The organism is Anaerococcus provencensis (genome assembly GCF_000312365.2).
GTDB lineage: Bacteria > Bacillota > Clostridia > Tissierellales > Peptoniphilaceae > Anaerococcus > Anaerococcus provencensis.
The window spans coordinates 637339-695009 of the sequence record NZ_HG003686.1 but is presented as its reverse complement, the minus strand read 5'-3'; the positions used below and the strand labels follow the sequence as shown (position 1 = coordinate 695009).

The following is a 57671-nucleotide window of genomic DNA, read 5'->3' as shown; positions in this document are numbered from 1 at the left end:
CGCTAAAACCAGGTACTTGTTTTTCAATAACTGCAAGAGTAGCATCAACTGTAACATCTCTTTTTGCTAGTCCTGTACCTCCTGTAGTTAGGATAAGATTTATATTTTGATCCGAGTATTCTAGTAATTTTTCTTTAATCAAATCGAAATCATCTGCTATAACTTCATAAAATTTAACTTCAAAATCCATTTCTTCTAGAAGTTTTATAAGGACTTTGCCACTCTTATCTTCATAAATCCCAGCACTTGCCCTATCTGATGTAGTTAATACTCCTGCTGTAAACTTCATAAAAGTCCCCCCTCAGCCATTTCTATGAAGTCTTCTTTTTTAAGGTCTAGACCAGCAAAGACCCTTGGCAAGAAGTAATCAAAGCTTGTAACCTTGCTGTGGATGCTAGCTCCTGGTACACCCATAAGATAAGTATTATCATCTCTTGCAACCATTAACATATTGCCCGGTTGCATTGGTATGCCTTGGACTATAATTTCTGCTCCAGTTTTTCTAATTGCTCTTGGGGTTATATCGTCAGGATCGACACTCATACCACCAGTGAAAATGACAAGATCTGCACCAGAATTTTTAAATTTCTTGTAAGTTTCTACTAACTTATCTTCATCGTCAGGAAGAAATATAAAATCAATTACTTGGCTTTCAAAATGTCCAAGTTTTTCTGTTAGAACCGGCTTAAAAGCATCCTTGATTCTACCATAGTAGACTTCATCTCCCGTGATTATACATCCTACTTTTAAATTTTTAAATTCCTTTACTTCAAATATCGGCCCTTCATTTTCTAATATTGCTTTAGCTTGATCTAGCTGAATTTTTTCGGTCCAAAGTGGCACTATGCGCACACCTGCAAGCTTATCACCAGCATTAACTCTAATATATGATTTCTTACAGGCTATGGTATAGTCACCGATTGTATTGATTTTTCTAAGCAAGTCGCGATTAATTACAAAAAGTCCATCAATTTTGCTTGATAAGCTAATTTTACCCTCACTTACATCGGATACATTAATATTTTCATTAGTTAGAAGATTTTTAATTTCAAGGACTGCATCTTCTTCGTGGACCTGGTCTGCTTCAAGCTCACCAACATAAATATGGTCCTTGCCTATATTTTTTAATGCCTCTATGTCAGAATCTTCAATTATATGACCACGTTTAAATTTGACACCCTTAAAACCATCTTCCATTATGGCTGTTATATCGTGTAGTAGTGGTTGACCAATAGCATCTTCTACTTTAATTTTCTTAATCATTGTTTGCTACCTCAATTTCATCTCCAGGATGGATAAAGCCTTCTTTTTTGACAATGGCAAAAATCCCCTCTGTTGGCATTATGCACTCTCCTGTAATATTTCTAATCTCACAGCCCTTATGGCATTCTTTGCCAATTTGAGTTACTTCAAACTCACATTCTCCTATTTTTAAAATTGTTCCTATAGGAAGATGGTGGAGATTAATGCCCTCTGTCATAATATTTTCCGCAAAATCTCCTGGCTTTAGGCTAGGTATTTTAGCCTGCATTTTTTCTAAAGACTCTTCTGCCAAAAGAGAAACCTGCCTATGCCAGTTTCCAGCGTGAGCATCACCAACTATGCCATGGTTAATCTTTAGCTCTATTCTTTCTACTGGCGTCTTGATAGTACCCTTCTTCTCACTTATATTAACTGAAATAACTCTCATTTGTGTATGCTCCACTCTTCCCGCCTGTTTTCCTAAGTAATCTTATGTCTGTAATAGTAATATCTTTCTGGACAGCCTTGCACATATCATAAATTGTTAATGCTGCGACAGATACTGCATGGAGAGCTTCCATTTCAACTCCTGTTTTTGCATTTAATTTACAAGTAACAAGTATTTCTATGGCACACTTTTCATCGTCCATATCAAATTCTATATCTATTGATGTCAGGTTTATAGGATGGCACATTGGGATAGTATTTGCTGTATTTTTTGCCGCCATAATTCCTGCAACTTTTGCCACAGTCAAGACATCTCCCTTTTCAATCTCAGAGTTTTTTACCATGTCATAGGTCTTTTTATTCAACAATACTTTGCCATAGGCAGTAGCAAGCCTATCTGTAGATCTCTTTTCTGAGACATCCACCATCTTTGCTTTGCCCTTATCATCTAAATGTGAAAATTTATCCATTTATCCTCCAATAGAATTCATAGATCTCTTTGAATCTGAACCAGTTTCATTAAGCTTATGGCTCTTTGGTTTATTATATATTGAATCTATGATAGTCTTTCTTTTTTCCTCAATTGATAGGCCTTTGAGTTTAATTTCCTCTGCAGAGTGCAGGCAGGCCTTGAGTTTACCATCTGAAGTAAGTCTAATTTTATTGCAATCAGCACAAAATTCTCTGCTCAAAGCTGAGATAAGTCCAACTTTACCCTTATGGCCATCTATTTTATAAATCCTTGCGACACCAGAATATCCAAGATCTTCATATGAATATCCCTCTAAAATATCAAGATTATTTTTAAAGTTGACCCTATCAAACTTAATAGCCTTGCCTATCGGCATAAGTTCTATAAATCTCACTTCAATATCATTATTTTTAGTCAAATTTATAAAATCATCTATCTCATCATCATTAAATCCCTTTATCAAGACTGTATTAATTTTTATCTTAAATCCTAGATCTATAGCTTTTTTGATTGCTTTAATGGTTTGATCAAAGCCATCACGTCTGGTGATTTCTTTAAATTTATCAGAATTTAGAGTATCTAGACTTATATTTAGTCTATTTACCCCTATTTCTTTTAGCCTATCCAGTTTATCAAAAATAAGAGAAGCATTCGTTGTAATTCCAATATCTTCTATGGCATCAATTCTAGCTATTTTTTCTATCAAATCCATGACACCACGTCTTGCAAAAGGCTCTCCACCTGTGATTCTAACCTTTTTTATGCCAAGGTCCGTCATTATATCAACGATTTCTAGGATTTCTTCAAATGACAATATATCTTCATGAGATAAAAGATCTATACCATCTTCACCCATGCAATACTTGCAGCGAAAATTGCACCTATCTGTCACAGATATTCTCAGATATGAAATTTCTCTGTTAAATTGATCTTTCATAATATCACCTATCTTCTACAAATATTAAATCTTTTTGATCAATATTTGCATAGATTTTATTCTTATCTAATTTATAATAATCATCTTTTGCTAGTTTAATTCTTAAATCAGTAAACTTTTCTCTATCTTTATTAAAAACAATAGTCAAAGAATCGATATTTTCTAAAATACTATACTTATCCAAAATAAATGAATTACTATCTGTAGGGTAATTTGAAATAGTAAAAGCATTTTCTGAAATAGCTAGAATTTTCTTATCAAAATCTCCTCTTTTATTGAAGTCTATGCCCCAATTTGTAGCATGAAGATTGCCATTAGTCGTAAGCTCAATACTAGAGAAATTTCTTATACCAATTAGTTTAGCTTCGGTAAGAGTTTTTGGATTCTTAAAAAAGTCATTCTTTTCTTTTTTAATATAAGTTTTGCCATTAGCTATGCTAATAATACTATCGCACATCCTGTAAACTTCATCCTTGTCGTGGCTAACTAGGATTGTCCTTAATTTACTTTTGTCAATAATTCTCATTACCTCTTCTTCTACAGAATGTTTTATATAGGCATCCAGAGCTGAAAAAGGCTCATCTAATAACAAAATATCTGGTTTGTTGAGAAGAATCCTACAAAGGGCTGTCCTTTGTTTTTCTCCACCAGATATTTCGTTTGGATACTTATTTTTTATATGATAGATATGCATTTCTCTTAAATAATTTGATATATCTTTGTCTTTGTCCGTCCTCATAGCAAGTTTAATATTTTCTTCCACCGTAAAATTTGGAAATAAGGCATAATCCTGGAAAAGATACCCAATTTTCCTATCCTGAGACCTTATATTTATATTTTTACTTGAATCAAAAAGAATTTTGTCATCCAATATAATTTGTCCCGAATCCGGAGTTATAAGACCTGCAATACACTTTAGTGTCACTGATTTACCAGAACCAGAAGGACCCAAGAATCCAAGATGATTTTCATCCATTGAAAAATCCACATCTAAACTAAAATTTTTAAATTCTTTTTTTATCTTACAGATTAACATCATTTGACCCTATTCTTTTCAAACATATTAAGTGCAAATAGAACAATAAATGAAATTATGATATTAATAATAGCCCATCTATAAGCCAAGCTATCATTGCCTATTCTCCAAAATTGGTAAATCGTCGTAGAAATAGTTGCTGTTTTGTTGGGTATGTAGCCTGCTATCATGCTTGTTGCTCCATATTCGCCCAAGGATCTGGAAAAAGCTAAAATTAGTCCTGATAAAATTTCGTTTTTTGAATTTGGAATAATTAGCCTCCAAAAAATCCATGTATTTGACTTTCCGAGAGTTTTCCCAGCAAAGATAATATTTTCATCAAAGTTTTCAAAAGCTGCACGGCTAGTCCTATACATTAGCGGAAAAGATACAATAACACATGCAAATATAGCCGAATACCATCTCATGACTAAAGGGATGCTTGCAAATGTTTGGCCAATAAAGCTATTTGGTCCCAGAACTTTTAGTAGAAAAAATCCTATAACCGTTGGAGGCAAAACAAGGGACAAGGTAAGTATAACGTCCAAGACCCCTTTTGCTTCATTTGGTAGTTTCTTAATCTGATAAGCCAAGAAAACCCCTATAAAAAATGTTAAAATTGTCGAAATTATTGCAATTCTTATCGAATTGTATAAGGGAAATAAATCCACATCCTACCTACATTGCTTTCTTAAATCCATATTTCTCAAAAACTTCTTGAGCCTTATCACTTTTTAAAGATTCCAGGAATTTTTCTCCAGCTTCTTTATTCTTGCTATTTATTGTAAGGGCAGCTGGATATATAATCTTATTTTCAAATTTCGAAGAATCAGCTCTATCTACTATCTTTAGCCCTGCTGTGTTTGCATCAGTAGAATAAATTATTCCACAATCAACAGCGCCTTCGCTTACCCATGTAGTGACTTCTTTTACATTTGATCCAAAAGTTACCTTGTCTTGTATAGCTTCCCATATACCTAGGTTATTTAGCAATTCTTCAGAATATTGGCCAACAGGTACATCAGAGTTTCCAAGGGCAATGCTTGTTACTTTTTCGGTGTTCAAGTCTTCAAAAGATGAAATATCTTTATCTGAGTCTTCCTTAACTGCAAGGATCACTTCATTTTCTAAAAGATCAAACCTCGATCCGCTATCAATTAGTGATTCTTTTCCCTCATCAAGGCCTTCAAGTTCATCCATTTGTTTCTTGGCAGCTGAAATAAATACATCACAATCTGCACCTTCTTCTATCTGAGTCTTTAAAGTTCCTGATGAATCAAAATTAAAGGAAAGCTTAATATCTGGATTTTCTTCTTCAAATACATCCTTAAGTTCGTTTAGAGATTCTGTCATTGATGCCGCAGCAAAAACTATCAAATCACTTTCACTTTGCTCAACTTTAGTCTGTTCTTTAACTTCTTTTTCTTCACTTTCATTGGAATTTGCACAAGATGCAAATAATAAAACTCCACAAAAGCATATTGCTAATGCTAAAATATTTTTTTTCATAACATCCTCCTGTTAATATTTTTGCACAGTCATTAATTTTGTCAACTATTAGTGTGCAAAAGCATTATAGATATTAGAAATTTTCATTAATAATTAGTTATATTTCAGCCATACTATTTAATAGTTTTTCAAAGCCCTTTCAATTCTTCTTTTATCATCTTTTTTCTTTAAACTTTCACGCTTGTCATATAATTTTTTACCCTTGGCTAGGGCGATTTCTATTTTTACCAGGCCATTTTTCTCATAGATTGAAAGTGGAACTATGGTAAAACCAGCTTGACTTTTCTTTCCAATCAGGGTGCTTATTTCTTTTCTGTGAAGCAAAAGTTTTCTAGTCCTAGTTGGATCGATTTTTTTATCATAAGCTTCAGTGAACGGAGTTACATGCATGCCGTAGATATAAATCTCACCATTTTTATCGCCAATAAAGCTTTCCTTTATACTAACCTTGCCCTGCTTGATGCTTTTTACTTCATCACCCTTAAGTTCAATGCCTGCTTCATATTTTTTTCTATAAAATAATCGTGAAAGGCCTTTTTATTGTTCGCTAACTGTTTCATCTTCCTCCAATAAATCAAAGTCGATATTTTTTTGGTAAATATCAACATCTCTTACTTCTATCTTAACCCTATCCCCTATGGAATAGAATTTCTTGTTTGCTGTATTAAATGCTTTTAGGCTATCTTCAATATATTCAAAGTGGTCATCTGAGAACTTATACATAAACAAGCCCTCAACCGTATTATCAAGCTCTACAAAGATTCCAAAATCTGTGATAGAACTTATATTTCCCTCAAACTCATCGCCTATAAATCTTCTCATATACTTACATTTCATCAAATCTTCCACCTCTCTCTCGGCGTCTTCGCTTCTGCGTTCAGTCATAGATAGATGCTCACTAGAATTATCTAGGCTATTTTCTAAGCTTGCTTGGTTAAATTTGTTTAATTTATTTTTGATATAAGTTTTTAAAAGTCTATGGACAATCAAATCTGGATATCTACGGATTGGGCTTGTGAAGTGTGTATAAAACTCAGTAGAAAGACCAAAGTGTATATCTCTTTTCTTGCTGTATTTGGCCTTTTGCATGGTCCTTAGCATCAAAAGATTTATAATGCTCTCCTCATCTTCACCCTTAACATCTTCTAGTATTTTTTGAAAATCTTTAGGGTGAAGTTCGCTTCCCCTAATATTGTAGCCCATAGTGTTTAATGCACGTTTGAAATTGTCCAGTTTTTCCTGGGATGGCTTTTCGTGAACCCTATAGATAAATGGAAAATCCATATAGCCAAATAGAGTGGCAACTGTTTCATTGGCAACTAGCATGAATTCTTCTATCATTTTATTGCCAGTGCCACGCTCATGGACAGAGATATTTAAAACTTTACCATCATCTGTTGTATCAATTTGACTTTCCCTAAAGTTAAAGTCTATTGCTCCCCTATCTTCTCTTTTTTGCCTTAAAATTTTGTGAAGTTCATCAAATAGTGATAGTTTCTCCTTTAGGTAATCATCATTGTAAACTCCATCATCTCCATCATCCAAAAATGCATTGACGTCATCATAAACTAGCCTGTAATCAGAATTTATTACAGACTCGTAAAAGTCATTTGCAATTACATTTCCCTTACGATCTATAGTCATCTTAAGACTTATGCTAAGCCTATCTACATTTGGATTTAGTGAACATATACCATTTGATAGTTCAACTGGAAGCATTGGTATTACAACATTATATAGGTAAGTAGAGTTACCCCTATCATAGGCATCTTTATCTATAGCGCTTCCCCCTTTCACATAATGAGCTACATCAGCTATATGAACATATAGGTCGTAATTTTCTCCATTTTTGTCAATGGAAATCGCATCATCAAAGTCTTTAGAATCTCTACCATCTATGGTAACTGTAAAAAGGTCTCTAAAGTCTTCTCCAGCTCTAGTATCTTCTTCCTTAACTTCTGTATCTAAGTATAAAACTTCCTTCTTTGTATCTTTGGAAAATTGATATGGGATTCCATGTTGGGCAACTATGGAATAAATATCGACATTTTTGTCATTTTTGTGGCCTATAATATCGACAATTCTTCCCTCAGGATTACCTTTTTTGGGGAAATTTATAATTTCAGCTATAACCTTATCTTTGTTCTTGGCCTTTTTAGTATATTTCTTTTCTATATAGATATCTTTGCCTATAGCCTTATTATCAGCTACTACAAAGCCAAATCCCTTGGATTCCTGAAATGTACCCACAATCTTAGTTTTGCCTCGTTCTATAATTTCAAGAACTCGTCCTTCGGCATTTTTACCCTTCGATGCTTCTTTTGTTATCTCGATTTTGACTTTATCACCATCAAAGGCATCTCCTAAATTGTCTTTTGATATAAACACATCATTCATATCTTTATTTTCTGATATGAAAAATCCATAGCCTCCTTGGGCAAGGGAAATTGTTCCTATTAATGATAGTTCTTCATCACTTATAGGCATGATTCTCTTTTTGTGGCTGATATGAATTTTATTATCTTTTTCAAGTTTTTTAACTTCATCATAAATCACGCCTTTGGTGTACTTATCAGCTTTCAAATAGGAAGCCAATTCTTTTGTTGTAATTGGATTGTAATCTTCATCATAAACTATGTTTAAAATAAGGTCTCTTAAATTCATTATTAACTCGTTTCTTTTTATAACTATAAAAAAAGAGGCTAGATAGCTTTCCTATCCTTAGCCCCTACATTACTATTAGAAATATTATACTTGCTAGGAAAAGTAAAACTCCACCAGCAACAACTACTTTATCTAACATTTCGTTTTTTGTTTTGTGAGCACTTCTACCAAAAACGTTAGTTTCTTGGCCAGCTAGTGTTCCCAAACCATCAGTTTTTGGATCTTGCATTGTTACAGCTACTATAACTATTAGCGATGCAATCATCAAAACAACTGCTAAAAAGTTTTCCATTAAGACACCTCCGATTTCATCTTTTCATAGTATACCACTATTAGGCATCTTACGCAATTTATATAGACTAAGTTATTAATATAATACCCGAAATATTTTATTATAAAGAAAAAACGGGGTCACCCCCGCTTTTCTGATTTTTATTAGTCGTTGAATCTATCTTTTAGATTATAAAATGCTTTTAGGCCTTTAAATTCAGCATTTGTCCAAAGTTCATCTTCAATTCTTAATAATTGGTTGTATTTTGCAACACGGTCTGTTCTTGAAGGTGCACCTGTTTTGATTTGTCCAGCATTTACAGCTACTACAAGGTCAGCAATTGTAACGTCTTCAGTTTCACCAGATCTGTGAGAAACTACTGCTGTATATCCAGCTTGTTTTGCCATTTCGATAGCATTTAGTGTTTCTGTTAGGGAACCGATTTGGTTTACTTTGATTAGGATTGAGTTTGCAACATTTTCTTTGATACCTTTTTCAAGTTTTTCAGTATTTGTTACAAATAGGTCATCACCTACTAGTTGAACTTTGTTGCCAAGTCTTTCTGTAAGTTTTGCCCAACCTTCCCAGTCATTTTCATCTAGACCGTCTTCGATAGATACGATTGGATATTTTTCTACTAGACTTTCTAGCCAATCAATCATTTCATCTTCTGAGTAAACTGTTCCTTCACCTTCTAGGTGGTATTTACCATCTTCTTTGTTGTAGAATTCACTTGAAGCACAGTCCATAGCTATGAATACATCTTTACCTGGAACATAGCCTGCTGTTTCTATAGCTTCTACGATAATTTGTAGAGCTTCTTCGTTTGATTTAAGGTTTGGAGCGAATCCACCTTCATCACCAACTGCTGTGTTGTAACCCTTATCTTTTAGTACTTTTTTAAGGTTGTGGAATACTTCTGCACCCATTTGTAGGGCATGTGAGAATGTATCAGCACCTAGTGGGAAAATCATAAATTCTTGGATATCTACTGAGTTATCAGCGTGTTCCCCACCATTTAGAATGTTCATCATTGGTGTTGGAAGAAGTTTTGCATTTGGTCCACCAAGGTATGCATATAGTGGAAGTCCAGATTCATCTGCTGCTGCTTTTGCTACTGCAAGAGATACACCAAGGATAGCATTTGCTCCAAGATTTCCCTTGTTTTTTGTTCCATCTAGTTCAATCATAGCTTGGTCAATACCAACTTGATCAGTTACATCATAAACAAATACTAGTTCATCAGCAATTTTTTCATTTACATTTTCTACAGCTTGTTGAACAGATTTGCCTAGGTAGTAGCTATCATCTCCATCACGAAGTTCTACAGCTTCCCATTCACCTGTTGATGCACCACTTGGTACTGCAGCACGGCCAAAACCGCCAAGTTCTGTTTCTACTTCAACTTCTACTGTTGGATTTCCTCTTGAGTCTAAGATTTGTCTTGCATATACACTTGTAATTAAGCTCATTTATATATCTCCTTTTATTAATTATTTTCTATGATTTACTAGAGCAGCAAAGTCTTCTGCTTTAAGGCTTGCTCCACCTACTAGAGCACCGTCAATATTTTCTTTTGCCATTAGTTCCTTAACATTTGCTGGTTTTACAGATCCACCGTATTGGATACGTACTGCTTCTGCTGCTTCTTTAGAATATAAATCAGCAACTAAGTTTCTAATGTAAGCACACATTGCTTCTGCATCTTCAGCTGAAGCTGTTTTTCCAGTTCCTATTGCCCAAATTGGTTCATAAGCTATGATTAATTTCTTAACATCATCTTCGCTTACATCTTTAAGGTCAGCTTCGATTTGGGATTTTACCTTTTCTTCTTGCTTGTTAGCTTCTCTTTCTTCTAGAGATTCACCACAGCAAAGAATTGGTGTAAGGCCATGTTCAAATGCAGATAAAACTTTTTTATTGATTAGTTCATCGCATTCACCAAAGATGTCACGACGTTCAGAGTGACCCAATATTACATAGTCAGCCTTAATATCATTTAGCATTAGTGGAGAAATCTCTCCTGTAAATGCTCCTGACTCTTCAAAGTACATATTTTGGCCACCGAATTTAATGTCAGCTCCTTCTAATACTTTGGATGCTGCACATAAATCTATTGCTGGTACACAAACTCCTGCTTCTACTTCGCTATCAAGTTCTGTGCTTTTAATAGCCTCTAGTAGTTCTTTAGCTTCTGTAACAGTTTTGTTCATCTTCCAATTTCCAACGATTACTGGTTTACGCATTATATCTCCTTATTTATCTTCTATTGCAGAAATACCTGGTAGGTCTTTTCCTTCTAGGAATTCTAAGCTTGCTCCACCACCTGTAGAAACGTGGGTAATTTTATCCTTTAGGCCTGCCATTTCAATAGCAAGAGCAGAGTCTCCACCACCTACTATTGTTGTAGCATCAGCTTCAGCTAGTGCCTTTGCAACTTCATTGGTACCATTTGAGAATTCTTTGATTTCAAATACTCCCATTGGTCCATTCCAAACAACTGTTTTTGCTGCTTTGATTTTTTCAGCAAATAATTCTGCTGTCTTTGGTCCGATATCTAGAGCTTCTTTGTCAGCTGGAATGCTATCTATATCAACTATTTGAGTTTCTACTCCAGGAGCGATTTCATCTGCAATTACTACGTCAACTGGAAGTAGGATTTCTACTCCATTTTCCTTAGCTCTTTCTAGTAATTCAAGGGAAAGATCCATCTTGTCTTCTTCTAGAAGGGACTTGCCGATTTCCTTGCCTTGTGCTTTTAGAAAGGTGTAAGCCATGCCGCCACCGATAAGGATAGTGTCAACTTTTGTTAGTAAGTTTTCAATTACACCAATCTTATCAGATACCTTTGCACCACCAAGGATTGATACAAATGGTTTTTCTGGATCCTCCAAAGCCTTGCCCATAACATCAATTTCTTTTTCAATCAAGAATCCTACTGCTGAAGGTAGAATGCTTGCAACTCCTACATTTGATGAGTGTGCTCTATGGCTAGTACCAAAGGCATCATTTACATAAAGATCAGCAAGAGAAGCTAATTTCTTTGAGAACTCTTCATCATTCTTTGTTTCTCCACCTACATATCTGGTATTTTCTAGTAGAGCAAGTTCACCTTCTTTAAGATTTTCTACTTCTTCTATAACCTTATCATCTACTACTTCAGGACTTGGTAAAAAGTGGAATTTGTCACCGTAGTGGTTTTCTAACCATTCAGCAACTGGCTTTAAGTCAAATTCAGGATTTGCTTCTCCCTTTGGTCTACCTAAGTGGCTCATCAAGATAACCTTAGCATCATTTTCTAATAGGTAGTCAATAGTAGGAAGAGCCGCCTTAATTCTTGTATCATCAGCAATTTCGCCCTTGTTTTCTTTTGAAAGAGGAACGTTAAAATCAACTCTAACTAGTACTTTTTTTCCTTTAACATCTAAATCTTTTACAGTCTTTTTGTTCATAATTCACCTCATAAATAAAGGGGCAAGAGATAAATATCTCCGCCCCTATACTATCTCTTAAAGTTTAGCTAAATAATCAAGTGTTCTTACAAGGTTAGATACGTAACCTGCTTCGTTATCATACCAAGCTACTGTTTTTACGATTTGTGTATCGCCATTTTCAACAACTTTTGTAAGTTGTGAATCGAAAACAGATCCTGCTGGGTATCCGATTATATCGCTAGATACAACATCTTCAGTTTCATAAGCAAATGCATCAGATGAGTATTTTTTCATAGCTTCATTAACTTCTTCTACTGTAACTTTTTTCTCAAGGATTGAGTAAAGTTCTGTAACAGATCCAGTAATTGTAGGAACTCTTAGAGCTGTACCGTCGATTTTACCTTCAACTTCTGGTAACACTTTACCTACTGCTTTAGCAGCACCTGTTGAAGCTGGGATTGTATTTTGTGCAGCTGCACGTCCACCTCTAAGGTCTTTTTTAGTTGCTGGAGTATCTTGGATAGCTTGTGTTGCTGTGTATGCGTGGATTGTTGACATTTGTCCTGTAACAAATCCAAATTCTTTTACTAGTACATTTACCATTGGTGCAAGGCAGTTTGTTGTACAGCTTGCTGCTGAAACAACTGTTTCTGAACCATCAAGTATTTCGTGGTTTACACCGTAAACGATAGTTTTCATGTCACCTTTACCAGGAGCTGAGATAAGAACTTTTTTAGCACCAGCTTTGATGTGAGCTTCTGCTTTTTCTTTTTCTGTAAAGAATCCTGTACATTCAAGAACAACATCTACTCCTAGTTCACCCCATGGTAGGTCTTCTGGGTTTCTTTCAGCAAAGATTTTGATTTCTCTACCATTTACTTTGAAACCATCTTCTGTTTCTTCAAAATCACCATCAAATCTTCCTTGTGCTGTATCATATTTGAAAGCATAAGCAAGACCGTGTTTGTCAATAAGGTCGTTGATAGCTACTACTTCGATATCATCTTCTACTTTTGCTATTCTTCTTAGTGTTAAACGTCCGATTCTACCAAATCCATTAATTGCTACTTTAGTTGTCATTATTCCTCCTATAAGTTTTCTGTTTCTATAATAATACTTAACTATGTGTTAGGATTTTGTCAAGGTCATATAACTAGGTAATAGTTTTCCTAAATAAACTATTACCAAACTTGACCTTCCAAATACCTATTTGCCACCACTGCTGCTATACATCCATCACCTGCTGCTGTAACCATCTGGCGTACACTCTTGACTCTAGTATCACCGATTGCAAAAACACCTTCGATTTCAGTTTTCATATCGTCATCAGTTTTTATATAACCATGATCCAAATCAATAATACCTTCGAATATATCTGTTTGTGGAATGTACCCTACAAATATAAATACCCCAATTGGACCATTATCCTCACTTTTTAGTTCAGAAATTTCATGAGTTTTAACATTTTCTACAATAACAGATGTGGCATCCTTTTCACCCTTAATTTCATTTACAACAGAGTCTAGGACAAGTTTTATTTTATCATTTGCTTTTACCTTATCTACTACTACTTGACTTGCTCTAAATTCGTCACGTCTATGGATAATACTTACAGATTTGGCAAACTTGGTTAAGTATAGGGCTTCTTCTAGGGCGCTATCTCCACCACCTACTACAAATATATCAAGTCCAGTAAAAAATGGTCCATCGCAAGTCGCACAATAAGATACACCCCTATTGGCAAATTCATCTTCTCCCTTGGCTCCAAGTTTCCTGTGGCTAGCACCAGTAGAAATTATTACTACCTTAGCTTCAATCACTTCACCATCTTCTGTGTAGATTTTTTTAACCTTGTCTTCAAGCTCTACTTTTGTGACATTTGCAGTTTTAAATTCACAAAATTCCTTTGCCTGCTCATACATCCTGTCTGAAAGACACATTCCTGAAGCTTCTTCTATAGAACCTGGATAGTTTTCTACAAAGGCTGTGGTAGCAATTTGTCCACCTGGTATAGCCTTTTCTATAATCAAAGTATTAAGTTTGGATCTACCTGCATAAAGTCCTGCTGTAAGTCCTGCTGGACCTGCTCCTAATATTATTACATCATACATATTATCATCTCCTAAAAGTTAAATTTATTTTGTCTAAGTGCCTCATATAGGACAATTGATACCGAATTTGCTAGATTAAGAGACCTATCTATCTCTTTTGTCATAGGTATAGTGATTATCTTTTGGTAATATCTATCTAATATATCATTATCAATTCCTTCTCTTTCCCTTCCAAAAATTAGATAATCTCCGTCTTTAAATTCTACATCAGAATAAACTTTATCCGTTCCTGTTTCCACTAAGTAGAAATTTTTATCCTTTATAAATTCCAAAAATTCTTCTATAGAATCGTGTATGGTCAAATCTACTTTGTCCCAATAGTCGATTCCTGCTTTTTTTAATGATTTATCAGATAAGTCAAATTTGAAGGGTCTTACCAAATGTAACCTTGATTTAGTAAGGACACAAGTTCTACCAATGTTTCCGACATTTCCAGGGTATTCTGGAGCTAAAAGTACTATATTAAACACTTGGATTTTCCTTATTATATGCTAAGATTCTATCAACCGCATCGGCAATTCCTGAACTATTATTATCAGATACAGTATATTTAGCTAAATCTTTCAAGGCTTGGTTAGCATTTTCCATAGCAAATGAAAGTTCTGCACCTTGAATCATAGGAGTATCATTGTGGGAATCACCGATTGCAGCAATTTCTTCCTTACTTATACCCAAAAAGTCTGCCAACTCTAAGATCCCAGTCCATTTATTTACACCCATTTCCATAATCTCTATACTGCTCATTCCTGACGAAGTAATATAAAGATCTTTGCCAAATCTATCATTGAAAATCTCTACGATCTTATCTTCTCCATAAGGATGATATTTAAGATTGCCGACAAGGATTTTATAGGCATTTTTATTTCTTTCCTTTAGCCTTTTGTAAGGATCTTCAGAAATATTTAAATAGCATTGGACATTCATACCATAATCATTATCTATCAAAAGATGGTTAATACCTTTTTGGTTTAAGCGATTTGAATAAAAGGTATCCTCATCATAAAAATGATATATGCAATTATGTTCTGTACAAAAATCTATTAGCTCCTTTAAATGTTGGTCTTCTAGCGGGTGGGCAAATAAGACCTTTTCTTTATTTATCTTTACTATGGCTCCATTGTTAGCTATAACTGGGTTGTCAAGTTCAAGTAGCCCATTAAAATACTCGATTGATGTTGCTACCCTTCCCGAACAAAGCACTGACTTTACTCCACTCTGATTTAATCTTTGTAGGGCTTCTTTTGTAGCTGGGCTAAGCTTGCCATGGCTATTTAAGAGTGTCCCATCCATATCTATCGCAAATAATTTAATCATTCAAACTCCTATAATATAAGCAAAGTTTATTAAGATCACAAGTTTCACAAAGAGGTTTCCTAGCCTTACACACTTTTCTCCCATGTAAAATTAACTTTTTGTGGGTTATATTCCACTTTTCTCTTGGAACATTTCTTTCTAGATCTTTCTCTGTTTTCTCTACATTATTGGCATCAGCCATTCCTATCCTATTTGAAAGTCTAAAAACATGAGTATCTACAGGAAAAGCTGGTATATCAAAGGCATTGGCCAAAACTACATTGGCAGTCTTGTTACCTACACCTGGTAATTTTATAAGTTCACTTTTTTTATTTGGAACTTGACTATTGTAATCTTTAACCAAAATTTCACTTGTTTTTTTAATATTTTTTGCCTTATTTTTATATATTCCAACAGTTTTAATCCAATCTTCAATCTCTTTGATATCCATTTTACAAAAATCTTCTGGCCTGTTTGCAACTTTAAAAAGCTCACTTGTAACACTATTTACTCTAATATCAGTAGTCTGTGCTGAAAGCATTGTAGCAATGAGAGCTTCGAAAGGTGTTGTAAAATTTAAAAATTGATTAGAAGTATCTGGGTAAAGCCTATCTAGAATATCTAAAACTTCTTTTATTTCTTTTTTCTCTAAAATAATATCACCTTAACCTTTATATTAATTATACTTTTCTTTAATTATCTGGCATATTTATAAAAACCTATAAGCGTGGTATAATGTTTACTTAGATATGGAGTGATTTAATGTTTAATTTGAAAAAGAAAAATCTAAAAGATTTAGATATATTATTATTACTGGCAACCTTAGCTCTTTGTGTCTATGGCTTGGTTGTATTATATTCTGCTTATGGTGGTGATCTTTCAGCTATAAAGACACAAATAGGATCGACTGTTATAGGTTTTATGGCCATAGCCTTAATATGTACCATGGATTTAGATGTTATTAAAAAATCCTTGTGGGCGGTCTATGGACTTTCCATTTTTTTGCTAATTATTACTTTAATATTTGGTAGAGGACTTGATGAATGGGGTGCTAAATCTTGGGTCTATATAGGATCATTTTCTATACAACCATCTGAGATTGTAAAAATACTATTGATATTTTCCTTTGCAGCCTACCTTGATAAATATAAACTTACTATCAACGAAGTAAAAAGATTAGTAATTACCTTAGCTTTTGTAGGACTACCTATTACTTTGATACTCTTACAGCCAGACTTTGGTACAGCTATGGTTTATATTTTCTTCATTGCAGCTATGCTCTTTATTGCAGGTATTTCTTGGAAATGGATATTGATTTTTGCAGCTATTGGCCTTACAGCTGGTTTTATAGTTTTGACAAACCTTTCTGGTTACAGGGCTGATAGGATAGAAAACTTCCTAAACCCCTCTAGAGATACATCAGGTTCAAACTGGCAACAACAGCAAGGAATGATAGCCATAGGATCTGGTATGTTTAATGGCAGAGGCTATATGAAAGGGACGCAATCCCAATACGGTTATATACCTGAAAAGGAAACAGACTTTATTTTTTCAGTTCTTGCTGAAGAAATGGGTTTTCTAGGTGCAATTATACTAATTATTCTCTTTGCTATTGTAATCTTAAGATTAGTAGCTATAGCTAAGAATTCTCAAAATACTTTCATAAGTATTTTAGTAACTGGTATAGCAGCCATGCTCTTTATCCACATTTTTGAAAACATTGGAATGACTATTGGACTAATGCCTGTAACAGGGATTCCCCTACCTTTCTTATCATCTGGTGGTACCTTCCAATTAATCTGTTTGGCAGAAATTGGCCTTGCCCTATCAGCATCCATGCAAAAAACAATGAAAGATCCAGATGCCTTAGATGAAGAAGTTATTTCGATAATTGACCCAGCAAAAATTGCAATATCCAAAAAAAGACAAATTAAAACACCGTAAGTTTTCTAAACTTCGGTGTTTTCTTTTAATTTCCTATCTTTAACCATCTTTGTCTTAGAGAATTCTTCTCTCTCTTTTTCTTCGATTAAAGATGAAATTTCCTTTATTCTATCCTCTAGTTTTGGTATTTGAACCTTTTCTAGAGAATTTACTTTTTTACTTGTTTTTTTAATCTGCCTATCAAGGTTATTTATAGTCGTATCAAGTTCTGCTAATTTTAAAATTTTGCTTTTAAGCTCATTAAAAGATAGTACAGCTTGGTCAAATGTTTCATTTGTTTCATAAAATGAATATGATAAACTTAACTTTTGTGGAGTGAAATCTATGTCATAGACCTTTGTCTGCATAAATTCACTTTCCTTAAGGATTATACTATTATCAACTGGAAGAAGGCTTGCTATGTCATTTAGCTTTGCCTCTCCCATGGTAACCATAGCTTTTTTAAAGTTTTTGCTTACTCTAGCTATAGTTTCATTTACCTCATCATTTAGCTCATCTCTTTGTTTAATTTTTGAATCATGGGCTCCGATTAGAGCTTTTCTAGACTTATCTAGGATATCAAGACCTGTGTTTAGTAAGGATAATTGGTCTTTGGCTGCAATCAAATTGGCCTTGGTAGGGGCTGTTGATTTTATTTCCATATTAATTACCTATAAACTTATCCAAGTTTTCTGGACTTACTCTGTGAAGTTCTGTTCTTGGTAATATCTTAAGTATTTCCCGGCCTAAGTCTAAACTTTGGTCAAGCTCTCTATTTTCAGTTGGATCTTGAGATAGGAATCTTTTTTCAAACTCATCTCCAAATTCCAAATACTTTTTATCTATATCTGATAGGTCATCTTCACCAACGATTTGAGCTATATTTCTAACCTCACCTACATGGGAATATGATTCATATATTTGGTTCATCAAGTCTTCGTGGTCTGCTCTCGTATAGCCCTCACCAATACCATCTTTCATCAGACGGGATAGGGATGGAAGAACATTAATTGGTGGATAGATACCCTTATTAAATAGACCTCTATCAATTACAATCTGTCCCTCTGTGATATACCCTGTAAGGTCAGGTACTGGGTGGGTAATGTCGTCATTAGGCATGGTTAGTATTGGGATAAGTGTAACTGATCCCTTTGTTCCACGAATCATACCAGCTCTTTCATATAGAGTTGCAAGGTCAGAATAAAGGTAACCTGGATATCCCTTACGAGATGGAACTTCTTGTCTGATTGATGAAACCTCACGTAAGGCTTCAGAATATGAAGTCATATCTGTAATTATTACCAAAACATGGTATCCCTTTTCATAGGCTAAGTATTCTGCGGCAGTTAGGGCACATTTTGGAGCTATAAGACGTTCCATAATTGGGCTATCTGCAAGGTTTTGGTACATTACTACCTTATCACGGACACCAGCCTTATTGAAGGCATCTTCAAAAAACATTGCTTCATCTTTTTTGATTCCCATAGCTGCAAATACAAAGGCAAAGTCTTCGTCGGTTTTTAGCTTTGCTTGTCTAACAATTTGTGCTGCTATTTGGTTGTGGGAAAGACCGTAACCTGAAAATATAGGAAGTTTTTGTCCACGGATTAGTGTTGTTAGAGTATCTATAGCTGATATACCTGTTTGGATAAAGTCTCTTGGATACTCACGGGCAACTGGGTTTAGTGGTTCCCCTTCAACTGGGTAAGTTTTTTCTGCATATACTTCCCCACCATTATCAATAGGACGTGCTAGTCCATCGAAAGTTCTTCCCAAAATATTTTCATTTAGTGGAATTGCTAATGGTTTTTCCTCAAATTTGATTACTATATCGTCAAGAGAGAAGTCTTGTGTATTACCGAAAACCTCTATAGATATAGTATCATCGTCTATTTTTACGACTTGGCCTACAAAATCCATGCCAAGGGCATGAACTGATACTACAGCATTGTAGGCAACGTTAGCAACTTTTTCTATTTCTATGATGGAGGATTCAATTCTTTTTACTTTTGTGTATTCCTTACGCATTAATTCCTCCTTTTAAATTTAGGAAGTGAGATTCAATCGTATTATTAAGATCGACAAATTTGTCTAGATCATCATTTTTGATTGTATATTTCATCTGTGTAATATCATTGATCAAATCAGCACTGTACATATTTTTGTATTGGATACCAGCTTTGATGGCATTTTGTGAGTAATTGTAATAATTCTTGATTACTTCAAGCATTTTTATTTGCTTTTCTAATGGTACGTACTTATCTGTATCATTGTAGGCATTTTGTTGCAAAAATCCTACTCTTATTAGCTCAGCAACATCAAGGATATTTTTTTGGCTATCAGATAGGGCATCTTGTCCTACAAGCATAAGGATTGACCTTACTTCATCTTCTTGCAAAAGAACATTCATTAGTTCATTTCTTATAGCAATGATGTCAGTGCCTGTGTTCTCTTGATAGTAGGCTCTCATAGTATCTAGGTAGTTTGAGTATGAAGTCATCCAGTTAATAGCTGGGTAGTGACGTGAATAGGCAAGTTTTCTATCTAGTCCAAGAAATACATTTACTGACCTACGTGTGTTTTCTGTTACTGGTTCTGAAAAGTCACCACCAGATGGAGAAACAGCACCTATTAGAGTAACTGAACCTTCGGATCCATTTAGATTTGTAAAATAACCAGCTCTTTCATAAAATTGTGAAAGACGACTTCCTAGATATGCTGGATATCCTTCTTCTGCTGGTATTTCTTCCAAACGACCAGATATTTCACGAAGAGCCTCAGCCCATCTAGATGTAGAATCGGCCATAAGAGCAACGTGGTAGCCCATATCCCTAAAGTATTCTGCAATAGTAATACCTGTATAGATAGAAGCTTCACGGGCAGCTACTGGCATATTTGAAGTGTTTGCAATAAGAATTGTACGCTCCATTAGTCCATAGCCTGTATTTGGGTCGATTAGCTCAGGGAATTCTTCAAGTACTTGGGTCATCTCGTTGCCACGTTCACCACATCCAATGTAGATAATGATATCTGCATCAGCATATTGGGCAAATTGGTGTTGAAGCATAGTTTTACCTGTACCAAATCCTCCTGGAATAGCTACAGTTCCACCCTTTGCAACTGGGAAAAATACATCAAGTACCCTTTGACCGGTATTTAATAGAAGTTCTAGTGGACGAATTTTTTTAACTGGTCTTGGATTTCTGACTGGCCAATATTGATAAAGTTTTAGTTCCTTTTCGCCATCATTTGTATCTAAAACTACTACAGTATCTTCAATCTTATATGTTCCTGATGGCTTCACTGCTTTGACTGTCCCATCAAAACTACTCATTAGCCTGTGTTCAATAGTCTTAGTTTCCATTATTGTAGCGTAGATATCACCAACATGAACTTGGTCTCCTACAGCTACTTTCATTTCAACTTCCCAATCTTTATCTTCGTCTAGGTTTTCAAAACCGATACCTGAAGGTATGAAGGCTCCATTTTTATCTTGAATCTTTTCAAGAGGTCTTTCTATACCGTCAAACATATTTTTCAAAAGACCAGGTCCAAGTCTTACAGATAGGGGTCTACCTGTTGAAATTACTTCTTCTCCTGCTTTAAGACCAGAAGTATCTTCATAAACTTCTATGGTTGCAAAATCACCTTCTACTGATATTACCTCACCAATAAGTTTTAGACTTCCAACAGATACCATCTCACGAATCTTAAGGCTGCTGGCATCTTTAGCAACAACTACTGGTCCATTTATTGTTTTAATTTTTGGATTCATTAAAACTCTCTCTTTCAAACAGCTTATACAAGGTTCTTCCTATTTCATACTTATTGTCTTCTATTCTTGCCAAATAAGTTCTATTATATTGGTAAGAACCATCATTAGCCTTTAGGATAAAACCACCAATGTACTTATCATCCATTATTCCAAGATTTGGATAAGATAATATATCTTTGTCAGCTTCTTTTACAAGTATTGTAAAGTCACCTGGATCTTCATCAAGATTTTTAAGTGCTCTTTCAATATTTTCTCTTAGGCTCTTTTTGTAATCTTCTGTTTTTGTATATTCTTTAAGCTTATTTTTAATCTCACTTACCATATCATTTAAAAGGTACTCTTTGTGAGAATAAAAATTAGTTTTTTGCTCTTCTTCTAATTTAGAAATTTTTTCATTGCCACGAATTTGTGCAAAAGATCTTCTAGATTCTAAAGTTTTTTTCAAGTCTTTCTCTAGATTTTCTTTCTTTTCGTCAATTTGTGAACTATTTACATGTGTAGAATTATATAATTCTTTTTCACTTTTTGCTTTTTCCTCATCCCATACCATTTTTCTAAAGGTTGAGAGTTTGGCATTTAAATCGAGCATATTACCTCCAATTAACCATCTATTACAACAATCAAAGGAATACTTTCACTTTCTCTGTACTCTTTAACTTCTTTTGTAAGCCAGCCTTCGACAGTTTTTGTAAGAATCAAGACTGCAAGGTCATCTTCTTTTATTGAATCATAAAACTTATCTTTTGCTTCGTCATAGTTAGAAGTTTGTATTCCTTCAATTGATCCAAGCCTAAACATTACTATAAGACTTGGATCGTCAGTTAATATTCTAGCTTTCATTTTAAGCGTTAAGAATCATAATTGAGATGATAACACCAAAGATAGCGATACCTTCTGCTAGACCTACGAAGATAATTGTACGACCTAAGATAGATTGGTCTTCAGAAATTGCTCCAAGTGCTGCAGAACCTACATTGCCTACTGCAAAGCCTGTACCAATAGTAGCAAGACCAGTTGAAAGTGCTGCACCAATGTATTTTAGTCCATCAGCACTATTTGCTGCAGTACCAGCTGCTTCAGCTGCTGCTGATGAGTTTGCAGGCAATAGTAATACTACTATCATTGCCATTACTGGAACAAAAGTGAACAAATTGATTTTAAGTGCTTTTTTTATTTTATCTTTTGAAGAATCTTCGTTATTTTTTAATAAATATAAACCTGAGTAAATTGTAATTACTACAACAGCTAGTGCTAAAAATCCAATATTTTTTATCATAATTTTTCCTTATCTTTCCTTTTCTACTAGTTAAATTTTCTTTGATTAATTGGTCTAAATAAATGACCATTTCCTTCGTAATACTTGCTAAACATTTCGTAAAATTCTAGTCTTAGTCCTTGGATACCTACAATCATACCCTCTAGGCCAATTATAAATATATTTCCGATGACTAATAATATAAATCCTTTGATACCACCACCAACAAGTTTTGCCATAACTTCAAAAGCCATATACAATCCAACGTGGTTTATAGCAAAGGCTCCAACTCTTGTAAATGATACAAGATTTGAAAATACTGAAAGTAGGGCTTCTATCACTGAAAACGAACCTTCAAGATAGTAATCTCCCTTTGCTTGGTCGTATAGTTTCTTATTTCCTTCTAACTTTCTTGCTATAGGTTGCTTAAATACCATCATCACTATTGAAATTATAAGCAATATTAGGCCAATATTTTTAGGAACTGGACCTACATTTACAATTGCAAGAACTATTATAATAAATGAACTCATCATCATAAGTCCGGCAAGTCCCTCTTTACCAAAGATTCCTTCTTCGATATTTTTTTGGAGGTGGACTTTGTTATAAATACCAATTATATATGAAATCACCATTAAAGTTACACCAAATGCAACTGATGCAATTAGAACTGTCATGATGTTATCAAATGGTTTTATTAGTAAGGTCGGAATCAAATCTTCTCTACCAAAGAAAGATCCATACATAAGTCCAAAGATGGATGCTGATATTCCAATTCTTTTGAGTATTGCCCCAAAAGTTTCATTTTTCTTTGATAACCAGAATCCAAGTCCTAAGAAAACTAAACCTTGACCAAGATCACCAAACATTAGTCCGTATAGTAACATATATGTTATCGCAAAAAATGGTGTCGGGTCGATCTCATCATAGTTTGGAGCGCCATACATATTGACCATATATTCAAAAGGTCTTACAAACTTGTTGTTTTTAAGCTTTGTAGGAGGCTGTTCATTTAGACTATCCACATCCTTGGTTGTAATAATAGTATTTTTGTACTTATCTTCTAAGTTTTCGAATTTATTTAGTTCGCTTTCTGGCACCCATCCGGACAAGTAGAAATACTCATCACCATGAGCCATATTGTTCTTCAATTCGTCAGACTTTTTCTCATATTCAATAGAGTAAGAAATATTTCCAAGTATATCTTGGTAATCTCTATTGATTTCTTCTATTTGACTATTTATTTCATTCAGTCTTTTTTGGGTCTGACTTTGTTTTTCATCAATATCCTTAATCAACAAATCTTTAGGCAGGTCTTTATCGACAAAACCTAAAGTATTTACAGATCTAGATACATCCTTTTTTACCTTCTTAGGATAAATTAATAGATAATCTTCTTCATTTGAAGGTTTTTTATTATCCTTTTCAGGATTAACATTAAAATCAGAATTATTATCATTACTTATCCTAGTATCAGGATATTTGTCTGCCATATCTTCTAATTCCTTTAACTTTTTTTCAGGAACCTGGGCTGAGAAGTAGAAATATTTTTCACCATAGGCCATAGACTCTTCAAAATGCTCGGCCTTTTTTTGATGATTGATGTTATAAGATATATTATCTACTATATCTTTATAAGAATTTTTTAGATCATCAATTTTGTGATTAATGTTTTCTAGGTCCCTTCTTGTAACATCTAATTCATTTGCTATATTATAGTCAGTTTTTTTAAATGATAAATCTTTATCTACAAAACCCAATGAATTAATAGTTCTCGATATATCTTCTCGAACTTTATTTGGATAAAGTAATAGGTAATCATCTTCCAATCCCTGACTAATAATTCTAGGCTTATTTAATCTATTTGCCATATAACTTACATCTCAAAATCTTTATCTTCTATGAGGAAATCAACTATTCTATCAATAACCTCACCCTTATATTCTTTGTAGATACTATCCATAAAGTTTATTTTGGATTGGTAGTCAGCATTGATACTATTAATTTTATTATTAGCATCGTCCATTATTTCATTATATATTTTATCTGACTCTTCTTTTGTCTTTTTGTTGTATTCTTGGTCAAGAGAAAGAGATACATTTCTTGTATTTAATCTCTCATCAGCAAGAACTTTTTCTGTTTGATCGTTAAGATTATATGTTGCTTCATCTAGAGCATATATTTCTTCTATAGCATTTAGGCTGGCCCTATCTACGTCATTATCCAAGTGGATTATTAGAGATGGGATATTTTCATAGTTGTTTTTTAATATGAAGCGACCATCTTCAGAAACTGAACCATACCTATAATCAAAGAATTTGAGATTTTGGATTTTTTCTATATCAATATTATAATCTCTTAATTTGTCTACATTTTCTTTGTAAATGTTTAGTTGCCTAGATTTTTCTTCTAACTCTTCTTTTTCTTTTATTAATGACTTTAACCTATCATAGAATTCGTTAACTCGTTGGGGATCTACAAGATTCCCACTTTGACTATCGGCTAGATTTAGTGAATTTTTAAGTTCAACTAATTTTTCATTATAGCCGTCATCTTCTTTTTGAAAACCTGATAGTTTATTGATATCTTCTGTAATATCGACATTTTCAGCGCTTGCTCGTATATTAAATGTCCTATTTGTAACTTGGTTAAAGGCATCAACTGGTTCTATTTCACCAATCTTAATAACATCTTCAAGGAAGTTATCTAGATTATCCAAGTTAGATATCATGTTTACCAGATACATTTTTTCAACTGCCATTGTTACCTCACTATTAAATATTCTAAACGTTCATCTTTATTGAAACTATCATCTAATTCCATGAGGGCTTCTATATTTTCTCCACTAATAAAAATAATATTCATTGCAGAAATCACATATAATATGTCTGATTCTTCCTTAGTTATTTCACTTTTGTAAAGTTTCAGTTCATATTTTCTAATCTCTTTGTGAATATTATCAGTATTTGCAAAGACTTTTTTATACTTGCCCGATCTCATCTTTTCTAAAAACTCATCTTTTGATAATAGGGAAAGTTCTTTTAATCTTTCTCCATTAAAACTATTACCACCTTCAATCAGATAATTGAAAATATCACCATCATTGAGGTCATAATAGTTCTTGAGCCTATAAAGCATTTCAAAATTTAGTAGATTTATCTCTTCACCCAAAAATTTTCTAATAAGTTTATGCTCTTTTAATTTCTTAGACAATTTTAACAAGGATCTATAATAGAACTTCATTAGAGCATTACTTGTTAGAAATATTAAGTTCTCAGCCTGCATATTTTTATTTAAAAATGGTAGCAGGGTTCTATAGTATCTACTATTTTGATTTGCTTTTATAAAAGATTCCAAATCCATCTTGCTATCTAAAATGAAGTTTTCAGATAGAGGATTTGATTTGAAAGTCAGATAATTTCTAGAAAAATTGTCGTTTACAAGAGATTCAATTATCTCTTGCAAAAACAAAATCTCATATTTAGAAAAATATAGGTTAAAGAAGTCACTTTCAAGACCTGTTAGAAAATAATCTATACTTTTGATTTCTGCAAACATCCTCTTAAAATTGTTAGCTTCAAGATTAACCTTCTCCCTACTATAATCAATGTCGGGATAAGCTTTTGAAAGTATGTCAACTTTTTTATCAAAATCGCCATAGCTTGCAAGATTTAAGTAAAGATCATCATCGGGAATTCTTCCCATTTTAGCTTTTGCTTTTACTACTACATCTCTCATTTAAGTCATCTCCTTTAACGGATAAATAATAACACTTTTATAATAGTTATAAAAGCATAATAAATATTTGATATCATTTATAATTTAATTGATTATTAGTTAACCAATTCACCACTTATGGTAAATGAAGTATTATCTGTAATCTTGACCTTGACGATTTGACCAATCAAATCTTTTGGAGCCTTAACATGAACTAGTTTAAAGGTATCAGTTCTACCTGTTAGAATTTCAGGATTATTTTTTGATTCACCCTCTATGAGAACTTCTACAGTGCGGCCAATATATTCCTTGTTCTTTTGATTGAATATTGGATATAGCTCATCTAGAAGCCTTTGGAACCTACCTTGAACTATATCTTCATCTATTGTAGGCATCTTTGCTGCCACTGTCTTTGGTCTAGGGCTATACTTAAAAGTAAAGGCTGAATCAAATTCAATTTCTTTACAAGCATCTATTGTTGCCTGGAAATCTTCTTCTGTTTCTGTAGGGAATCCTACTATAATATCAGTAGAAAGTGCTATGCCCGGTATTTCTTCTCTTAATTTATTTGCTCTTTCAATATATTTTTCAATTGTATAATGACGGTTCATTTTTTTTAGTACTTCATTTGATCCTGATTGCATAGGAAGGTGGAAGTAATTGCAAATGTTGTCATTATCTCGCATTACATAAATTAACTCATCTGATAAATCTTTTGGATGGCTTGATGTAAATCTTAATCTTTCTACACCAGGTATTTTTGCAACCCTATTTAACAGTTCTGGGAAAGTAAAGCCATCATTAGTCTTGTTGCCGTATGAATTTACATTTTGTCCTAATAATGTGAATTCTTTAAAACCTTGACCAGCTAAATATTCAACTTCTTCTATGATTGAGTAAGGCCTTCTGGATTCTTCTCTACCCCTTGATTCTGGAACTATGCAATATGAACAGAAATTATCACAGCCACGCATTATATTTACATAGGCTTGGAAGTTGTTGGTAGAGTTGTATTTTTCAAAATCATCTTTCGCATTATCAGTTGATACATCAACTACCCTTTCCCCAGTTTCAAGATATCTATATATCAAACCAGCCAGTGAATTGATGTTTTTTGTACCAAATACTATATCAACTTCTCTATGTTTTGTTACTATCACCTCTCTTGCTGTTGACGTTTGCATCATACAACCAGATACTGCTATAATTTTTTCTGAATGAGCTTTCTTAAGTTTTTTAAGTGATGATACCTGACCATATAGTTTTAGTTCTGCATTCTCACGAACCAAACATGTGTTAAATAGGATAAAGTCAGCTTCTTCTCTTATTTCTGTATAAGTATATCCTAAATCTTCTAGTATATAAGATATTCTCTCAGAATCATGCTCATTCATTTGGCAACCAAAAGTTGTTATATTGTATTTCTTACCTTTAAAATAATCTTTATATTTTTCTTTAATTTCCATTTACTCCTCATTGAAAAAAGAAGATGACTTTAATCACCTTCTTTTATTTTTAATTTTTATAGATTTTCTTATTCTATTTCTTCGTCAGCTTCAGCTTCACTTGCTTCTTCTTCAGCTATTGATTCAGCAGCTTCTTCTGTGTTGATTTCTGTTTCGCTAACTTCTTCATGTTCTTCAACATTTTCGCTAGCTTCGATATCATCTATAACTCCATCAACTTCGCTTTCTTCGCCGATAAGATCTGTTTCACCAGCACCAAGTAGAGCTTGTTCTAGAAGATTACCTAGGTTGTTGTTTAGGTCAGCATCTGAAGAGAAGTTTTGGCTTTGACTTCTTTCTGCTTTTCTTCTTGGTCTATTTTGGTTATTGTTAGCTCTGTTTTCTCTTCTAGGTTTTCTTTCTGGTCTTTCTGGAGCTTCTTCTAGTTGTTTGATTGATAAACCAACTTTTTCTTCTTCTTTGTCAATTGATATAATCTTAACTTCGATTTCATCACCAACATTAAGTTCATCAGATGGTTTTTCAACGTGATCCCAAGAAATCTCTGATACGTGAACTAAACCTTCAACTCCGTCAGCTACTTCTACAAATGCGCCAAAGTCAAGTAGGTTAACAACTTTACCTTTTACTACATCGCCAACTTCGTGGCTGTTTACAAAGGAATCAAATGGTTTGTCAAGTAATTGTTTGCGTCCAAGAGAAATTCTGTTCTTTTCTTTGTTTAGTTTTAAGATTTTAACTTCGATTTTATCTCCAACATTAAGTACATCAGATGGAACTTCAACTCTGCTCCAAGCAATGTCAGAAACGTGAAGTAATCCGTCAAGTCCATTTACTTCAACGAAAGCACCGAAGTCTGTAAGTCTAGCAACTTCACCTTCTACAACTTGACCTTCTTCAAGTTCTTCCCATCTTTCCTCAAGTTCTCCTTCAAGAACGTCTTTACGAGATAAAACTAATCTATTTTTTCTTTCGTCAATAGAAACAATCTTTAAATCCCATGTTTCACCAACGAATTTTTTGAAGTTTTTAACAAAATATGTTGCAACTTGGCTTGCAGGAATGAATCCTTGGATTCCGTTAACTTCAGCAGTTAAACCACCTTTGTTAAATCCTGTTACATGGCCTTCAACTATTTCATCGTTTTCATATTTTTCTAATAGTTCTTTCCAGCTCTTCATTCCTAGAACTCTTCTTGTTGATAATGATACGTTTCCTTCACCATCATCAAGTTTAATAACATAAACATCAAGTTCTGATCCTACTTCAAAATGTTCTTTAGGATTTTCTCTTTCTTCTTCTGTCATTTCATCAAGTTTTATGATACCATCTGCACGGTATTGAATGTCAACAAAAACCTCATCTTCTTTAACATCGATAACTGTTCCTGTTACAATATCTTTTGGATAGATTTTTTTCATACTATCTTCAAGACTATTCATAAAATCTTCTTTTGTAAATTCATCCATTTTACTTACTACCTCCTCAATAATCTCATCAGGTGTGGACGCACCCGCGATTATTCCAATTTTTTTAAATTCTGAGAGCTTTTGCAAAGGTAGATCTTTAACAGTTTCAATCCTAAAAACATTATTATTATACAAACTTGCCACGTCATATAGCTTATTTGTATTAGAACTATTAAAACCACCAACTACAATCATACAATCTACATCCTTAGCAAGGTCTTTTGCTGAATCTTGCCTTAGTTTTGTAGCATTACAAATTGTGTTATCTATTACTACACTATCATTATTATCTTTTAAGATGTTCGCAACATTGTAGTAAAAATCCGACCTATTTGTAGTTTGACTTACTACATAGATTGGCTTCTTACATCTAATATTTTTTGCTTCAGTCTCATTCGTTATTATTATACCATCTTTTAAATAAGAGTCCATAGCTTTTATCTCTGGATGATTCCTATCTCCGATGATAATTACCTGGTATCCTTCTTCTTCTTTTTCCATTATTTTTTTATATATATTTGTAAGAACTGGACAAGTTGCATCTAAGATTTCATTGCCATTTTCCACTAGGGCTTTTTTGAAATCTGCACTTTCTCCATGAGCTCTTATAAGTATCAAAGAATCCTTGATATTTAGGGCTTCTTCTTTTGTAATTACCTTTAGTCCTTCTTCTTCCAGTTTTCCTACAAGTTGTGGATTATGGATTAATGGTCCTACTGTATACTTTTCTTTCGTGCTTTCTAGGGCTTGGTGGGCCAAATCTACCGATCTTTTTACACCAAAGCAAAATCCAGAATTATCAGCTATAATTATTTGCATTTCTACCTTCTATTTCTCCCAATTTACTAGTATAAATCTTTGTAAAAACTTCATCTGTCATCTCTTCCATGGCTATTTTTGTTTTCATATCCAAATACTTATCAAGTCTTACAGGCTCGTGAATATTTACAAAAGTTTTTCTAAATGGCTTAAAGGTTGAAATAATCTCAACAGGAATGATATCAACTTTTGCTTTTAAAGCCATAAAGCTAACCCCATCTTTCATATTGGCCCTATCAATATTCTTAGTTCTTGTTCCTTCTGGCATAATCCCTATAGTCTTGTCTTCTTTAAGCAATTTAATACAATGTTTAAGACTTGCCAAGTCTCTACCATCTCTTTCCACTGGGATTACTCCAAGTTTTTTTACTATCCAACCTACAATTGGCCAAGTAGTGATTTCCTTTTTGGCCACAAAGTGTATTTGATTTGGAATAGAAATAGCCAAAAATATCGGATCCCAATTGGACTTATGATTGGCACATAAGATATAGTCATTATTTTCCGGCAAATTTTCAAGTCCATTCACATGTATTCTCATAATAGGCTTTATAAAGAATATCAAGATAGCCCTTGAAACTTTATAAAACATCTTCTTTATCCATATGGCTTAAAATAGCATCTATAGTTTGGTCTATGCTTTGATTAGAGCTATCAATCTCAATTGCATCGTCTGCCTTTCTAAGAGGCGAGTTTTCCCTTGATGAATCGTAAAGGTCCCTATCTATTATAGATTTCTCTATTTCTTCGATGGTTAAATCTGACTCATTTTGCAAAAATCTCCTCCTAGCCCTTTCTTTGCTTGAGGCTGTCAGATAGAATTTATATTTTGCATCAGGAAATACAACTGTGCCAATGTCCCTTCCATCTAAAACAAAAGATTTTTCATTGGCTATGTCTCTTTGCATTGATACTAGCTTTTCTCTTACTAGAGCATTTGCTGAAACCCAAGATACATTTTTAGTAACTTGGTCAGTCCTAATATCTTTTTCAATATTTTTGTCATTTAAATAAATCTCGTTGTCTATAAAATTTATTTTTATCTTATCAAGCATTGTAAGTATTTGCTCATCACTTGTATCTTCATTTGCATTATTTTCTAAGAAAAAATGAGTAACGGCCCTATACATAGCTCCTGTATTTAAATATTGTATTTTTAAAATCTCTGCTAATTCATTTGATATTGTTGATTTGCCCGAACCACTTGGTCCATCTATTGCAATAATATATGTCATAATTTCTCCTTTATAGCATTAGCTGCTGCATAGGCACTAGTGAAAGCAAGCTGTAAGTTATATCCACCTGTTAGTCCGTCTATATCAAGAATCTCACCTATAAAATATAGGCCGGAAACTTTTTTTGATTCCATAGTTTTGGGATTTATTTCATCCACATCTACTCCACCCTTTGTAATAACAGCAGTATTAAATCCACCAAATCTATCAAAGGTTAATTTAAAATTTATAATATTTTCTATTATACTATGACGCTCTTTTCTTGTAAGCTCTGATGCTTTCTTAGACAAAGCCACCCTTGACCTACTTAAGATAATAGGACACAGTGCTTCAGCTATATATTCTTTAAGAATATTTACCACATCTTTCTTTGGATTTTCATTTAACAATTCTAAAATTTCCGTATCCATCTCATCAAAATCCTTGCCTACAAAGTCAAGTTCTAACTCTTTGATATTTTCATTGATAGCCATAGATGAAATTTTCAAAACACTTGGACCTGTTATAAAGTCTTTTGTTATTAGAACTGGTCCAACATCTGCTATAGATGCCCTATCACCTATAAGCTTTATCCCTATACTGTCGAAGGATAGGGCTTTTATGGTTTTCAAATCCTTATCCTTAAAAAATATAGGAACTAAGGACGGCCTTAATTTTGTTATACTATGGCCAAAGTCTCTGGCAAAATTATATCCATCACCAGTCGAGCCAGTATTGGAATATGAAAGTCCGCCTGTTGCAATGATTAGATAGTCGAATTGATAATCTTTTATTGCTGTAGATACTAGAAATTTGTCATTCTTTTTGATTTTTAGGACCTCAGCATTTGTAACAAGCTTGATGTTTTTCTCTACTATCAACTTTTCAAAAAAGCTAATAACATCTTTGGCTTTTTGTGACTTAGGAAAAATCCTGTCATCGTCTTCTCTCACTAGTTCTAGGCCATTATTTTCAAAAAATTCAATACTAGCATAATTATCGCAAAGATTAAAGGCAGAGTATATAAACTTTTTGTTAGTAACAATATTGTCCAAAAATCCATCATAGTATTTGCCATTAGTAATATTGCACCTACCATTGCCTGTCATAAGAATCTTCTTGCCTATTTCAGAATTTTTCTCTAATATGGTAACTTCGTTATTTTCATTTTTTAAGTTTACGGCAGCATAGAGTCCGCTTGCTCCAGCTCCGATAATTCCGATTTTTTTCATATACTATAAAAATTCTACCATAAAAAAATAAATAGATAACTATTCCTTAATCAATCTAACAAAATCCATTTCTTTTTGGTCAAATCTCCTATACTGACCTTCTTTCAAATCATCAAGGTAAATGGCGCCAATTTTCTCTCTTTTAAGGTCAACAACATTAGAACCTAGTACATCAAACATTCTCCTAATTTGGCGATTGTACCCTTGTCTTATCTGGACCCTATAAGTATTTGCTCCAATATATTTTATCAAAGCTTCAGAAGTAAACTCATTGTTGCCTATATCAAGGCCTGTTTTAAACTTTTGAATTTGATCTTTATCTAAAAGTCTATCAACTTTTACCACATATTCTTTGCTAATTCCAGATGATGGATGAGTAAGAGAATTAGTAAAATCACCATCGTTGGTAATTATTAAAAGTCCGTGGCTATCCTTATCAAGCCTACCTGCAGCAAAAAATCTTTGGTCAATATCTATTAAATTATTCAAATCTTTGTCATTGTGGGGATCAAAGTTGCTAGTAATGTAGCCAACTGGTTTGTTTAGTTTATAGTAGACGTATTCTTCTACTTTTAATATTTCTCCGCCAATAGAAACCAGATCAGAATCTCCTATATCATAACCAAGCTCAGTTAAGACTTTTCCATTGACCTTAACTTTGCCTGCTTTAATCAATTCATCTGCTTTCCTACGTGAACTAAACCCAGACTTGGCGATAAATTTATTTATCCTCATATATATCCTCACTTGTATCCTTTATCTCTGGCAATTCTGACAAATCTTTTATATCAAAATATTGCAAAAATAAGTTTGTAGTTGCATATATAATTGGTTTGCCAATTTTATCAAGCCTACCATTTTCTCTAATCAGTCCCCTATCAAGAAGATTGTCTATGGTTGTTTGTGAACTTACCCCCCTAATCTTATCTACCTCTGCCCTTGTGATTGGCTGTTTGTAGGCAACAATTGATAGGGTTTCTAGGGCTGATGAAGTGAGTTTCTTGGGGCTTTGCTTTACTAAAGATTCAAAATACTTGTCATGCTTGGCCCTTGTTACAAATTGGTAAGAGGTGTCAAATTCTTTGATTATAAGTCCACTATCCTTAGAATTCCTCTGATCAATCATTTCTTCTAAGGCTATTTTTATTTGATTTTTATCACTATCTTTAATAATCTTGCTTAAATCATCAATATCAATGGGCTGGCCCCACACATATAAAATTTCTTCTATTAAGCCTTTTAGATAATCATTTTCCATATGTCCTACATTCTCTTTTTAATGTGAAATTTGTTTCCATCTTTTTGAAATAAAAATATTTCTTTTAACTTAAAAAGTTCTAATAGAGCCAAAAAACTTGCTATGCACTCTGCCTTAGAGTGAATATTATTTATTATCAAATCAAGTCTTAAGTCTCCTCGTATTTCCAAAGCCTTCCTATAGTTGCCTATATAATCATTGATATCTGGCAAGCTAACTATTTCAACTTTCTTATTGGTCTTAGGCTCTTCATTTAGCTTATTTAACAACTTTTCAAATTGTTTGGCAAGTATCCTTACATCCTTTGCTATTATTTGATCAGAAGTTTCAAACTGAGATAAGTCTTCCTGGTATTTGGAGTGAATTTTGGAAGCTTCTTCTTCCAAGTATTTTAAGTCGTTCTGAACAGATTTTATCTTTTTGTATTCTATTAAATAAGATATAAAATCTTCTTCCAGATCTTCTTCGTCATCTTTTGGCAAGAGTTTGTTTGACTTTATACTAAGAAGTACTGAAGCAATGTAAATAAATGAACTTATGTCATCAATTTCCCTATCAAGTTTTTCGATTTCGATAAGGTATTTATTAGTAATATCACCTAAGTTGATATCATATATATCTATCTTTTCTTTTTCTATTAATTTTAATAGCAAATCAAAAGGGCCTTCAAAGCCCTCAAATTCAACATTTAAATTCATTTGTTTCTGTGATTTACTGCATGAAGTACTGCAATAATTGTCTTGGCATCAGTGATTTCACCATTTAAAACCATCTCATATAGGTCATCTATTGGGAAAGATTCTGCATGCAAAAATTCATCTTCATCCAAGTCCAATTTTGACTCTACAAGTTCATGAGCTTCGAAAAATGACAGTTTATCATTGGTAAATCCTGGAGATGCGTACATGGTAAATAAGAAGTCAATCTTTTCTGGGTAATAGCCTATTTCTTCTTGAAGTTCCCTTTTTGCTGTCTCTATTGGAGCTTCATTGCTTTCTACAAGACCTGCAGGTATTTCAAGCATTACCTTATCCACTGCTATCCTATATTGACTAACCATCCAAAGTTTGTCATCTCCATCATAAGCTATGATTCCAACACCTTTTTGGTGGTCAACTATTTCTCTTTTGGAATATTTTTTGTTTTGAAGTTCTACAGTATCAACTCTAAGCTTTAATATTTTACCATCGTATATGGTATCTGATTTGATTGATTTTTCGTAAAATTTATCTTCGGTCATTTCTTAACTCCTCTGCCATTGTTAGCATTTCTCTTGCCGAATGTAAGGTAATATCAGTAATATTTACTCCGCCTATTAATCTTGAGATTTCTTCTACTCTCTTTTCGTCTTCAATTTTTTCCGTTTTTGATATTGTAAAATCACCTTCATCATTTTTTGTAATCAAAATGTGATTTTGTGCCAAAGCCGCTATTTGTGGCAAGTGGCTGATAGATATTACCTGTCTTTTCTTTGATAGATCTAGGATTTTCTCTCCTACCACCTGGGCTGTCCTACCAGAAATTCCAGTATCTATCTCATCAAATATCATTGTATCGACATTATCAAAGTCTGCAAATATTTCCTTAAAAGCAAGCATAATCCTTGATATTTCACCACCAGAAGCTGTGGCAGAAAGTGATTTTAGCTTCTCTCCCTTGTTTGTTCTGATTAGGAAATCTACATCATCATAACCTGTCATATCAATATGGTCTTTTTTTGAAAATTCTATCTTAAAAAGTCCATTTTTGATATTTAGCTCTCTAATAGAAGTATTAATTGATTTTTCTAAGACCTTGCTTTTTTTAAGACGAATTTCATGTAGTTCACTTGCATATTTGTCAAGTTTCTGGTCTATTTCTTCTATTTTTTGGTCTTTACTTAAGCGCAGGCTTTCTATCTCATCTAGTTCTTTTAGTCTACTTGAGATTTCATCATAATACTTTATTATCTCTTCTATACTTTGCCCGTATTTACGCTTTAGATTAAACAATATTTGCATCAACTCTTCAAGCTCTTTTTCTCTTTCTGGATCACCTATTAGGCTTTCTTCGTAGAGATCCATATCAGAATATAGGTCATTAATTTCATCATTTATGGCAGAAAGTCTATCATAAAAATCACTAATTTTCTTGTCAATATTAGTGAAATTTGATAGCTCAGAAAGAGAAGCTCCTAGCATGCTTGTAAGAGATTGTTGGTCATAATCAGTAGAATCAAGTATAGATTTAGCCGCTCCGATGGCAGTTCTTAAATCGTTTATGTTGTTTAATTTCTTATACTCTTCATCGATTTCTTCTTCATTTATAGAAAAAAGATCAATAGCCTCAATTTCTTCAATTTGATACTTAATCAAATCTCGCTCTCTTTGGATTTCCTCGTCAGTTAGATCTAGATTTGCAAATTTTACTAAATAATCATTTTTTTGATTATTTAAAGCCTTAATCATTTTTCTTAAATCGGAAGTTTCTTTGTCATTAGAGTAGTTATCTATGAGATAGATATAATTTGCCTTGTTCATAAAGGCATTTGAATCACCCTGGTTATATATATCGATTAGAATAGGTGAGATTTCTCTTAGAATGGTTAAATTTGCCACTCTGCCGTTAATCCTAAGAGTGGAAGATTTTGGAGTAATGGTCCTATTTACAATAAGTTTGTTGTCATTTTCATCAAATAAAACAGTATTATTTTCTAGTATTTTCTTAGTTTCTTCATCAACTATAAAAATACCTTCAATAGTTGTTGAGTCAGCAAAACGACCAACAATATCCTTGTTAGCCTTTTTTCCCAATAACAAATTGATGGCTTCAAGTATGAGGGATTTACCAGATCCGGTCTCTCCAGTTAGTACATTAAAGCCATCTTCAAAAAATATGTGATTTCTTTTTATAATTACAAAATTATCTATAAAAAGCTCAGCTAACATTATCTAACCATGTCCCTCAAATCTTCTATTAATTCATCCAAGCGATCGAAATCTTTTGGCGTTATAAATATAGTATCAATTCCTGTAACCATACCAGCTACATTTTCAAGCTTAGAATTTGTAATATACTGGCCACATACTGTAGCACAATATGATATAGTTTTTATGACACATAATTGAGCTGATTTTTCAACTGAAAGTACTGATTCCTTGAAAATTTTTTCCATTCTCTCATTTAAGGTATCGTATACAGTATCTACTACTGTATATTTGTACTCATAATCGTCAGTTTGAACTTTGGATATCCTAAGTTCCTTTATATCTCTTGAAATTGTCGCCTGAGTGGCATCAACTCCATGGTCTTTTAGCATATCCGATAATTGTGATTGTGTTTTGACCTCATTATTTTGTATAATATCAAGAATAAGTCTTTGTCTAGTGTATTTTTTCATATGTAATCCTTAATTGTTACGATTTGTAAGGTAATCAACAAGGTATAAGAGAAATTCATTATCATTAAAGTGACTAATATTCTCCTTGGCCTTTTTATTAATATCATAAAGCAAATCTAAAGCTTCATTTCTACTAATAAGATTTAAAATATTTAATTCATCTTGGTAATTTTCTTCTAGTAAATCATCTTGAATTTGGAAAGCTAAACCTAAATTGCTTGCGTATTGATCAAGGTTTTCAAAGTCTTTTGTCCTATTTTCTTTGAAATCATTGTCGCTTGCCAAGGCTGCACCGATGATTGCTGCCCTAAATAAATCGCTAGTCTTTTTTTCATAGACAAGGAGCAAATAATCCAAATCTACTTTTTCATGGCTTCTTATGTCTAATACTTGGCCATAAATCATATTTTTGTAGCCAGCCATCTCCATCAGTAAGGATGCAGGGTATATGTAAGCAGAATCATCCTTGCAAATTTCAAATAAAGTGTGGCTTGCTTCTGTGATTAGAGCATCTCCTGTCAAAATAGCTATGTCTTCACCAAATTTTTTATGGCAAGAGTATTCTCCTCTTCTATAATCATCATTATCCATAGCTGGTAAATCATCGTGAACTAGAGAATAGGAATGAATCATCTCTAGGCATAGGGCAAATTTTATGTCCTTATCGTTAATATCTTTGCCAAGCATCTTAAGCGTTTCAAAGAAAAGGTTTGGTCTAATCCTCTTGCCAGATCTAACAGCGTAGGTTAAAGGCTCAGATAGATTATATGAATCATCAAAAAAGTCCTTAAACTTTTCATCTATGATTTTTTTGTTGGATAAAAGTATACTTTCAAACTCTTTCTTATTCATCACTAGCTATAACCTCTATTTTCGCCTTGTAGTCCTTAAGTTGTTCTTGCATTTCTTTGTACAAGGTATTAGCCTTTTCATAAATTTTGATAGACTCGTCCAGATTATCCTTGTTTTCTTCAAGACTAGTTAGGTATTCTTCCAATTTTTTGAAATTTTTATCTAAAGATTTATCCATCTATCACTACCGCCTTTATAGATCCATCAGAAAATCTAATATCAATCTTATCACCTTCATTTAATGAATATTTTGAATAAATAGGCACATTATTATCATCAAAAATTCCTATATTTTTCTTTCTGATATGTAATATTCTATCCGCTGATTTCAGTCTATTTTCAGCCATGATAAGCCTTTGCTCATTATGATTTAGGTTATTTATAATGGCCTTATCTAGGGATTTTTTGATATTATTAATCTCTTTTTCTTTAAGCTTAATATCATTTTGTGGATTGAAAGATTTAAGTTTACTTTCTAAAGCCATTAACTTTAGCGACTTTATCTCTACTATCCTATCTACCAAGCCTTTCATCTGAGCCAAAAGAATTTTACTATCCTTAGCTATATTCGCATAATTTGCGATAATATATGACCCAGCTTCTGTTGGAGTTTGCAAAGATAAGTCTGCGACTAAATCCAAAAGAGTGCTATCAATCTTATGCCCTATGGCAGATATAATTGGAGTTTTGGCTTTGAAAACTTCCTCTATGATATCCTTATCGTTAAAAACTGATAAATCCAAAGAAGAACCACCGCCACGGGTGATTACAATCACATCTAAATCCATCATATCAAGTTTTACTATAGCATTTACTATAGCTTGGTATGAGCTCTGTCCTTGGACTTTTACTGGAGCAAGCTTGATATTTATATCATTTGCCTTTTGGTTTATTACTGACAGAAAGTCTACAACTGCAGCCCCATCAGCAGATGTTATTAAACCAACGTTTTTTGGATACTTTGCTATTTCTTTCTTTTTATCTAAATCAAAAAAACCCCTTTTCTTGAAGTCTTCTTTCATTTTTAAAAACTTTAGATAATCTTCAGAAAGGCCTTTTTCCGTAATAGAGCTAACAGCAATATTGATTCTCGATGAATAGTTATTTAAGTTGAGATTACCCTTGACCAGAACGTCTATACCATCAGTAAAAGTAAAATCTATGTCCTTATCTTCATAGTAAAATATAACACAGTCTATGACATCATAGCCTTCCTTTAGGGAAAAATATATGTGGTTGCCGTTATATTTTATATTTGATAGGGTTCCTGTGATATAGACTTTGGTGAAAATCGGATCGTGCTTTATGCTTGTTTTAAAATACTCATTAAATTGTTTAACTGTAAGGGCTTTAAGCATCAGTTCTTACAATCTTTCCTAAAATAGAATTTATCATTTGATAATCCATCTGATTGCTATAGGTCTTTGCTAGCTCTACTGCCTCATTTATAGAAACTTGATGAGGAATATCCATAAAATAAATTTCATTTACAGATAAAAACAAAATAGCTTTTTCCACCTTGGACAAACGATTGTAGCGTTTCTTACTAGCATTTCTTATAATTTCTTCAATTTTTTCATAATTTTCATTATAAGATTCTAAAGACTTGATGATGAATTCTTCCCCATCTAAGTCGTGGTTATTTAGGGATTGTTCAACATCTTCTATTTTATTAATGCTATCTTCAAATATCAGCTTAAAAACCCAATCTCTTTGCTCTTTTCTATTCATTAGATTTCTAGTTTCGCTATATTAACATTGACACGTCCAACAGATATTCCAGTCATAGTTTCAATAATTCTAATCACATTTTCTTGGATATCTTTTACAGTTTTTCTCACATTTACATTCTTATCAAGGAAAACTGTAAGGTCAATGTTAAGTTTATCTTCAATAAATCCTATGCTTGCCTTAGGATCTTGGTTTTGAAGATTAATCTTATTGGTAGAGTCATCGCTGTTATGTACTCCGTTGATTTCTTTACAAGCTCTAATAGCCAATTGATCTAATATTTCATTGGCAATTTTAACTTGTCCATGTCTAAATGTATTAGCCATTATTTTCTCCTTAAACTCTGGATAAATAATCTCCAGTTCTTGTGTCTATTTTGATTGTGTCGCCTTCATTGACAAATACTGGCACGTTAACAACTGCTCCTGTTTCAACTGTTGCTGGTTTTGTAACATTTGTTGCTGTATCACCCTTGATACCTGGTTCAGTTTCAATTACTGCTAGTTCAACAAAGTTTGGTGCAACAACATCAAATGGTTTGCCTTGGTAAATTCTCATAGTAACTGTATCATTTTCGCGAACGTATTTAATAGCTTCTTCAACTGTTTCATAGTCTAGACCAATTTGTTCAAAGCTTTCTGGGTCCATAAAATAATATAATTGACCGTCATTGTATAAATATTGCATTTCTTTTGTTGTAATAACAGCATTTTCAAATTTTTCATTTGGATTGAATGTTACATCCTTAGCGCCGCCGTTCATTACTGATCTAATCTTTGCGCGAACAAAAGCTGCTCCCTTGCCTGGTTTTACGTGTTGGAAATCAACCACTTGGTAAACATCATTATCATAAACAAAGGTTACACCTTTTCTTAAATCATTTGCAGAAATCATAAATCCTCCTAATATTTTCTTACATTATTATACCATATGACCTATGGCTTTGAAAACTTTGTTAACTTAATTTACCCAATTTTATATAAAACATTGAAAATATATACATTATTAGGGTATATATCAAGTATGAAAACACTAGCAATTATTTCTGAATTCAATCCATTTCATAACGGACACGAATATCTATTAAAAAAATCAAAAGAGCTAACAAAAGCAGACTTAGCCATAAGCCTAATGAGTGGAGATTTCGTCCAAAGAGGAGAGCCTGCTATCGTTGATAAATTCTCCAGGGCTGATATGGCTATGAAAGCTGGCTTTGATATGGTAGTAGAAATGCCTATACACATATCTTTACAGTCAGCAGAATATTTTGCTCTTGGAGCTGTTAAAATCCTCGATAAATTAAATGTAGACTACCTCTGCTTTGGTATAGAAAATATGGAGCCTAATGATTTTTTAGAAAAAGCTAACCTGCTATTGGAAAAAGAACATCTCTTAGAAGAGCTTACAAAAAAACATTTAGAAAATTCTTCCTTTACAAAGGCAAGATATGACGCAACAGTCGATGTTTTAGGAGGTGATGGATTCATTACTTCTAATAACATCCTCGCCTTAGAGTATATGAGAGCTATAAGAAAGATTGATTCTTCAATGACTCCTATGCCTATAAGGAGAATATCATCAAATAATTCTGATACTAATTTACTTGATAGCAAAATTTCTTCATCAACTGCTATTCGCAATAACATACTTACCAATTACAAAGACCATGTCCCAGCATATGCCTATGAACTAATAGAAGAAAGCAAAAAATCTTTTGGTCTTCCAAATATGGATATCATTTATGACATATTTAGATTTTTGCTTTTATTAGAAAGACGTCCCATGAATGGAATATTGGCATATGAAGAGGGATTAGAAAATTATTTGACTAAAGTTTGTGAAAATAACCATGAATTTTCTAATTTTATTATAGATGCTACAAACAAAAGATATACCTCATCTAGGATAAAAAGATTGATGATTAATTATATTTTGGAAAACAGATCTACATTTAATGCATACGACATTAATTTCTATAAGGTCCTAGCCTTTAATAAGAGTGCAGAGCTTATCTTCAAAAATTCATCTAGCAAAGCTGTAATTAGAAATAAAGATTATGATAATCTTTCCATCACAGACCAAATGATTTTATCACAAATGGTTGACGGATCAAATCTATATAGCCTATGTCAAAAAAGAGATTTTAACTTAGATTATAAGAAAAAAATAAGACGCTATTAGGAATTCCCTAAATGCGTCTTTGTTTTTATCTAGATTCTAAAATACTTCTTCTGTTTTTCTCAAGTTGTTGAGCAAGAGTGCTGAAGTTTTCAGCTGATGAAGAGAATAGTTTGTCGATGTATTCGTATGATTGTTGACGAAGTTTGTTTGCTTCTGTTGCTGCTTCTTGTAAGATTCTATCAGCTTCAGCCCTTGCTTGTTGAGTGATTTCGTGGTCAGAAATCATCTTTTGATATTGGTTTTTAGCTTGGTCTTTGAATTGAGAAATCTCTTTGTCAGTTTGTTCAAGTCTTCTCTTTGCTTCTGCTTCTGCTTCACCGATTATTCTATCTTTTTCTTGATAGGTCCATTCAGCTTGTTTGATTTCTTGTGGTAAGGAATCTTTCATCTCAGCAAGGATTTCGTAAATTTCATCTGGATCTACTGATACTTTCCTAGAAAAAGGTACAGCAGATGCCTCATCCATTACATCTTCCATTTCATTGATCAATTGTGTTAAAGTACTAGCCATTTTGCCCCCCTCTTAGTAATTATATTTTTCTTTCAATCTTTTTTCTACATTTTTTGTTACAAATGGTGATATATTGCCTTTAAAACTTGCCACTTCTTTGACTCCGCTTGAACTAATGAATGAGTAGTTGGTATTAGCAAGCAAAAATATAGTTTCTAGGCCCTCATACAAGGATGAATTTATCCTAGCTATATTCTTCTCATATTCATAGTCAGCAACAAGTCTTAGACCTCTAGCAATAATTTTGCAATTTTCTTCTTTTGCAAAGTTTACCAAAAGTCCATCAAAGGATTTGATAGTCACATTTGTAATATCGTTGGCTATTAATTCTTCTTTAATCATTTCTTCTCTTTCGTCAAGAGTAAAAAGTGATTTTTTATCTTCATTTATTAGAATTGCTACAATCACTTCATCAAACATATTGTCTAGTCTTTTTATGACATCTATATGTCCAAGTGTAAGTGGATCGAAGCTTCCTGGGTATATTACTTTCATTTTGTGTAAAAGTTTACTATCTTCCTTCCGTATTTTTTCTCTTTTAAAAGGTTAATATCATATTTATCATCAAGCTTTAATTCTTTATCTGATTCTGTTATTATTATACCATCCTCGCTTAACAATTCATAACTTATGATAAGATTTATGGCCTCATCATAAAATTCTGTATAATAAGGAGGGTCCAAGTATATATAGTCAAAGGATAAGCCCTTGGATTTGTAAGCTTCCAAGGCTTTTTTAAAATCTAGTTTTGTAAGTTCAAATTTATCTGTCTTCAGTTTCTCAAGGTTATCTTCTATTATTTTATAAGAATTTCGATCTTTATCATTAAAATAAACCTTGCTTAGGCCCCTTGATATGAATTCTATACCCATTTGTCCACTGCCCGCAAACAAATCTAGGGCAATACCAAATGTCTTGATAGGAAAAAGCATATCAAAAATAGCTTCTTTGACCTTATTGTCCGTTGGTCTTGTAGTATTTGATTTTGGTGCCTTTAGGTTAAAACCCTTATATATACCTGAAACAACTCTCATTAATTTAATATTATCCTTTTATCTTCTTTAAAAAACTTTTCTATGTAAGAAAAATTTACATCTTTATAGTCATTAGCTTTTATATAATCTAGAATTTCAAAACTCTTATCAACTTCATCTTGGCTCATAGATAGATATTCGATCTGGTTGAGATTTCTACCGTGTTGGATTGCAGATAAAATTTTACCACCGCCACGTAAATCATAGTCTTTTTTTGCTATATCAAAACCATTTTCATTGCCTACTAGGATATTGAGCTTAGAATTATTGTCTACATTCTTATTTATTAGATAACAATAGGAATCATATGGTCCACGCCCTACCCTACCCCTAAGCTGGTGGAGGGATGATAGACCAAAATTATTTGCATTATAAATTACCATAGTGTTGGCATTTGCTACATCTATCCCTACTTCTATAACAGTTGTAGATATTAGTATATCAATTTTTCCATCTGCAAAGTCTTTTAAGGTCTTATCCTTATCACTTGCCTTCATATCCCCATGAAGTTTTTTGACAATTTTAGATTTGAAAACTTTTTTGTACCTATTATATAGGTTCTCAACACTATTTTTGTCATCTGAATCAATATTGTTAGATACTATATAGACTTGCCTTCCTTGCGATAGGTTAGCATCTATTTCTTCAAACAATATTTTTTCCATAGACTGGGCTATAATCTTGGTCGTGATTGGTTTTCTTCCCTTGGGAAGTTCAGTAATCATTGATAAATCCAAGATTTTGGCAAGTCTTAGACTTATTGTCCTTGGTATTGGTGTCGCTGTCATGGAAAGGTAATTAACACCATCTGCCTTTAAGCCAAGTTCTTGTCTTTGATTAACTCCAAATCTGTGTTGTTCATCATTTATAACAAGCTTTAGGTTCTTAAAAATAACATCCTCTTGGATAAGGGCATGGGTGCCAATAATTATATCGATTCTTCCATCAGCCAAATCCTTTTTAATCTTATCTTTATCTTTGCTAGACCCAGTCAAAACTTGAGCTTTTAGTCCAAAACTTTCAATTATGTCTAAGTTTTTTTCAAATTGTTGGATGGCTAAGACTTCTGTTGGAACCATCATTGCTGATTGATAGCTATTTAGGCCAAAGACTATCATGGCAATAATTGCAATTATAGTCTTGCCTGATCCAACATCGCCAATCAAAAGTCTATTCATGACCAAATTGCTTGAACAATCGGATAGAATTTCTTTTAGGGCTATCAATTGAGACCTAGTCAAATCAAATCCTATATGACTTAATATATCATCTAAATTATATGAAAGTCTTAAATCTTGGTTTTTCTCAAATCTCTTGCTAATGTAGTCTATATAGACAAGGTCTTTGGCAAAATCCAATACCTTTAGCTCTGATTTTGCTTTCATAAGCTTATCAATATCGCTAGGCTTGTGGATTTCTAATAAGTTATTATATTTAGAAGAAAATTTAAAATTATCCAGTATTGTTTTTCCAAAAATTTCTTCATCTACCTCATAATTTTTTAGGGCTTCGCCTATAAAACTCGAAATATTTTTTTGGCTTAAACCCTTTGTAAGGGGATAAATAGGAATTATCGATCCAATATTTTCATCGTCGAGGTCACAAGTCATAGGATTGATTGCTTCAAAAGTGCCATTTTCAAATTTTACTTTTGTAAAAAACTTATAAGTCTCACCGTTTTTAAATTTGGTCGGTGTAAATCTATCATTAAAATAAATGATTTTTATCTTTTCGCCTGTATCTGGCTCAATGGCATAAATATATGATATAAAGCCATTTTTTGTCCTGTTTTGATATAGCCTACCCACTATCTGCCAGATGAAATAATATTTTACATCTTCCCTAACATTTGGAATAACGCCTCTTTTTCTCCTATCTTCAAAAGAAGTTGGATAGTAATTATATAAGTCACTGACATTATGGATATCAATTTTAGCTAATAAGTATTTTTTCTTTGGACCAATTCCCTTTAAATCAGTAAGTTCCATTATTCAATTGTGATAGTGTAATAATAGACTGGTTGGCCACCGTAAACTAATTCTATATCAATATCTTTTAACTTTTTCTTAAGTTTCTTGCACAAGTCTTTTGCGGTTCTTTTTTCTATTTCTTCACCATAATATATTGTTACAAGAGATGAGTCTTGATAATCCTCTAGGGCTTTTTGTAGAGTATTTTCTACTGACTTTTCCAAGTCTTTTTCACTTGCCAAAATTTTGCCGTCTAGGATTCCTAGATAATCGTCTTTTTTGATTTCAACTCCTGATACAGAAGTATCTCTAATTGATATAGAAAATTCTGCCACATGGACATCTTCAATGGCTTCTTGCATATTTTCAGCATTTTCTTCTATGCTACTATCTTCGTCAAATTCAAGCATAGCAGTAAAGGTCTCAGGTATTGACCTGGTTTCTATAACAATTGCGTTTTTATCAGTAATGTCGCAAGCTTGCTTAGCGCTCATTATGATGTTCTTATTATTTGGGAATATAATAATATTTTCAGCATTAATCCTATCCAAAGAATTATATATATCCTCTGTGGAAGGATTCATAGTTTGGCCACCAGAAATGATTTCATCTATTCCCATGCTTTCTAAAATCGCATCGTAGCCCTCACCACGGCTTACAGCTATGAAACCATATTTCTTTTGAGGAGCTGATTTTAATTTTTCTTTTCTTTCTTGGTCAGCTTTAAGATTTTCAAGCTCAGCTTTTATCACTACACCATCAACTGTAAGCATTTGTAAGAGGCCAAATACATTATCAGTTGTAAGTTTTATTCTTAGGATATCATCCTCATAAGAAGACTCGCTAACATTAGCCAAAGATTCTACAGATTCCATGGCATGTTGGTAAGATTCTTTAGCAATTGCTATTTCAATATCTAATTGATATGGTAAATCTTCTTTATTAGCTTTCTTATCCTTAATATCGTTAATATCAATATCGCTATTTAGGGCAGAAAATGCACCCTTAAGAAGTATTATTAATCCTTGGCCACCAGAGTCCACTACTCCAGCTTCTTTTAGTACTGGAAGTTGATTTGGTGTATTATCTAGAGCCTTTTGACCTTCTGCTATGATTTCATAAAGGTATTGGTCAAAGGTTATGTCATCGCTATAAATTTCAGCTGCCTTATCAGTCATTTTTTGGCTAACTGTCAATATAGTACCTTCAGTAGGCTTCATTACTGCCTTGTATGCAGTTTGGTTAGCTATATCGAAGATTTCCTTAATATCAGCTGTTGATATCTTATCCTTACCCTTGGTTGCTTTTGATAGACCACGAACTAATTGGGATAAAATAACTCCAGAGTTACCACGAGCCCCCATAAGTGTCCCTTGGGATAGGGCCTTTGTAATATCTCCTACACTTGCATTTGATAAGCCGTTTACCTTATCAACACCAGATCTCATTGTCATGGTCATATTTGTTCCTGTGTCCCCATCTGGTACTGGGAAGACATTCAGTTCATTTACTAATTGTTTATTCTCATCTAACAGTTCATAAGCTCCAATTATCATCTGTTGGAGTTTATTTGCATCAATTTCTCTCATATTTACTACTCACCAATTCCTTGAACTAATATATTCACTTCCTTAACTCTAACATTAAGTGATTTTTCTACCTTGTATTTTACATTATCAATAATGTTTTGGCTAACTACTGCTATTCTTACTCCATATAAGATAAATATAGATATATAAATACTTATAGTTCCATCATCATTTTTTTGTATTTGAACACCCTTGCTCATATTATCTAATCTCAAAAGTTCATAGATATCATCTTTAGCTGAACGGCGTGCAAGGCCAACTACTCCATAAGATTCCATAACTGTTGCTGCAACTATATTTGCAAGCACAGAATCATCTATTGTAACCTTACCATAATTATTGACATATTTGATAGCCATGCTACCTCCTTATTTGAACTTATACATTTATTTAATATTATACCATAATTTTATTTATAAATTTTAAAGCTAATATGAACAAAAAAAATCGCCAAATTAATGGCGACCTTTTTTAGTATTTATTCTTATTTTCCAGCAAGTCTTTTGTATGTTTCGTATCTTTCTTTAGCAGCTTTTTCTGCTTCAGCATACAATTCATCAGCACTTTCTGGGAATGATCTCTTAAGTGATGAGTATCTTACTTCACCTTGGATAAATTCTTGGAAGGACTCAGATGGTTCTTTAGAATCTAATTGGAATGGATTCTTACCTTCGTCAGCTAGACGTGGGTCAAATCTCCATAAGTGCCAGTAACCAGCTTCAACAGCTTGTTTTTCTCTATATTGTGATTTGCCCATACCCATTCTGATACCGTGGTTGATACATGGAGCATAGCAAATGATTAGAGATGGTCCATCATAGCTTTCTGCTTCTTTGATAGCCTTCAATGTTTGGTTTTGGTTAGCACCCATAGCAACTTGTGCTACATAGATATAACCATAAGTTGTCATCATTAGACCAAGGTCTTTTTTACGTACTTTCTTACCAGAAGCGGCAAATTGTGCTACTGCTGATAGTGGTGTTGCTTTAGATGATTGTCCACCTGTATTTGAGTATACTTCTGTATCAAATACTAGGATGTTGATGTTTTCACCACTTGCTAATACGTGGTCTACTCCACCAAATCCGATGTCGTAGCTCCATCCGTCACCACCAAAGATCCACATAGATTTTTTGATCATGTAGTCTTTTAGGTTTAGAATTTTCTTAACTAGGTCAGATTCTTCTTCACCTTCAACTTTTTCATCTTGAAGTGTTAATATTTTAGCTGTTGCTTCTTTAGATTTTGCAACATCATCTTTTCCTTCAACCCACATTTTGAATGCTTCGTTAAATGGAGATTCAATACCTAGTTCTAGGAATTTGTTCATGTAGCTTTCTAGTAGGTGAGCATTTGATTCTGCTGCTAATTTCATACCATAACCGTATTCAGCTGCATCTTCAAATAGTGAGTTACCCCAAGCTGGACCCTTACCTGTTTCAAGGTTTTTGGTGTAAGACATAGCTGGTGCACTTGCTCCCCAGATTGATGAACATCCTGTAGCATTTGCAATGTACATTCTGTCACCAAATAGTTGAGTAACTAGTTTAGCATATGGTGTTTCACCACAACCTGCACAAGCGCCAGAGAATTGTAGTAATGGTTGTTTGAATTGGCTACCTTTAAGTGTCATATCATCCATTACATCTTCTTTATATCCAACTTCTTCGTGAGCGTATGTCCAGTTGTCTTTTTGGTTTTCTACTTGTTCTTCGAATGGTTTCATTAGAAGAGCTTTTTGTGGAGCTGGACAGATATCAGCACAGTTACCACAACCTGTACAATCTAGTGGAGATACTTGAATTCTAAATTCATATTCATCCATACCCTTACCAATAGCTTTCTTTGTTTCAAAGCCTTCTGGTGCATTTGCTTTTTCGTCAGCTGTTACTAAGAATGGTCTGATTACAGCGTGTGGACAAACAAATGAACATTGGTTACATTGGATACAGTTATCTATTTGCCATTCTGGTACGTTTAGAGCTATACCACGTTTTTCGTATGCTGTTGTACCTGATGGGAATTCACCATTTTCAAGGTCTAGGTCTGTAAATGCAGAAACTGGGATTTGATCTTCTTTTTGTTCGATCATTGGTCTTAAAATGTTTTTAACAAATTCAGACATTTCTACTTCTTCTTTTTCAGGATCTACTGCATTTGCCCAGCTTTCTGGAACTTCTACTTTGTGAGCTGCATTTAGTCCTGCATCAACAGCTGCATAGTTCATGTTAACTATGTCATCACCCTTGTGACCATAAGATTTAACTATAGAGTCTTTTAGGTATCCAACTGCTTCTTCAATTGGAAGAACTTTTGATAGGTTGAAGAATGCTGATTGCATGATCATGTTTGTTCTTGAACCTAGTCCAATTTCTTGAGCAATGTGGCTTGCGTCGATGATGTAGAAATCAATGTTGTGTTCTACAATATATTTTTTGATTGATGCTGGTAAGTGTTGGTCAAGTTCTTCTTCACTCCACACGCAGTTAAGTAGGAATGTACCACCATCTTTAAGTCCAGCTAAAAGATCATATTGGTGAACATATGCTTGTTTTGAACAAGAAATGAAGTCTGCTTCATCAAGTAAGTATGTTGATCTGATTGGATCTTTACCAAATCTTAAGTGAGATACTGTTAGACCACCTGATTTTTTAGAGTCATAGTCAAAGTATCCTTGTGCATACATTGGTGTGTTATCACCGATGATTTTGATAGCTTGTTTGTTAGCACCAACAGTACCGTCTGAACCGAATCCCCAGAATTTACATCTTGTTGTTCCTTCTTGACGTACTTTGAAATCATCTCTTTCTAAAGATGTGTTTGTAACATCATCTGTGATTGCCAATGTGAAATGATCTTTAGTATTTTCGCTTCTTAGATTATCAAATACTGCTTTAACATCAGCAGGAATTGTATCCTTACCAGCAAGACCATAAACACCACCATAAACTTCTGGAGCGTCTTCCACACCGTAGAATACTGATTTAACATCTAGGTATAGTGGTTGGCCTTCTGCGCCTTTTTCTTTTGTTCTGTCAAGAACAGCGATTTTCTTAACTGTATTTGGAATAGCTTTTAGTAAGTGTTCTTTAGAGAATGGTCTGTATAGGTGAACTTCTACTAAACCTACTTTGTATCCGTCTTCAAGTAATACATCGATTGTTTCTCTAGCTGCTTGGTTGAATGAACCCATTGCTACGATTACTTGTTCTGCATCATCAGCACCATAGTAATTGAATAGTCCATAGTTTGTTCCAAGTAAGTCGTTTACTTGATTCATGTATTCTTCTACAATGCCAATAATTTCTTCATATGCATGGTTAGAAGCAACTGTTCTTTGGAAGAATGTATTCTTTTCAGCTGTACCCATGTGTTTTGGTCTTTCTGGGTTAAGTGAATTGTTTTTAAATGCATCAACAGCATCAAAGTCTACAAATTCTTTTAATGTATCGTAGTCCCAAACTTCGATTTTTGAAACTTCGTGGCTTGTTCTAAATCCATCGAAGAAGTTAACAAATGGTAATCTACCTTTGATTGCAGCAGCGTGAGCTACTGGAGATAAGTCCATAACTTCTTGAACAGAGTTTGAGCAAAGCATTGCACAACCTGTTTGTCTTGCTGCCATAACGTCAGAGTGGTCGCCATATATAGAAAGAGCGTGTGTTGCTACAGTTCTAGCTGCAACGTGGAATACACCTGGTAATCTTTCTCCAGCGATCTTGTACATATTTGGGATCATTAGTAATAATCCTTGGCTGGCTGTATATGTAGTAGTTAGTGCTCCAGCTGCAAGTGAACCGTGAACTGCTGCAGCAGCGCCTGCTTCAGATTGCATCTCTTTTACCATTACTTCTCTATCGAAAACATTCTTACGGCCATTAGCAGACCATACGTCTACTGATTCTGGCATTGGTGAAGATGGAGTGATTGGGTAAATTGTTGCAACATCAGTAAATGCATATGATACGTGAGCTGCAGCGGTGTTACCATCCATAGTCTTCATCGCTCTATTAATTGTCATTAAGACCTCCTAAAAATAATATAAGCTATTATCGTTAACACTAGTTTAAGTATAATGATATTTATCTCAAATGTCAACAGTTTATCAAAAACAAGATTGTATATTTTGATAAAAAAAGCTTCAAAAAAGCGACAATTTAAACCAAATCATCGCTCTCATCTACTAATTCTTTGTGAAATATATTGTTTGTCATAGCCCTTGCTGCATTATAGCCAAAATTTTTCTCTCTTTGGTTCATACATGCAACCTCTACAATCATGGCAAGGTTCCTACCTGCTCTAACGGGAACAACTAGGTGTGGAACTTTGACATCTAACATTTTTATATAATTTTCGTCAAGACCCAACCTATCATACTCATAGTCTTCCTTCCATTGTTCTAGTTCTATGACTAGTTCAATTTGGGTAACTTTTTTAACAGAGCCTGTACCATATAAGCGCCTCACATTTACTATTCCAAGTCCACGAATCTCCATGTAGTGGCGGATATTATCAGGTGCCGAGCCCATAAGTTTATTATCTGTTGCGACTATATCTACCATATCATCAGCAACGAGCCTATGGCCCCTATTTATCAAATCAAGGGCTGTTTCTGACTTACCAACTGACGATTTGCCCATTATCAAAACTCCAATTCCAAAGACTTCTAGTAGTTCTCCATGGACATTGCTTCTTGGAGCTAGTTGATATTCTAGCTCATCTGACAAATCTGATATTAATTTGGTAGTTTTGGCAGGAGATCTTAGGACTGTCTTGTCATAATAATCAGCCAAATCCAAGATGTCTGGATGAATGTCTGCATTATAGGAAAAAATACAAGCAGGTATTTTATATGATAAAATCCCTCTAAATCTCTCATATTGGAGCTTGCTATCAAGACTGGTAAGGTAAGTGTATTCTACAGAACCAATTATTTGAAGCCTCTTATATGGAAACTCTACAAGATATCCTGTCAATTGCAGACCAGGTCTATTTACATCAGCACTTGATAGGGATATATCATAGTAATCAGAAGACTGGTGGACAATCTCAAGACCCAAGCTTTCTACAATGCTGTGAAGTTTGACACTTCGCTCTTCGTTGGCATTTATAAGTTCTTTTACTATGACTTTGCTCTCATCGACCTCTTCAGCTACTTTGTCAAAACTACTGTTGATATATTCATTTAAATTATTTTCTGTCAAAACATCTCCTATTACTAACCTTTTAGCCTAAAATACTTGTATATTTCCAAGGCTTGAGTTCTGCCAACTAAGGGAACTTCCATAAGTTCTTCTACACTAGCTTTTTTGATATTGGATATGGATTTGAAGTGCTTATATAAATTAGCACGAGTCTTCTCACCAACGCCTTTTATATTATCAAGCTCGCTTTTTTTCATGGTGTTTTGCATAAGTTTCCTATGGTAGTTTATAGCAAAACGGTGAGCTTCTTCTTGAATTTCATAAATCAATTTATAAACAGGGTCACGCCTATTTATATAAATCTCCTGATCCTCATAGATTATGGCACGAGTTGTATGCTTGTCGTCTTTGACAAGTCCTGCAATATTAATATCAAGTCCATATTTTTCTAATATTTCCTTTGCAGCAGAAACTTGACCCTTTCCCCCATCCATCAAAATCAGATCCGGCATCTTTCCAAAGCCTGTCTTAGTGTTATCATTTTCAATTTCTTTTAGACCATTTTTGAGGCGTCTATCAATAACTTCCCTAAGTGAACCATAGTCATCTGGACCTTCTATAGTTTTTATCTTAAACTTCCTGTATTCTTTTGGATTGGCAAGGCCATCTTCAAAAACAACCATAGATCCTACTGACTGAACCCCTGACGTATTAGAAATATCATAAGCTTCTATCCTATAGATATCATCTATAGCAAGGATTTCTTTAAGCTGGTTTAATCCAGCAGATTTCTTTCTTTCCTTTTTTTCTATGCGTTTTTCATATTTTATGCGCATATCGTTGGCATTGTTCATAACCATATTTAGCAAATCTTTTTTCTTACCAAGTTTTGGCTTGTGTACATATACTTTTCTTCCCTTTTTTTGGTTCAAAAATTCATTGATAGTTGGCAAATCATTTGGTTCTACTTCTATAAGGATTTCTTTTGGTACATACATTATATCAAGGTAAAATTGTTTCAAAAATGATGAATAAATTTCATCATCATTTTCCTTGTAATCATTTTTGATTATAAAGTGTTGCCTATCAACAATTTTTCCCTTTCTCATCAAGAACACTTGCATTACTATGGCTGAAGTACCCTTGCTCATAGCAATTATATCCATATCTTCGGCTGACTGGTCTGATACATTTTGCCTTTCAGATATTACAGATAAGGCTCTGTAATAATCCCTGTACATACTTGCCATTTCAAAATTTAGCTTAGAACTTTCTTCATTCATCCTAGCTAAAACCCAATCAGCAATCTTAGATGATTTATTTTCCAAAAATGACCTGACATCAGTAATTGCATCCATGTATCTGGCTTCATCTTCATTTTTGATACAAGGTGCATTGCACTTTTTTATAAAATAATTTAAGCATGGTCTTGGCAAGGTCTGACCCTTATCAAAGTCTAGATTACATGTCCTAAAGGGGTAATACAAGTGAAACAAGTCAATTGCATCATTTACTGCATAGGCGTCTGGATACGGGCCAAAGTATAGGGCCTTGTCATTGTATATCTGCCTTACCTTTTGTATCCTTGGAAATTTCTCATTGGTAATTTTGATATATGGATACTGCTTATCATCCCTAAGGACAATGTTATATTTTGGCCTATTTTTCTTTATTAAGTTTGACTCTAAAACCAGAGCCTCAACTTCATTTTCTACTATGATATATTCAAAATGATCAATATGGGAGACCATGGCAAGGACCTTGGCCCCCTTGTTTTTATTGTTATCAAAGTATTGGCGAACTCTTTTTTTAAGAGATATAGCTTTGCCGACATAGATTATTTCATCATCCTTATCCCTCATAATATAGACGCCAGGTAGGTCTGGAAGTTCTTTTAGCTTGTCCTTAACTTGTTTGTTTGTCAAATTTCTTTGCAACTTTCTTTCAAGTATTCTAGGTCAGACCCTTCTAGGTGTGGGCTTAGAACTTCTTGGCATTTCTTGTTGTAGTCATTGATCCAATCAATTTCTTCATTTGTTAACATTTCTGTTTTGATTGGTCTGGTATCTATAGGTACATAGGTTAGGTTTTCAAATTCTAAGAATTTGCCAAATTCATTTTCGAATGCTTTTTTAACTACTGCTTGGTTTTCTATTCTGATTCCGTGACTATTTGCAATATATAGACCTGGCTCTACAGAAGTGAACATATTTTCTTTAAACTCAATGTCAGAGCCTTGGGCAATTCTTTGTGGTCCCTCATGTACTGTTAGTAGGTATCCTACACCGTGTCCAGTTCCGTGGAAGAAGTCCTTACCAGCCTTCCAAAGTGGATATTTTGCAATAGCATCAAGTCTTTGACCTGTAGTTTTATTTTTAAATTTAGTTAAAAATACTGCTATATGAGATTTTAATACCAAGGTATAGTCAATTTTTTCGTCTTCTTTTAAGTTTCCTAAGGCTATTGTTCTTGTAATATCTGTAGTTCCCTCTAGGTAGTGAGCACCAGAGTCTATTAATATTAGTCCTTCTTTTGTGATTGTCTTTGAGCCAATATTTGATGGTTCATAGTGGACGATAGCAGCATTATCCTTAAAACCAACTATAGCTTCAAATGAATCATCTATGAAAGTTTCATTTCCACTTCTTAGTTCATGAAGTTTCTTGCTTGCCACATATTCATTTAATGTGCCAGTGCTTGCTCCAACTTCTAGCCAGTTAAAGAATTTAACCAAAGTAACTCCATCGATAATGTAAGCTTGCTTTGTATTTTTTATCTCTGTTTCGTTTTTAATGGCCTTCATATTTTCAGTAATATTTGTGCCAGTAGAAATCTTTACATTAGAATTAATTGCATCATAAATTGCAACATTACATCTTTCTGGATCTAAGAAAATCCTATTTTTTCCTGGAATGTTTTTAAGTAGGGTGAAAATATAATCGTATGAATGGATTTTTATATTATTTTCATCAAGATAAGCCTTAACTTCATCATCAAGCTTGTTTTCATCTATGCATAGGTAAACCCTATCTTTGCTAATCAAACAATATGATAAAACCACTGGATTGTAGTCTATATCATTGCCCCTGATGTTTAATAGCCAGCAAATATCCTCTACTGCACCAATAAAGTAATAATCATAACCATTTGCATCCATGACATCACGGACTCTAGATATCTTAGAGCTGACACTTTCACCAGCGTACTTTTCATCTAGTAACCAAACTTTATCTTCTGGCAAAGCTGGCCTATCATTCCATAGTTTGGATATGTAATCCACATCAGAAACCAAGGTCCTAGAGCCCATTGATTCGCTTAGTTTTTTGTATTCTTTGACAGAAAATACATTGCCATTAAAGGCTATTTTGCCAAATTCACTAACTACTTCGTCCAAATATTCTTCAATAGTTGGATAGTTGTCATCAGCAATTTTCATAAGTTCAAATTCACTATTGGCTAATTCTTTGTCAGCTTGCAAGAAATATCTAGAGTCTGTCCAAAGTTTTGCCTCATCTGTTGTAACTACTGCAGTTCCAGCAGATCCGGTAAATCCGGATATAAATTCCCTATCCTTGTATGAATCGCCCAAGTATTCTGATTGGTGAGGGTCAGAAGTTGGGATAATGTAAGCTTCTATTTTTCTATCATTCATCAATTTTCTTAAAGATTCTATGCGTTGGTTGATATCCATAAATACTCCTTTAAACTCCTTATCTTAAAGTTTATATCTCTTATATAAATTTGTTTATAGGATAACTATACTTAATATGACCTCCATTTCCTAGCTTACAACTGATTGATTTTTGCCACAAATCAATTATAATATTAACATCGTGTAAATAAGAAAATTGAGGTGATTTAGTATATGAAACTTGGAATCGTAGGTTTGCCAAACGTTGGAAAATCAACTTTATTTAATGCTATTACTAAGGCGGGAGCTTTGGTTGCAAACTATCCTTTTGCCACTATAGATCCAAATGTTGGCCTTGTAAATGTCCCAGATCCAAGACTTGAAGTTTTGTCAGATATGAGCAATTCAAAAAAAATCGTGCCAGCTGTCATAGAATTTTATGATATAGCAGGACTTGTAAGAGGTGCTAGCAAGGGAGAAGGACTTGGTAATCAATTCTTGTCAAATATCAGAGAAACCGACGCTATCGTAGAAGTATTAAGATGTTTTGATGACCCAAATGTGACCCACGTTGATGGATCTGTTGATCCAATCCGCGATATAGAAACCATAAATCTAGAGCTTATCTATGCTGATTTTGAAATGGTAGATAAGGTCCTAGAAAAACGTAGAAAAGTAGCAAGAAATGACAAAGATGTTGCGAAAGAAGTTGAAGTCTTAGAAAAAGTTCATAGGGTCCTAGAAGAAGGAAAGTCAGCTAGAACATTGAGCTTAACTGATGATGAGAAAAAACTTCTCAAGGCCTACCAACTTTTGTCAAATAAGCCAATAATATATGTTTGCAATGTCAACGAAGAGGACGCTGCAGATGACGGTACGTCCAACCCTTATGTAGAAAAAGTTCGCGACTTTGCCAAGGGAGAAAATGCAGAAGTAACCATAGTATCTGCCAAAATCGAGTATGAAATTTCCGAGCTAGAATCAGAAGAAGAGAAAAAGGACTTCCTTGAAATGATTGGTCTTGAAGAATCTGGTCTTGATAAGGTAATACGTGATTCTTATAGAACTCTAAACCTTATATCATTTTTGACAACAGGTGAAATGGAAACTAGGGCTTGGACTATAAAAAATGGTACAAAGGCAGTTGATGCAGCAGGTAAAATCCACTCAGATATTTCCAGGGGTTTTATCAAAGCAGAAATCGTATCATATGATGAATTAGTAGACTCCGGCTCCCTACTTAACGCCAAGGAAAAAGGTCTATTAAGGATGGAAGGCAAGGATTACATCATGAAAGACGGCGATGTAGTAAACTTCCGCTTTAATGTTTAGGATGTGAAATGAAGAAACAAGGAAAATTAATTGTTCATACCGGTTCAATGTTCTCAGGCAAGACAACTTCTCTATGGCGCGAGCTTTATAGGATGAAGATTGCAAATTACAAAATAGCAGCCTTTAAACCAGCCGTTGATGATAGAGATGACGAAAGAAAGATAGTTAGTCATGATAATCTAGAACTAGATGCAATCAAGGTAGAAGACTTAAATGATATTTTAGACTATGCAACCAATCATGAACTTGATGCAATTGGCATAGATGAAGTTCAATTTTTCCCAAATGATCCAACAGAAGTCATAGATATTTTTAATAAGCTAATGGAGAAAAATATAACCATAGTTGTATCCGGACTAGATATGGACTTTAAGACTAGACCATTTGAGATTATAAAAGAAATCATGCCTATAGCTGATGAGCTAACCAAACACCATGCCATCTGTGCATCATGCGGTGAAGATGCTTGGGCTTCTTATAGGAAATCTGCTGATGAATCTAGGATTCAAATAGGATCCAAAGATAAATATGAACCCCTATGCAGAGAATGTTACAACCAAAAAATGAGCGAAAGAGAAAAAACCAAAAACCAAATTTCACTAGAAGAATTGGACAATTAAGTCTATTCTTCTTTTTTTATCAAAGTGATTCTAATATGAATTAAAATTTGATATATATTAATTTTATAAAGTAAATCAAAACTACCAGCTTAGCTGGTAGTTTGCACAGCGCCTAGAAGGCGCGAATACCGGCACGCCCCTATTGGGGCTATCGAGTATTACCTCCACATGCAC

The 57671-nt window shown here is 33.7% G+C and carries 58 protein-coding genes and 1 pseudogene (1 of these 59 running past the window's edge); 4 read left to right on the top strand and 55 right to left on the bottom strand.

Annotated features, from left to right (window positions below):
• From BN38_RS06045 to nth, 19 genes and pseudogenes are all read right to left on the bottom strand, one after another.
• A protein-coding gene (locus tag BN38_RS06045) for a MogA/MoaB family molybdenum cofactor biosynthesis protein (protein WP_044566069.1) crosses the window boundary here: on the bottom strand, nucleotides 1-289 show its 5' portion. The gene continues 191 nt to the left of window position 1, outside the view; 289 of the gene's 480 nt are visible here — the first part of the coding sequence; the start codon lies at nucleotides 287-289; the stop codon falls past the left edge of the window.
• Entirely contained in the window at nucleotides 286-1263 is a 978-nt protein-coding gene (locus tag BN38_RS06040; protein WP_084593763.1) for a molybdopterin-binding protein, read from the bottom strand. The genes BN38_RS06045 and BN38_RS06040 overlap by 4 nt, the downstream gene beginning before the upstream one ends.
• Nucleotides 1256-1690, bottom strand: a complete 435-nt coding sequence (locus BN38_RS11025) for an MOSC domain-containing protein (RefSeq protein ID WP_044566068.1) — start codon at nucleotides 1688-1690, stop codon at nucleotides 1256-1258. Before BN38_RS11025 ends, BN38_RS06040 begins: the two co-directional genes overlap by 8 nt.
• Nucleotides 1671-2159: a cyclic pyranopterin monophosphate synthase MoaC gene (gene moaC, locus BN38_RS11020; protein ID WP_044566067.1), complete on the bottom strand. Its 489-nt coding sequence runs from the start codon at nucleotides 2157-2159 to the stop codon at nucleotides 1671-1673. Before moaC ends, BN38_RS11025 begins: the two co-directional genes overlap by 20 nt.
• Complete coding sequence (gene moaA / locus BN38_RS06025; RefSeq protein ID WP_044566066.1) at nucleotides 2160-3098, bottom strand: GTP 3',8-cyclase MoaA; 939 nt, start codon at nucleotides 3096-3098, stop codon at nucleotides 2160-2162.
• Nucleotides 3099-3102: 4 nt separating this feature from the next.
• On the bottom strand, nucleotides 3103-4137 hold the full coding sequence (locus tag BN38_RS06020; RefSeq protein WP_044566065.1) for a sulfate/molybdate ABC transporter ATP-binding protein: 1035 nt from the start codon (nucleotides 4135-4137) through the stop codon (nucleotides 3103-3105).
• Complete coding sequence (modB, locus tag BN38_RS06015; RefSeq protein ID WP_044566064.1) at nucleotides 4134-4784, bottom strand: molybdate ABC transporter permease subunit; 651 nt, start codon at nucleotides 4782-4784, stop codon at nucleotides 4134-4136. The genes BN38_RS06020 and modB overlap by 4 nt, the downstream gene beginning before the upstream one ends.
• Before the next feature lie 7 nt (nucleotides 4785-4791).
• Complete coding sequence (modA, locus tag BN38_RS06010; protein WP_044566063.1) at nucleotides 4792-5622, bottom strand: molybdate ABC transporter substrate-binding protein; 831 nt, start codon at nucleotides 5620-5622, stop codon at nucleotides 4792-4794.
• A 117-nt stretch (nucleotides 5623-5739) separates the two neighbouring features.
• Nucleotides 5740-6182 (bottom strand): annotated as a pseudogene (smpB, locus tag BN38_RS06005) (SsrA-binding protein SmpB).
• A complete protein-coding gene (rnr, locus tag BN38_RS06000; protein ID WP_044566062.1) occupies nucleotides 6160-8286 on the bottom strand; it encodes a ribonuclease R in 2127 nt (708 codons plus the stop codon). Before rnr ends, smpB begins: the two are co-directional and overlap by 23 nt.
• Nucleotides 8287-8350: 64 nt before the next feature.
• A complete protein-coding gene (gene secG / locus BN38_RS05995) occupies nucleotides 8351-8578 on the bottom strand; it encodes a preprotein translocase subunit SecG (RefSeq protein ID WP_044566061.1) in 228 nt (75 codons plus the stop codon).
• A 143-nt stretch (nucleotides 8579-8721) separates the two neighbouring features.
• Nucleotides 8722-10029: a phosphopyruvate hydratase gene (gene eno / locus BN38_RS05990; RefSeq protein ID WP_044566060.1), complete on the bottom strand. Its 1308-nt coding sequence runs from the start codon at nucleotides 10027-10029 to the stop codon at nucleotides 8722-8724.
• A gap of 21 nt (nucleotides 10030-10050) precedes the next feature.
• Entirely contained in the window at nucleotides 10051-10803 is a 753-nt protein-coding gene (tpiA, locus tag BN38_RS05985) for a triose-phosphate isomerase (RefSeq protein ID WP_044566059.1), read from the bottom strand.
• Nucleotides 10804-10812: 9 nt separating this feature from the next.
• Complete coding sequence (locus tag BN38_RS05980; RefSeq protein WP_044566058.1) at nucleotides 10813-12009, bottom strand: phosphoglycerate kinase; 1197 nt, start codon at nucleotides 12007-12009, stop codon at nucleotides 10813-10815.
• Between the two features lie 57 nt (nucleotides 12010-12066).
• Nucleotides 12067-13071 (bottom strand): type I glyceraldehyde-3-phosphate dehydrogenase, encoded by a 1005-nt coding sequence (gap, locus tag BN38_RS05975; protein ID WP_044566057.1) that lies wholly within the window; start codon nucleotides 13069-13071, stop codon nucleotides 12067-12069.
• A 101-nt stretch (nucleotides 13072-13172) separates the two neighbouring features.
• The gene (trxB, locus tag BN38_RS05970; RefSeq protein WP_044566056.1) at nucleotides 13173-14102 is read right to left on the bottom strand and encodes a thioredoxin-disulfide reductase; all 930 of its coding nucleotides are present in this window, start codon (nucleotides 14100-14102) and stop codon (nucleotides 13173-13175) included.
• An 11-nt stretch (nucleotides 14103-14113) separates the two neighbouring features.
• Nucleotides 14114-14572 (bottom strand): tRNA (cytidine(34)-2'-O)-methyltransferase, encoded by a 459-nt coding sequence (locus BN38_RS05965; RefSeq protein ID WP_044566055.1) that lies wholly within the window; start codon nucleotides 14570-14572, stop codon nucleotides 14114-14116.
• A complete protein-coding gene (locus BN38_RS05960; RefSeq protein ID WP_044566053.1) occupies nucleotides 14565-15416 on the bottom strand; it encodes a Cof-type HAD-IIB family hydrolase in 852 nt (283 codons plus the stop codon). The genes BN38_RS05965 and BN38_RS05960 overlap by 8 nt, the downstream gene beginning before the upstream one ends.
• Nucleotides 15409-16053: an endonuclease III gene (nth, locus tag BN38_RS05955; RefSeq protein ID WP_044566052.1), complete on the bottom strand. Its 645-nt coding sequence runs from the start codon at nucleotides 16051-16053 to the stop codon at nucleotides 15409-15411. Before nth ends, BN38_RS05960 begins: the two co-directional genes overlap by 8 nt.
• Before the next feature lie 104 nt (nucleotides 16054-16157).
• On the opposite strand from nth, the gene rodA reads away from it, so the two are divergent.
• Entirely contained in the window at nucleotides 16158-17339 is a 1182-nt protein-coding gene (gene rodA, locus BN38_RS05950) for a rod shape-determining protein RodA (RefSeq protein ID WP_044566051.1), read from the top strand.
• A 5-nt stretch (nucleotides 17340-17344) separates the two neighbouring features.
• Here rodA and BN38_RS05945 read toward each other — a convergent pair whose 3' ends face one another.
• From BN38_RS05945 to efp, 26 genes are all read right to left on the bottom strand, one after another.
• Complete coding sequence (locus tag BN38_RS05945; protein ID WP_044566049.1) at nucleotides 17345-17980, bottom strand: V-type ATP synthase subunit D; 636 nt, start codon at nucleotides 17978-17980, stop codon at nucleotides 17345-17347.
• Between the two features lies 1 nt (nucleotide 17981).
• The gene (locus tag BN38_RS05940) at nucleotides 17982-19346 is read right to left on the bottom strand and encodes a V-type ATP synthase subunit B (protein ID WP_044566048.1); all 1365 of its coding nucleotides are present in this window, start codon (nucleotides 19344-19346) and stop codon (nucleotides 17982-17984) included.
• Nucleotides 19339-21093 (bottom strand): V-type ATP synthase subunit A, encoded by a 1755-nt coding sequence (locus BN38_RS05935; RefSeq protein WP_044566047.1) that lies wholly within the window; start codon nucleotides 21091-21093, stop codon nucleotides 19339-19341. The genes BN38_RS05940 and BN38_RS05935 overlap by 8 nt, the downstream gene beginning before the upstream one ends.
• Nucleotides 21077-21682 (bottom strand): V-type ATP synthase subunit E, encoded by a 606-nt coding sequence (locus BN38_RS05930; protein WP_044566046.1) that lies wholly within the window; start codon nucleotides 21680-21682, stop codon nucleotides 21077-21079. Before BN38_RS05930 ends, BN38_RS05935 begins: the two co-directional genes overlap by 17 nt.
• 11 nt (nucleotides 21683-21693) lie before the next feature.
• Entirely contained in the window at nucleotides 21694-21933 is a 240-nt protein-coding gene (locus tag BN38_RS05925; RefSeq protein ID WP_044566045.1) for a V-type ATP synthase subunit F, read from the bottom strand.
• A gap of 1 nt (nucleotide 21934) precedes the next feature.
• Entirely contained in the window at nucleotides 21935-22369 is a 435-nt protein-coding gene (locus BN38_RS05920) for an ATP synthase subunit C (protein WP_044566044.1), read from the bottom strand.
• 26 nt (nucleotides 22370-22395) lie between these two features.
• The gene (locus tag BN38_RS05915) at nucleotides 22396-24219 is read right to left on the bottom strand and encodes a V-type ATP synthase subunit I (protein ID WP_230197734.1); all 1824 of its coding nucleotides are present in this window, start codon (nucleotides 24217-24219) and stop codon (nucleotides 22396-22398) included.
• 5 nt (nucleotides 24220-24224) lie between these two features.
• Nucleotides 24225-25109, bottom strand: coding sequence for a V-type ATP synthase subunit I domain-containing protein (locus tag BN38_RS05910; RefSeq protein WP_044566043.1), 885 nt, complete (start codon nucleotides 25107-25109; stop codon nucleotides 24225-24227).
• 2 nt (nucleotides 25110-25111) lie between these two features.
• Complete coding sequence (locus BN38_RS05905) at nucleotides 25112-26086, bottom strand: V0D/AC39 family V-type ATPase subunit (RefSeq protein ID WP_044566042.1); 975 nt, start codon at nucleotides 26084-26086, stop codon at nucleotides 25112-25114.
• 95 nt (nucleotides 26087-26181) lie between these two features.
• On the bottom strand, nucleotides 26182-27531 hold the full coding sequence (gene miaB, locus BN38_RS05900) for a tRNA (N6-isopentenyl adenosine(37)-C2)-methylthiotransferase MiaB (RefSeq protein WP_044566041.1): 1350 nt from the start codon (nucleotides 27529-27531) through the stop codon (nucleotides 26182-26184).
• 68 nt (nucleotides 27532-27599) lie between these two features.
• Complete coding sequence (locus BN38_RS05895) at nucleotides 27600-29819, bottom strand: bifunctional 4-hydroxy-3-methylbut-2-enyl diphosphate reductase/30S ribosomal protein S1 (protein ID WP_084593762.1); 2220 nt, start codon at nucleotides 29817-29819, stop codon at nucleotides 27600-27602.
• Nucleotides 29800-30411 carry a lysophospholipid acyltransferase family protein gene (locus tag BN38_RS05890; RefSeq protein WP_044566040.1) on the bottom strand — a complete coding sequence of 204 codons (612 nt, stop codon included), beginning with the start codon at nucleotides 30409-30411 and terminating at the stop codon, nucleotides 29800-29802. The genes BN38_RS05895 and BN38_RS05890 overlap by 20 nt, the downstream gene beginning before the upstream one ends.
• On the bottom strand, nucleotides 30401-31054 hold the full coding sequence (gene cmk / locus BN38_RS05885) for a (d)CMP kinase (RefSeq protein ID WP_044566039.1): 654 nt from the start codon (nucleotides 31052-31054) through the stop codon (nucleotides 30401-30403). The genes BN38_RS05890 and cmk overlap by 11 nt, the downstream gene beginning before the upstream one ends.
• Nucleotides 31051-32265, bottom strand: coding sequence for a BaiN/RdsA family NAD(P)/FAD-dependent oxidoreductase (locus tag BN38_RS05880; RefSeq protein WP_044566038.1), 1215 nt, complete (start codon nucleotides 32263-32265; stop codon nucleotides 31051-31053). The genes cmk and BN38_RS05880 overlap by 4 nt, the downstream gene beginning before the upstream one ends.
• A 39-nt stretch (nucleotides 32266-32304) precedes the next feature.
• Nucleotides 32305-33000 (bottom strand): pseudouridine synthase, encoded by a 696-nt coding sequence (locus BN38_RS05875; RefSeq protein ID WP_044566037.1) that lies wholly within the window; start codon nucleotides 32998-33000, stop codon nucleotides 32305-32307.
• Complete coding sequence (gene scpB, locus BN38_RS05870) at nucleotides 32987-33523, bottom strand: SMC-Scp complex subunit ScpB (RefSeq protein WP_044566036.1); 537 nt, start codon at nucleotides 33521-33523, stop codon at nucleotides 32987-32989. The genes BN38_RS05875 and scpB overlap by 14 nt, the downstream gene beginning before the upstream one ends.
• Before the next feature lie 5 nt (nucleotides 33524-33528).
• The gene (locus tag BN38_RS05865; protein ID WP_044566035.1) at nucleotides 33529-34221 is read right to left on the bottom strand and encodes a segregation and condensation protein A; all 693 of its coding nucleotides are present in this window, start codon (nucleotides 34219-34221) and stop codon (nucleotides 33529-33531) included.
• A complete protein-coding gene (locus BN38_RS05860; RefSeq protein WP_044566034.1) occupies nucleotides 34218-34763 on the bottom strand; it encodes an NUDIX hydrolase in 546 nt (181 codons plus the stop codon). Before BN38_RS05860 ends, BN38_RS05865 begins: the two co-directional genes overlap by 4 nt.
• On the bottom strand, nucleotides 34750-36450 hold the full coding sequence (gene recN, locus BN38_RS05855) for a DNA repair protein RecN (RefSeq protein ID WP_044566033.1): 1701 nt from the start codon (nucleotides 36448-36450) through the stop codon (nucleotides 34750-34752). Before recN ends, BN38_RS05860 begins: the two co-directional genes overlap by 14 nt.
• Nucleotides 36450-36902, bottom strand: coding sequence for an arginine repressor (locus BN38_RS05850; RefSeq protein WP_044566032.1), 453 nt, complete (start codon nucleotides 36900-36902; stop codon nucleotides 36450-36452). Before BN38_RS05850 ends, recN begins: the two co-directional genes overlap by 1 nt.
• A gap of 9 nt (nucleotides 36903-36911) precedes the next feature.
• Complete coding sequence (locus tag BN38_RS05845) at nucleotides 36912-37754, bottom strand: polyprenyl synthetase family protein (protein ID WP_044566031.1); 843 nt, start codon at nucleotides 37752-37754, stop codon at nucleotides 36912-36914.
• On the bottom strand, nucleotides 37747-37932 hold the full coding sequence (gene xseB, locus BN38_RS05840) for an exodeoxyribonuclease VII small subunit (protein WP_044566030.1): 186 nt from the start codon (nucleotides 37930-37932) through the stop codon (nucleotides 37747-37749). The genes BN38_RS05845 and xseB overlap by 8 nt, the downstream gene beginning before the upstream one ends.
• Nucleotides 37925-39112 (bottom strand): exodeoxyribonuclease VII large subunit, encoded by a 1188-nt coding sequence (xseA, locus tag BN38_RS05835; RefSeq protein WP_044566029.1) that lies wholly within the window; start codon nucleotides 39110-39112, stop codon nucleotides 37925-37927. The genes xseB and xseA overlap by 8 nt, the downstream gene beginning before the upstream one ends.
• Nucleotides 39105-39485 carry a transcription antitermination factor NusB gene (nusB, locus tag BN38_RS05830; RefSeq protein ID WP_044566028.1) on the bottom strand — a complete coding sequence of 127 codons (381 nt, stop codon included), beginning with the start codon at nucleotides 39483-39485 and terminating at the stop codon, nucleotides 39105-39107. The genes xseA and nusB overlap by 8 nt, the downstream gene beginning before the upstream one ends.
• A complete protein-coding gene (locus BN38_RS05825) occupies nucleotides 39485-39811 on the bottom strand; it encodes an Asp23/Gls24 family envelope stress response protein (RefSeq protein ID WP_044566027.1) in 327 nt (108 codons plus the stop codon). Before BN38_RS05825 ends, nusB begins: the two co-directional genes overlap by 1 nt.
• A gap of 10 nt (nucleotides 39812-39821) precedes the next feature.
• Nucleotides 39822-40379, bottom strand: a complete 558-nt coding sequence (efp, locus tag BN38_RS05820) for an elongation factor P (protein ID WP_044566026.1) — start codon at nucleotides 40377-40379, stop codon at nucleotides 39822-39824.
• Nucleotides 40380-40508: 129 nt separating this feature from the next.
• Between efp and BN38_RS05815 the strand changes: the two genes are divergently transcribed.
• The gene (locus tag BN38_RS05815; RefSeq protein ID WP_044566025.1) at nucleotides 40509-41666 is read left to right on the top strand and encodes a nucleotidyltransferase family protein; all 1158 of its coding nucleotides are present in this window, start codon (nucleotides 40509-40511) and stop codon (nucleotides 41664-41666) included.
• Between the two features lie 25 nt (nucleotides 41667-41691).
• Here BN38_RS05815 and BN38_RS05810 read toward each other — a convergent pair whose 3' ends face one another.
• The 10 genes from BN38_RS05810 to BN38_RS05765 form a co-directional block, all read right to left on the bottom strand.
• On the bottom strand, nucleotides 41692-42177 hold the full coding sequence (locus BN38_RS05810) for an ATP synthase subunit B family protein (protein ID WP_044566024.1): 486 nt from the start codon (nucleotides 42175-42177) through the stop codon (nucleotides 41692-41694).
• Between the two features lie 12 nt (nucleotides 42178-42189).
• Nucleotides 42190-42672, bottom strand: a complete 483-nt coding sequence (gene coaD, locus BN38_RS05805; protein ID WP_044566023.1) for a pantetheine-phosphate adenylyltransferase — start codon at nucleotides 42670-42672, stop codon at nucleotides 42190-42192.
• Nucleotides 42669-43211 (bottom strand): 16S rRNA (guanine(966)-N(2))-methyltransferase RsmD, encoded by a 543-nt coding sequence (gene rsmD, locus BN38_RS05800; RefSeq protein ID WP_044566022.1) that lies wholly within the window; start codon nucleotides 43209-43211, stop codon nucleotides 42669-42671. The genes coaD and rsmD overlap by 4 nt, the downstream gene beginning before the upstream one ends.
• A complete protein-coding gene (locus BN38_RS05795) occupies nucleotides 43211-45199 on the bottom strand; it encodes an ATP-dependent DNA helicase RecG (RefSeq protein ID WP_044566021.1) in 1989 nt (662 codons plus the stop codon). Before BN38_RS05795 ends, rsmD begins: the two co-directional genes overlap by 1 nt.
• On the bottom strand, nucleotides 45199-46770 hold the full coding sequence (locus tag BN38_RS05790) for a DAK2 domain-containing protein (RefSeq protein WP_044566020.1): 1572 nt from the start codon (nucleotides 46768-46770) through the stop codon (nucleotides 45199-45201). Before BN38_RS05790 ends, BN38_RS05795 begins: the two co-directional genes overlap by 1 nt.
• A gap of 5 nt (nucleotides 46771-46775) precedes the next feature.
• On the bottom strand, nucleotides 46776-47129 hold the full coding sequence (locus BN38_RS05785; RefSeq protein ID WP_044566019.1) for an Asp23/Gls24 family envelope stress response protein: 354 nt from the start codon (nucleotides 47127-47129) through the stop codon (nucleotides 46776-46778).
• 125 nt (nucleotides 47130-47254) lie between these two features.
• Nucleotides 47255-50791 carry a pyruvate:ferredoxin (flavodoxin) oxidoreductase gene (gene nifJ / locus BN38_RS05780; RefSeq protein ID WP_044566018.1) on the bottom strand — a complete coding sequence of 1179 codons (3537 nt, stop codon included), beginning with the start codon at nucleotides 50789-50791 and terminating at the stop codon, nucleotides 47255-47257.
• Between the two features lie 136 nt (nucleotides 50792-50927).
• Nucleotides 50928-51881, bottom strand: a complete 954-nt coding sequence (gene hprK, locus BN38_RS05775) for an HPr(Ser) kinase/phosphatase (RefSeq protein WP_044566392.1) — start codon at nucleotides 51879-51881, stop codon at nucleotides 50928-50930.
• 107 nt (nucleotides 51882-51988) lie between these two features.
• A complete protein-coding gene (gene uvrC / locus BN38_RS05770; RefSeq protein WP_044566391.1) occupies nucleotides 51989-53839 on the bottom strand; it encodes an excinuclease ABC subunit UvrC in 1851 nt (616 codons plus the stop codon).
• Entirely contained in the window at nucleotides 53836-55605 is a 1770-nt protein-coding gene (locus tag BN38_RS05765; protein WP_044566017.1) for an aminopeptidase P family protein, read from the bottom strand. Before BN38_RS05765 ends, uvrC begins: the two co-directional genes overlap by 4 nt.
• A gap of 174 nt (nucleotides 55606-55779) precedes the next feature.
• Here BN38_RS05765 and ychF point away from each other — a divergent pair, with 174 nt between their 5' ends.
• Both ychF and BN38_RS05755 read left to right on the top strand, forming a co-directional pair.
• Entirely contained in the window at nucleotides 55780-56877 is a 1098-nt protein-coding gene (gene ychF, locus BN38_RS05760; protein WP_044566015.1) for a redox-regulated ATPase YchF, read from the top strand.
• Between the two features lie 8 nt (nucleotides 56878-56885).
• Complete coding sequence (locus tag BN38_RS05755; RefSeq protein ID WP_044566014.1) at nucleotides 56886-57497, top strand: thymidine kinase; 612 nt, start codon at nucleotides 56886-56888, stop codon at nucleotides 57495-57497.
• Nucleotides 57498-57671: the final 174 nt, after the last annotated feature.

Bases quoted from the DNA above. Each gene is read 5' to 3' on its own strand.
- BN38_RS05880 (WP_044566038.1), bottom strand. From the start codon at position 32,265: ATGAAAAAAATCGGAATTATCGGAGCTGGAGCAAGCGGACTCTATGCT.
- BN38_RS05925 (WP_044566045.1), bottom strand. From the start codon at position 21,933: ATGAAAGCTAGAATATTAACTGACGATCCAAGTCTTATAGTAATGTTT.
- BN38_RS05850 (WP_044566032.1), bottom strand. From the start codon at position 36,902: ATGAAAAAATACACTAGACAAAGACTTATTCTTGATATTATACAAAAT.
- BN38_RS05865 (WP_044566035.1), bottom strand. From the start codon at position 34,221: ATGAATTTAAATGTTGAATTTGAGGGCTTTGAAGGCCCTTTTGATTTG.
- miaB (WP_044566041.1), bottom strand. From the start codon at position 27,531: ATGGAAATTAAAGAAAAATATAAAGATTATTTTAAAGGTAAGAAATAC.
- BN38_RS05920 (WP_044566044.1), bottom strand. From the start codon at position 22,369: ATGATAAAAAATATTGGATTTTTAGCACTAGCTGTTGTAGTAATTACA.
- BN38_RS05980 (WP_044566058.1), bottom strand. From the start codon at position 12,009: ATGAACAAAAAGACTGTAAAAGATTTAGATGTTAAAGGAAAAAAAGTA.
- BN38_RS05845 (WP_044566031.1), bottom strand. From the start codon at position 37,754: ATGAATAAGAAAGAGTTTGAAAGTATACTTTTATCCAACAAAAAAATC.
- BN38_RS05810 (WP_044566024.1), bottom strand. From the start codon at position 42,177: ATGGCTAGTACTTTAACACAATTGATCAATGAAATGGAAGATGTAATG.
- BN38_RS05765 (WP_044566017.1), bottom strand. From the start codon at position 55,605: ATGGATATCAACCAACGCATAGAATCTTTAAGAAAATTGATGAATGAT.
- BN38_RS05930 (WP_044566046.1), bottom strand. From the start codon at position 21,682: ATGCTCGATTTAAATGCCAAACTCTCAACCTTTAGAAAAATGGTATGG.
- rodA (WP_044566051.1), top strand. From the start codon at position 16,158: ATGTTTAATTTGAAAAAGAAAAATCTAAAAGATTTAGATATATTATTA.
- secG (WP_044566061.1), bottom strand. From the start codon at position 8,578: ATGGAAAACTTTTTAGCAGTTGTTTTGATGATTGCATCGCTAATAGTT.
- BN38_RS06040 (WP_084593763.1), bottom strand. From the start codon at position 1,263: ATGATTAAGAAAATTAAAGTAGAAGATGCTATTGGTCAACCACTACTA.
- rsmD (WP_044566022.1), bottom strand. From the start codon at position 43,211: ATGAGAGTTGTTTCAGGTATATATAAGGGTTTTAACCTAAAGGCACCA.
- BN38_RS05895 (WP_084593762.1), bottom strand. From the start codon at position 29,819: ATGCAAATAATTATAGCTGATAATTCTGGATTTTGCTTTGGTGTAAAA.
- ychF (WP_044566015.1), top strand. From the start codon at position 55,780: ATGAAACTTGGAATCGTAGGTTTGCCAAACGTTGGAAAATCAACTTTA.
- BN38_RS11025 (WP_044566068.1), bottom strand. From the start codon at position 1,690: ATGAGAGTTATTTCAGTTAATATAAGTGAGAAGAAGGGTACTATCAAG.
- BN38_RS05795 (WP_044566021.1), bottom strand. From the start codon at position 45,199: ATGGAACTTACTGATTTAAAGGGAATTGGTCCAAAGAAAAAATACTTA.
- gap (WP_044566057.1), bottom strand. From the start codon at position 13,071: ATGACAACTAAAGTAGCAATTAATGGATTTGGTAGAATCGGACGTTTA.
- BN38_RS05815 (WP_044566025.1), top strand. From the start codon at position 40,509: ATGAAAACACTAGCAATTATTTCTGAATTCAATCCATTTCATAACGGA.
- BN38_RS06020 (WP_044566065.1), bottom strand. From the start codon at position 4,137: ATGATGTTAATCTGTAAGATAAAAAAAGAATTTAAAAATTTTAGTTTA.
- recN (WP_044566033.1), bottom strand. From the start codon at position 36,450: ATGTTAGCTGAGCTTTTTATAGATAATTTTGTAATTATAAAAAGAAAT.
- nusB (WP_044566028.1), bottom strand. From the start codon at position 39,485: ATGAATAGAAAAGAGCAAAGAGATTGGGTTTTTAAGCTGATATTTGAA.
- xseB (WP_044566030.1), bottom strand. From the start codon at position 37,932: ATGGATAAATCTTTAGATAAAAATTTCAAAAAATTGGAAGAATACCTA.
- tpiA (WP_044566059.1), bottom strand. From the start codon at position 10,803: ATGCGTAAACCAGTAATCGTTGGAAATTGGAAGATGAACAAAACTGTT.
- rnr (WP_044566062.1), bottom strand. From the start codon at position 8,286: ATGAATTTAAGAGACCTTATTTTAAACATAGTTTATGATGAAGATTAC.
- moaA (WP_044566066.1), bottom strand. From the start codon at position 3,098: ATGAAAGATCAATTTAACAGAGAAATTTCATATCTGAGAATATCTGTG.
- BN38_RS05785 (WP_044566019.1), bottom strand. From the start codon at position 47,129: ATGGCTATCAAATATGTCAATAATTATGGTAAGGTTACAATAGATGAT.
- BN38_RS05935 (WP_044566047.1), bottom strand. From the start codon at position 21,093: ATGAATCCAAAAATTAAAACAATAAATGGACCAGTAGTTGTTGCTAAA.
- BN38_RS05910 (WP_044566043.1), bottom strand. From the start codon at position 25,109: ATGGCAGTTGAAAAAATGTATCTGGTAAACATGATATCTAACTTGGAT.
- BN38_RS05940 (WP_044566048.1), bottom strand. From the start codon at position 19,346: ATGCGTAAGGAATACACAAAAGTAAAAAGAATTGAATCCTCCATCATA.
- efp (WP_044566026.1), bottom strand. From the start codon at position 40,379: ATGATTTCTGCAAATGATTTAAGAAAAGGTGTAACCTTTGTTTATGAT.
- nifJ (WP_044566018.1), bottom strand. From the start codon at position 50,791: ATGACAATTAATAGAGCGATGAAGACTATGGATGGTAACACCGCTGCA.
- BN38_RS05875 (WP_044566037.1), bottom strand. From the start codon at position 33,000: ATGAGGATAAATAAATTTATCGCCAAGTCTGGGTTTAGTTCACGTAGG.
- BN38_RS05790 (WP_044566020.1), bottom strand. From the start codon at position 46,770: ATGAGAGAAATTGATGCAAATAAACTCCAACAGATGATAATTGGAGCT.
- BN38_RS05890 (WP_044566040.1), bottom strand. From the start codon at position 30,411: ATGTTTTATAAAGTTTCAAGGGCTATCTTGATATTCTTTATAAAGCCT.
- BN38_RS05825 (WP_044566027.1), bottom strand. From the start codon at position 39,811: ATGGCTAATACATTTAGACATGGACAAGTTAAAATTGCCAATGAAATA.
- BN38_RS05860 (WP_044566034.1), bottom strand. From the start codon at position 34,763: ATGACCGAAGATAAATTTTACGAAAAATCAATCAAATCAGATACCATA.
- BN38_RS05915 (WP_230197734.1), bottom strand. From the start codon at position 24,219: ATGGCAAATAGATTAAATAAGCCTAGAATTATTAGTCAGGGATTGGAA.
- BN38_RS05960 (WP_044566053.1), bottom strand. From the start codon at position 15,416: ATGATTAAATTATTTGCGATAGATATGGATGGGACACTCTTAAATAGC.
- trxB (WP_044566056.1), bottom strand. From the start codon at position 14,102: ATGTATGATGTAATAATATTAGGAGCAGGTCCAGCAGGACTTACAGCA.
- moaC (WP_044566067.1), bottom strand. From the start codon at position 2,159: ATGGATAAATTTTCACATTTAGATGATAAGGGCAAAGCAAAGATGGTG.
- eno (WP_044566060.1), bottom strand. From the start codon at position 10,029: ATGAGCTTAATTACAAGTGTATATGCAAGACAAATCTTAGACTCAAGA.
- xseA (WP_044566029.1), bottom strand. From the start codon at position 39,112: ATGCTTAAAGCCCTTACAGTTAAACAATTTAATGAGTATTTTAAAACA.
- BN38_RS05755 (WP_044566014.1), top strand. From the start codon at position 56,886: ATGAAGAAACAAGGAAAATTAATTGTTCATACCGGTTCAATGTTCTCA.
- scpB (WP_044566036.1), bottom strand. From the start codon at position 33,523: ATGGAAAATGATTATCTAAAAGGCTTAATAGAAGAAATTTTATATGTG.
- BN38_RS05905 (WP_044566042.1), bottom strand. From the start codon at position 26,086: ATGAGAGATGTAGTAGTAAAAGCAAAAGCTAAAATGGGAAGAATTCCC.
- cmk (WP_044566039.1), bottom strand. From the start codon at position 31,054: ATGACATATATTATTGCAATAGATGGACCAAGTGGTTCGGGCAAATCA.
- BN38_RS05945 (WP_044566049.1), bottom strand. From the start codon at position 17,980: ATGGAAATAAAATCAACAGCCCCTACCAAGGCCAATTTGATTGCAGCC.
- coaD (WP_044566023.1), bottom strand. From the start codon at position 42,672: ATGAAAGTAATATACCCAGGAAGCTTCGATCCACTTACACTTGGACAT.
- modA (WP_044566063.1), bottom strand. From the start codon at position 5,622: ATGAAAAAAAATATTTTAGCATTAGCAATATGCTTTTGTGGAGTTTTA.